53 protein-coding genes, 1 pseudogene and 1 riboswitch (2 of these 55 cut by a window edge) are annotated in these 54741 nt (G+C 69.5%); of the genes and pseudogenes, 24 read left to right on the forward strand and 30 right to left on the reverse strand.

Translation table 11 applies throughout. From position 1 onward, the window contains the following. A protein-coding gene (locus VPH43_RS02870) for a GFA family protein (RefSeq protein WP_328576132.1) crosses the window boundary here: on the reverse strand, window positions 1–283 show its 5' portion. Its footprint begins 167 nt before the window's first position; the window shows 283 of its 450 coding nt (coding positions 1–283); the start codon lies at window positions 281–283; its stop codon lies off the left edge, out of view. A gap of 170 nt (window positions 284–453) precedes the next feature. Here VPH43_RS02870 and VPH43_RS02875 point away from each other — a divergent pair, with 170 nt between their 5' ends. From VPH43_RS02875 to VPH43_RS02885, 3 genes are all read left to right on the forward strand, one after another. Continuing rightward, window positions 454–2004 (forward strand): hypothetical protein, encoded by a 1551-nt coding sequence (locus VPH43_RS02875; protein WP_328576133.1) that lies wholly within the window; start codon window positions 454–456, stop codon window positions 2002–2004. A gap of 182 nt (window positions 2005–2186) precedes the next feature. After that, window positions 2187–2759 (forward strand): PEP-CTERM sorting domain-containing protein, encoded by a 573-nt coding sequence (locus VPH43_RS02880; RefSeq protein WP_328576134.1) that lies wholly within the window; start codon window positions 2187–2189, stop codon window positions 2757–2759. Continuing rightward, window positions 2756–3301, forward strand: a complete 546-nt coding sequence (locus tag VPH43_RS02885; RefSeq protein WP_328576135.1) for a PEP-CTERM sorting domain-containing protein — start codon at window positions 2756–2758, stop codon at window positions 3299–3301. Before VPH43_RS02880 ends, VPH43_RS02885 begins: the two co-directional genes overlap by 4 nt. 9 nt (window positions 3302–3310) lie before the next feature. Here VPH43_RS02885 and VPH43_RS02890 read toward each other — a convergent pair whose 3' ends face one another. From VPH43_RS02890 to VPH43_RS02930, 9 genes are all read right to left on the reverse strand, one after another. Next, the gene (locus tag VPH43_RS02890; protein ID WP_328576136.1) at window positions 3311–4156 is read right to left on the reverse strand and encodes an alpha/beta fold hydrolase; all 846 of its coding nucleotides are present in this window, start codon (window positions 4154–4156) and stop codon (window positions 3311–3313) included. Window positions 4157–4208: 52 nt separating this feature from the next. Next, complete coding sequence (locus VPH43_RS02895; RefSeq protein ID WP_328576137.1) at window positions 4209–6323, reverse strand: D-(-)-3-hydroxybutyrate oligomer hydrolase; 2115 nt, start codon at window positions 6321–6323, stop codon at window positions 4209–4211. Window positions 6324–6389: 66 nt separating this feature from the next. Then, a complete protein-coding gene (locus tag VPH43_RS02900) occupies window positions 6390–7463 on the reverse strand; it encodes a branched-chain amino acid ABC transporter permease (protein WP_328576138.1) in 1074 nt (357 codons plus the stop codon). Between the two features lie 12 nt (window positions 7464–7475). Beyond that, window positions 7476–8528, reverse strand: coding sequence for a branched-chain amino acid ABC transporter permease (locus VPH43_RS02905; protein WP_328576139.1), 1053 nt, complete (start codon window positions 8526–8528; stop codon window positions 7476–7478). Window positions 8529–8541: 13 nt separating this feature from the next. Continuing rightward, complete coding sequence (locus VPH43_RS02910) at window positions 8542–9288, reverse strand: ABC transporter ATP-binding protein (RefSeq protein ID WP_328576140.1); 747 nt, start codon at window positions 9286–9288, stop codon at window positions 8542–8544. Between the two features lie 565 nt (window positions 9289–9853). Further along, a complete protein-coding gene (locus VPH43_RS02915; protein ID WP_328576141.1) occupies window positions 9854–10618 on the reverse strand; it encodes an ABC transporter ATP-binding protein in 765 nt (254 codons plus the stop codon). Between the two features lie 12 nt (window positions 10619–10630). Then, entirely contained in the window at window positions 10631–12112 is a 1482-nt protein-coding gene (locus VPH43_RS02920; RefSeq protein ID WP_328576142.1) for an extracellular catalytic domain type 2 short-chain-length polyhydroxyalkanoate depolymerase, read from the reverse strand. 182 nt (window positions 12113–12294) lie between these two features. Next, a complete protein-coding gene (locus tag VPH43_RS02925; RefSeq protein WP_328576143.1) occupies window positions 12295–13503 on the reverse strand; it encodes a substrate-binding domain-containing protein in 1209 nt (402 codons plus the stop codon). A 246-nt stretch (window positions 13504–13749) separates the two neighbouring features. Further along, on the reverse strand, window positions 13750–15240 hold the full coding sequence (locus tag VPH43_RS02930) for a sigma-54 interaction domain-containing protein (protein WP_328576144.1): 1491 nt from the start codon (window positions 15238–15240) through the stop codon (window positions 13750–13752). Window positions 15241–15385: 145 nt separating this feature from the next. Here VPH43_RS02930 and VPH43_RS02935 point away from each other — a divergent pair, with 145 nt between their 5' ends. Genes VPH43_RS02935 through VPH43_RS02955 form a run of 5 tightly spaced genes read left to right on the forward strand, consistent with a single transcriptional unit; the run spans window position 15386 to window position 20768 of the window. After that, window positions 15386–16072 carry a GntR family transcriptional regulator gene (locus tag VPH43_RS02935; RefSeq protein ID WP_328576145.1) on the forward strand — a complete coding sequence of 229 codons (687 nt, stop codon included), beginning with the start codon at window positions 15386–15388 and terminating at the stop codon, window positions 16070–16072. After that, the gene (locus VPH43_RS02940; protein ID WP_328576146.1) at window positions 16062–17369 is read left to right on the forward strand and encodes a malonyl-CoA decarboxylase; all 1308 of its coding nucleotides are present in this window, start codon (window positions 16062–16064) and stop codon (window positions 17367–17369) included. Before VPH43_RS02935 ends, VPH43_RS02940 begins: the two co-directional genes overlap by 11 nt. A 60-nt stretch (window positions 17370–17429) precedes the next feature. Further along, window positions 17430–18416, forward strand: coding sequence for a Bug family tripartite tricarboxylate transporter substrate binding protein (locus VPH43_RS02945; RefSeq protein WP_328576147.1), 987 nt, complete (start codon window positions 17430–17432; stop codon window positions 18414–18416). Window positions 18417–18429: 13 nt separating this feature from the next. Continuing rightward, window positions 18430–19221 carry an enoyl-CoA hydratase/isomerase family protein gene (locus VPH43_RS02950; RefSeq protein WP_328576148.1) on the forward strand — a complete coding sequence of 264 codons (792 nt, stop codon included), beginning with the start codon at window positions 18430–18432 and terminating at the stop codon, window positions 19219–19221. After that, complete coding sequence (locus VPH43_RS02955; protein ID WP_328576149.1) at window positions 19218–20768, forward strand: malonate--CoA ligase; 1551 nt, start codon at window positions 19218–19220, stop codon at window positions 20766–20768. Before VPH43_RS02950 ends, VPH43_RS02955 begins: the two co-directional genes overlap by 4 nt. A 6-nt stretch (window positions 20769–20774) precedes the next feature. Here VPH43_RS02955 and pcaG read toward each other — a convergent pair whose 3' ends face one another. From pcaG to VPH43_RS02975, 4 genes are all read right to left on the reverse strand, one after another. Next, entirely contained in the window at window positions 20775–21407 is a 633-nt protein-coding gene (gene pcaG, locus VPH43_RS02960) for a protocatechuate 3,4-dioxygenase subunit alpha (RefSeq protein ID WP_328576150.1), read from the reverse strand. Further along, window positions 21404–22123 carry a protocatechuate 3,4-dioxygenase subunit beta gene (gene pcaH / locus VPH43_RS02965; RefSeq protein WP_328576151.1) on the reverse strand — a complete coding sequence of 240 codons (720 nt, stop codon included), beginning with the start codon at window positions 22121–22123 and terminating at the stop codon, window positions 21404–21406. Before pcaH ends, pcaG begins: the two co-directional genes overlap by 4 nt. A 71-nt stretch (window positions 22124–22194) precedes the next feature. Then, complete coding sequence (locus VPH43_RS02970) at window positions 22195–23112, reverse strand: LysR substrate-binding domain-containing protein (RefSeq protein ID WP_328576152.1); 918 nt, start codon at window positions 23110–23112, stop codon at window positions 22195–22197. 2 nt (window positions 23113–23114) lie between these two features. Continuing rightward, window positions 23115–23903 (reverse strand): SDR family oxidoreductase, encoded by a 789-nt coding sequence (locus VPH43_RS02975; protein ID WP_328576153.1) that lies wholly within the window; start codon window positions 23901–23903, stop codon window positions 23115–23117. Window positions 23904–23949: 46 nt separating this feature from the next. Here VPH43_RS02975 and VPH43_RS02980 point away from each other — a divergent pair, with 46 nt between their 5' ends. The 13 genes and pseudogenes from VPH43_RS02980 to VPH43_RS03040 all read left to right on the forward strand — a co-directional run bounded on the left by VPH43_RS02980 (window position 23950) and on the right by VPH43_RS03040 (window position 36551). Continuing rightward, on the forward strand, window positions 23950–24852 hold the full coding sequence (locus VPH43_RS02980; protein ID WP_328576154.1) for an NAD(P)/FAD-dependent oxidoreductase: 903 nt from the start codon (window positions 23950–23952) through the stop codon (window positions 24850–24852). A gap of 13 nt (window positions 24853–24865) precedes the next feature. Beyond that, window positions 24866–25098, forward strand: a riboswitch (cobalamin riboswitch). Window positions 25099–25233: 135 nt separating this feature from the next. Then, a complete protein-coding gene (locus tag VPH43_RS02985) occupies window positions 25234–27096 on the forward strand; it encodes a TonB-dependent receptor domain-containing protein (protein ID WP_328576155.1) in 1863 nt (620 codons plus the stop codon). A gap of 11 nt (window positions 27097–27107) precedes the next feature. Further along, the gene (gene cobU / locus VPH43_RS02990) at window positions 27108–27668 is read left to right on the forward strand and encodes a bifunctional adenosylcobinamide kinase/adenosylcobinamide-phosphate guanylyltransferase (RefSeq protein WP_328576156.1); all 561 of its coding nucleotides are present in this window, start codon (window positions 27108–27110) and stop codon (window positions 27666–27668) included. 6 nt (window positions 27669–27674) lie between these two features. Further along, complete coding sequence (locus tag VPH43_RS02995; protein ID WP_328576157.1) at window positions 27675–28544, forward strand: ABC transporter substrate-binding protein; 870 nt, start codon at window positions 27675–27677, stop codon at window positions 28542–28544. Beyond that, window positions 28541–29566, forward strand: a complete 1026-nt coding sequence (locus tag VPH43_RS03000; protein WP_328576158.1) for a FecCD family ABC transporter permease — start codon at window positions 28541–28543, stop codon at window positions 29564–29566. The genes VPH43_RS02995 and VPH43_RS03000 overlap by 4 nt, the downstream gene beginning before the upstream one ends. Before the next feature lie 80 nt (window positions 29567–29646). Continuing rightward, window positions 29647–30366: pseudogene (locus tag VPH43_RS03005) on the forward strand (ABC transporter ATP-binding protein); the annotation flags it as partial. Between the two features lie 12 nt (window positions 30367–30378). Then, window positions 30379–30660, forward strand: a complete 282-nt coding sequence (locus VPH43_RS03010; RefSeq protein WP_328576160.1) for a cob(I)yrinic acid a,c-diamide adenosyltransferase — start codon at window positions 30379–30381, stop codon at window positions 30658–30660. A 16-nt stretch (window positions 30661–30676) separates the two neighbouring features. Beyond that, entirely contained in the window at window positions 30677–31591 is a 915-nt protein-coding gene (gene cbiB / locus VPH43_RS03015) for an adenosylcobinamide-phosphate synthase CbiB (protein ID WP_328576161.1), read from the forward strand. Beyond that, window positions 31588–32658 carry an aminotransferase class I/II-fold pyridoxal phosphate-dependent enzyme gene (locus tag VPH43_RS03020; protein WP_328576162.1) on the forward strand — a complete coding sequence of 357 codons (1071 nt, stop codon included), beginning with the start codon at window positions 31588–31590 and terminating at the stop codon, window positions 32656–32658. Before cbiB ends, VPH43_RS03020 begins: the two co-directional genes overlap by 4 nt. After that, window positions 32655–34100, forward strand: coding sequence for a cobyric acid synthase (locus VPH43_RS03025; protein ID WP_328576163.1), 1446 nt, complete (start codon window positions 32655–32657; stop codon window positions 34098–34100). The genes VPH43_RS03020 and VPH43_RS03025 overlap by 4 nt, the downstream gene beginning before the upstream one ends. Further along, on the forward strand, window positions 34100–35164 hold the full coding sequence (gene cobT / locus VPH43_RS03030) for a nicotinate-nucleotide--dimethylbenzimidazole phosphoribosyltransferase (RefSeq protein ID WP_328576164.1): 1065 nt from the start codon (window positions 34100–34102) through the stop codon (window positions 35162–35164). Before VPH43_RS03025 ends, cobT begins: the two co-directional genes overlap by 1 nt. Window positions 35165–35169: 5 nt before the next feature. Further along, complete coding sequence (cobS, locus tag VPH43_RS03035; protein ID WP_328576206.1) at window positions 35170–35967, forward strand: adenosylcobinamide-GDP ribazoletransferase; 798 nt, start codon at window positions 35170–35172, stop codon at window positions 35965–35967. After that, a complete protein-coding gene (locus VPH43_RS03040; RefSeq protein WP_328576165.1) occupies window positions 35967–36551 on the forward strand; it encodes a histidine phosphatase family protein in 585 nt (194 codons plus the stop codon). Before cobS ends, VPH43_RS03040 begins: the two co-directional genes overlap by 1 nt. Before the next feature lie 77 nt (window positions 36552–36628). Here the strand turns inward: VPH43_RS03040 and VPH43_RS03045 are convergent, their stop codons facing one another. From VPH43_RS03045 to VPH43_RS03055, 3 genes are all read right to left on the reverse strand, one after another. Continuing rightward, window positions 36629–36775 carry a hypothetical protein gene (locus VPH43_RS03045; RefSeq protein WP_328576166.1) on the reverse strand — a complete coding sequence of 49 codons (147 nt, stop codon included), beginning with the start codon at window positions 36773–36775 and terminating at the stop codon, window positions 36629–36631. Window positions 36776–36788: 13 nt separating this feature from the next. After that, window positions 36789–38447 carry an MFS transporter gene (locus tag VPH43_RS03050; RefSeq protein WP_328576167.1) on the reverse strand — a complete coding sequence of 553 codons (1659 nt, stop codon included), beginning with the start codon at window positions 38445–38447 and terminating at the stop codon, window positions 36789–36791. 199 nt (window positions 38448–38646) lie between these two features. Continuing rightward, a complete protein-coding gene (locus VPH43_RS03055; protein ID WP_328576168.1) occupies window positions 38647–39654 on the reverse strand; it encodes a zinc-dependent alcohol dehydrogenase family protein in 1008 nt (335 codons plus the stop codon). 100 nt (window positions 39655–39754) lie between these two features. Here VPH43_RS03055 and VPH43_RS03060 point away from each other — a divergent pair, with 100 nt between their 5' ends. Beyond that, the gene (locus VPH43_RS03060; RefSeq protein WP_328576169.1) at window positions 39755–40633 is read left to right on the forward strand and encodes a LysR family transcriptional regulator; all 879 of its coding nucleotides are present in this window, start codon (window positions 39755–39757) and stop codon (window positions 40631–40633) included. Between the two features lie 9 nt (window positions 40634–40642). Here VPH43_RS03060 and VPH43_RS03065 read toward each other — a convergent pair whose 3' ends face one another. The 4 genes from VPH43_RS03065 to VPH43_RS03080 all read right to left on the reverse strand — a co-directional run bounded on the left by VPH43_RS03065 (window position 40643) and on the right by VPH43_RS03080 (window position 42961). Continuing rightward, the gene (locus VPH43_RS03065) at window positions 40643–41284 is read right to left on the reverse strand and encodes a 2-hydroxychromene-2-carboxylate isomerase (protein ID WP_328576170.1); all 642 of its coding nucleotides are present in this window, start codon (window positions 41282–41284) and stop codon (window positions 40643–40645) included. Next, on the reverse strand, window positions 41281–41460 hold the full coding sequence (locus tag VPH43_RS03070; RefSeq protein WP_328576171.1) for a DUF1289 domain-containing protein: 180 nt from the start codon (window positions 41458–41460) through the stop codon (window positions 41281–41283). Before VPH43_RS03070 ends, VPH43_RS03065 begins: the two co-directional genes overlap by 4 nt. An 80-nt stretch (window positions 41461–41540) precedes the next feature. After that, window positions 41541–42056: a YbaK/EbsC family protein gene (locus tag VPH43_RS03075; protein ID WP_328576172.1), complete on the reverse strand. Its 516-nt coding sequence runs from the start codon at window positions 42054–42056 to the stop codon at window positions 41541–41543. After that, the gene (locus VPH43_RS03080) at window positions 42056–42961 is read right to left on the reverse strand and encodes a hydroxymethylglutaryl-CoA lyase (protein ID WP_328576173.1); all 906 of its coding nucleotides are present in this window, start codon (window positions 42959–42961) and stop codon (window positions 42056–42058) included. Before VPH43_RS03080 ends, VPH43_RS03075 begins: the two co-directional genes overlap by 1 nt. Before the next feature lie 137 nt (window positions 42962–43098). On the opposite strand from VPH43_RS03080, the gene VPH43_RS03085 reads away from it, so the two are divergent. After that, window positions 43099–43431 (forward strand): hypothetical protein, encoded by a 333-nt coding sequence (locus VPH43_RS03085; protein ID WP_328576174.1) that lies wholly within the window; start codon window positions 43099–43101, stop codon window positions 43429–43431. Here the strand turns inward: VPH43_RS03085 and VPH43_RS03090 are convergent. From VPH43_RS03090 to VPH43_RS03115, 6 genes are all read right to left on the reverse strand, one after another. Then, window positions 43383–45413 (reverse strand): acetyl/propionyl/methylcrotonyl-CoA carboxylase subunit alpha, encoded by a 2031-nt coding sequence (locus VPH43_RS03090; RefSeq protein WP_328576175.1) that lies wholly within the window; start codon window positions 45411–45413, stop codon window positions 43383–43385. The two genes, VPH43_RS03085 and VPH43_RS03090, sit on opposite strands and share 49 nt — an antisense overlap. 13 nt (window positions 45414–45426) lie before the next feature. After that, complete coding sequence (locus VPH43_RS03095) at window positions 45427–46026, reverse strand: DUF4126 domain-containing protein (RefSeq protein WP_328576176.1); 600 nt, start codon at window positions 46024–46026, stop codon at window positions 45427–45429. 3 nt (window positions 46027–46029) lie between these two features. Further along, window positions 46030–46815 (reverse strand): enoyl-CoA hydratase/isomerase family protein, encoded by a 786-nt coding sequence (locus VPH43_RS03100; RefSeq protein WP_328576177.1) that lies wholly within the window; start codon window positions 46813–46815, stop codon window positions 46030–46032. A 27-nt stretch (window positions 46816–46842) separates the two neighbouring features. Beyond that, entirely contained in the window at window positions 46843–47865 is a 1023-nt protein-coding gene (bioB, locus tag VPH43_RS03105) for a biotin synthase BioB (protein WP_442909189.1), read from the reverse strand. Beyond that, complete coding sequence (locus tag VPH43_RS03110; protein WP_328576178.1) at window positions 47862–48380, reverse strand: DinB family protein; 519 nt, start codon at window positions 48378–48380, stop codon at window positions 47862–47864. Before VPH43_RS03110 ends, bioB begins: the two co-directional genes overlap by 4 nt. Window positions 48381–48694: 314 nt before the next feature. Continuing rightward, entirely contained in the window at window positions 48695–50302 is a 1608-nt protein-coding gene (locus VPH43_RS03115) for a carboxyl transferase domain-containing protein (RefSeq protein WP_328576179.1), read from the reverse strand. A 115-nt stretch (window positions 50303–50417) separates the two neighbouring features. Here VPH43_RS03115 and VPH43_RS03120 point away from each other — a divergent pair, with 115 nt between their 5' ends. After that, window positions 50418–51437, forward strand: coding sequence for an AraC family transcriptional regulator (locus VPH43_RS03120; RefSeq protein ID WP_328576180.1), 1020 nt, complete (start codon window positions 50418–50420; stop codon window positions 51435–51437). A 6-nt stretch (window positions 51438–51443) separates the two neighbouring features. Here the strand turns inward: VPH43_RS03120 and VPH43_RS03125 are convergent, their stop codons facing one another. From VPH43_RS03125 to VPH43_RS03135, 3 genes are all read right to left on the reverse strand, one after another. Next, the gene (locus VPH43_RS03125; RefSeq protein ID WP_328576181.1) at window positions 51444–52298 is read right to left on the reverse strand and encodes a hypothetical protein; all 855 of its coding nucleotides are present in this window, start codon (window positions 52296–52298) and stop codon (window positions 51444–51446) included. 71 nt (window positions 52299–52369) lie between these two features. Then, window positions 52370–54319 carry a DUF2235 domain-containing protein gene (locus tag VPH43_RS03130; protein ID WP_328576182.1) on the reverse strand — a complete coding sequence of 650 codons (1950 nt, stop codon included), beginning with the start codon at window positions 54317–54319 and terminating at the stop codon, window positions 52370–52372. Then, window positions 54303–54741, reverse strand: partial view of a DUF3304 domain-containing protein gene (locus VPH43_RS03135; RefSeq protein WP_328576183.1) — the 3' portion only. Its footprint extends 131 nt past the window's final position; only the last 439 of its 570 coding nucleotides appear in the window; the start codon falls outside the window, past its right edge — the gene reads right to left on this strand; its stop codon occupies window positions 54303–54305. Before VPH43_RS03135 ends, VPH43_RS03130 begins: the two co-directional genes overlap by 17 nt.

Consider the following 54741-nt stretch of genomic DNA (forward strand, 5'->3'; position numbering starts at 1 on the left):
GGCTGCCCACCTTGGGCGGTGGCGGCAGGTCGTCGGTGCCGTACAGGTGCGTGCCGCACGCGCCGCAGAAGTAGCGGGTGAAGTGCTCCGACGAGTGCAGCGCCTGCGGATGGCCCCGGGTCACGCGGAAGTGTTCCTCCCGCACGCTGAACCAGCAGACAGCGCCCGCACCCGAGATGCGCCGGCAGATCGAGCAGTGGCAGTAGCCGGCGTCGAACACCGCCTGCACCGCGTACCGGACGGCGCCACAGAAGCAGCCTCCGCACAACACACCGGGCTCCATGCATGCTCCTTCGCAGTGGATGTCGTGGCACTGTAAGCGGCGCACGCCGCTCACACGACCACCCCCCGGAATGAGGGGGTCACCCCTCTCAGGGGCACAGCCGTTGCCGCTCTTTTTGCTTGCTTCGAGCTTCCCGATGGCCGGGAGGCAGCGCGCTGGAGGTGGTTGTCATGACACACACGATGGATTGCCAAGGGCGTGCGGCCGGTTCGGGTGGGCTGGGTCAAGTCGCGCTCGCGGTCGCCTTGGCGCTCATCGCCGTGCCCGCTGCCGCAAAACATGCCGAACGCGATGGCATCGGCCTGTTGTCGTTGGATGACATCGCCACCCTGGGCGGCAAGCTGCTGGACACGTCGGGCAAGCTGCTCGGCGCCGCCGCACCGGATGCCTCCACGGCGACGTCACCGTCCGCCGGCAACAGCACGCCCAGCCTGGCCGGCATCAAGCTGCGCAAGCCACCGCCGGTGACCATCGACCCGCGGCGCTCGCTGATCGTGACCGAGGCGGCGGTCCTCTCGTCCTTCCCCATCCTCGACGTGCTGAACCGCCTGGCGGCGGGCAGCCCGAACTCCATCAGCGCACGCCAGCTGTTCGACCAGTGGATGGACCTGCAGAACGCTGCGCCCGGCATCGGCCAGGGCGGCCACTGCAACGACGAGCTCACCAACGGCGCCCCGACGCTCAACGGCTTCCAGTTCGACTGCCCGCGGGCCGAAGGCAGCCTGGTGGGCGCCAACCCCACCGACGGCGGCCCGAATGCCTTCCAGCCGGTGGCGGTGGTGAACCGCTTCGACCTGGCCACCGACCCGCGCAAAGGCGGCACCGACTGCGGCGAGTACCGCATCACCTATGCCAAGGTGAGCGGCGTGACGGTGAGCACCAACCGCATGCAGATCATCTTCGAAGGCGTACTGCCCAACCCCGCGCCCAACGGCCGGGACCTGAGCGGCTGCCGTCCGGTGGCGCAGTTCTGGGCCGACCTGAGCACCGTATCCGACCCGGCGGTGCGGGCCTCACGCCTGAAGAGCTTTTTCTTCACCGGCCTGCCGGGCTTCCAGCCGGTGGTGCAGGCTTCACACTACGGCTTTGCCACGCCCAACGCCCAAGGCCAGATCCGCACCAACCTGTTCATGCAGTTCAACTGGGCGCTGCGCGAGTACCGCCTGGGCCTGGTGAACAACCGGCTGAAGGTGCTGGCGCTGCCCAACGGCCAGTCACCTGCGGGCCAGCTGTTCAACGAGACCGATGCGCATCCCAAGGGCGCCGATTTCCGCAACAGCTTCCTCTCGGTGGTGTCCAGCCTGGCGGTCAACGACATCAACACCTTCAATGCCAACGCGCTGCCCAGCCGCTTCGATGCGGGTGACGGCGACCAGCAGCACGCCACCAAAGGCAACTACCCGGCGCAGTTCACCAAGTCACCCAACTTCTCCGCGGCGATCCAGCGCCAGCTCACCTTGTCGCTGTCGTCGCTGACGCCGGCGCAGGTGGTGGAACGCTCGATGGCCATGTCCTGCGCCGGCTGCCACCAGCTGAGCAACGGCAAGAGCCTGGGGGGCGGGCTGGTGTGGCCGGCCTCGCTGCAGTTCGTGCACGTCAGCGAGGCGCTGCGCGAGACCAGCCCGGAGGGGCTGTCGCGCTTTCGCATCTCGCCGGCGCTGAACGATGTGTTCCTGCCGCGGCGCAAGGCGGTGCTGGAGTCCTTCCTCAACGGGCGCTGAGGCTTCCGCGGGCGCCGTTTGCAGCAAACGGCGCCCAGGCCCAAGGATGCCCGGCGGCGTGCAGCTCCACGGGCAATGAATGCACCCGATCGCCCCCCGAAGTGAGTACTTTCATTCGGCATTGCGTCACCTAGAGTGGCATCAAAGGGGGCGACGGGCGGAACGCATCGACTGGAGTTGCCATGAAGCGCTTGTTGTCCACCTTGTACCTGTCCGGAGCATGCTGCGCCGCGGTGGCCGGGCCTTCCACCTGGGAGTACACGATCACTGGAATGGTCCCGTGGAGCACCATTTCGTGGATCCACCCCCGGCCATCGGACGCCACTCTGTCCGGTCGCTTCAGTGGGGATGATCTCGACCAGGATGGAGTATTGCGGCTCGACGAGGTGGTGAGTTTCACGCTCGGCGGCGTGGGGGTGCTGCCCTGGGTCTACTGGGACGATCCGCAATGCAGCTGCGAAGGCGGCCGGCATTCCAGCCTGGACCGTTTCAGCTACTCGGCCAGCGCTGGGCTTGATTTCGCAGCGCTCACCGGCTTCGGCTGGCACGAGACGTTCAGCGGCGAGATCGGAGTGGGAGTGACCCAGACATTCTTTCCAGGAAACCTCGGGGCTAGGTGGGGTCCCGAGACGCTGGTCACCGTCACGCAGGTTCCCGAACCCTCCACCGCCTGGTTGTGGGCGGCAGGGGTCGGGTTGCTGGGCGCCCGCGGGTGGCGCGGCCGCCGAGGAAGCACAAAGGAGGGACGGCCATGAAACGCTTGCTGTTGACGTTCTGCCTGTCCGGGGTCTTTTGCGGCGCACCGGCCAGCGCGTCGACCTGGGAATACACGATCACGGACATGGTGCCTTACAGCACCATCCCTTGGATCGAGCCCCGGGCGGAGGATGCCAACGCTGACGGCCGCTTCAGCGGCGAAGACCTCGACCATGACGGCGTGCTGCGCCTCGACGAGGTCGTGGGCTTCACGCTCAACGGTGCGCAAGTGCTGCCATGGGTCTTCTGGCCGGACCCGAGCTGTGGGTGCGAAGAGGGCAGCCATTCGGAGCTCAGCCGCTTCAGCTACTCCCCAGCAATGGGATTGGATTTCGGCGCTGCCACCGGTTTCGGCTGGCATGACTCACTGGGTGGCTCGATCGGCCACGGGGTGAGCTGGGGCTACTTCGCGGGCAGCCTCGGCGGCAGGTGGGGCCCGGACACTCAGGTGTCCGTCACCCTTGTTCCCGAGCCATCTGTCGCGTGGTTGTGGTTGGCAGGGCTGGGGCTGCTGGGCGCGTTCGTGTGGCGCCGCCGCTGAGAGAAGGGCTCAGCGCTCGTCCGACGCGAAGAACCGCTCCACCAGCGCAAACTGCTCCGGCGTGTTGAGCGCTGGCGCGTGGCCGCAGCCGGGCACGGTGACGACCACCGCGCGCGGCCCGCGCTGGCGCATCTGGTCGGCGGTGTCGGCGAGCAGCAGGTCGGAATCCTCGCCGCGCAGGCACAGCACCGGCAGGTCCAGCGTGTCCCAGGCCTCCCACAGGTCGTAGTCGTTCGGATGGGCGATGAACTGGCGCACCATCTGCGGGTCGTAGTGCGGCGTCACCCGGCCGTCGGGCAGGCGGCGGGTGGAGGTTTCGGTCAGGCGGCGCCACTGCGCATCGCTCAGCCAGCCGTAGGGCTTGTAGACGGTGCGGAAGTACTGCTCCAGCTCGCTCACGGTGGCAAAAGCGGCCGGGTCACCGGCGTAGCTGCGGATGCGGCCGATCGCCTGGGGCGCGAGCTGCGGGCCGTTGTCGTTGAGCACCAGGCGGCGGATGCGGCCGCGCAGCGGGCCGGCCGCGGCCAGCGTCCCGATGGCGCCGCCCATCGAGGTGCCCAGCCAGTGGAAACGATCGAGCTTCAACTGGTTGACCAGCGACACCGCCAGCTTCACGTAGAAGCTCAGCTGGTACTCGGCGTCGGGGTCGCGCGCCCATTGCGACAGCCCGCGCCCCACCGTGTCGGGGCAGATCACGCGGTAGCGCTGGCTCAGGTGCTGAGCGATGTCGTCCATGTCGCGGCAGGTGCGTGCCAGCCCGTGCCAGGCGATCACCGTCTCGGCCTGGCCGGCGCCCCACTCGGTGTAGTGGATCTCGCGGTCTTCGCAACGCAGGTAGTGCGAGCTGTACGTCATTCACAAACTCCAGGGCAGGCCGGCCGGCGCCCCACGCGCCGGCCAGGCTGCATCAGTCGGGAACCACCAGGGTGTTTCCTTGCACGGTGATCGCGTCCGCCGGGGCCGGCGTGATGGCGATCGGGGGCACATTCACTGCCTCAAGTGCCGGCGCCAGGCCAGGTGTGCCGCCGCGCGGCAGTGTGCGCACCACCTGGCTGGCCGGCAGCGCCGCGCCGGTCTTCAGGTGGGCGTACACCGCGTCGAGCGCGCGGTTGAGGTACAGGTGCAGCGGCACGTAGCGGGTGTCGTAACCCGGCAGCGCGGTGGGCAGGCCGATGAAGGTGTCGAAGTGCTGCGCGTTGGCCACCTCGATGTAGGCCAGCCTGGAGTGCTTGCCCTCCACCACCTTGTTGAGCGCGGTGTACGGCCGCGAGGTGTGGTTCACCGGCAGCAGCGCATCCGCGCGGCCATGCACGATCACTGTCGGCTTGCCATGGAGATCCCCGTTGCGGCGGGTTTCGTCGATGCCGCGCTGCAGGTTGACTGCCGCGGCGCTGGTGCCGGTGAGCAGGTTGCGCAGGCACATCGCGCCGTCGAGGTTGAAGTCCTGCAGCCCGGTGCTGGGCGAGAAGGACAGCAGGTCGCGGAAGGGCGCACCCGGGTTCAGGTTGTTGATGAGCTGCACGCCGGTCGAGGGCGGCACGCCGTTGCCCACCGCGAACATGCCGGCCAGCAAGGTGGGCGCCAGCGGTGCGGGCGCGCCGATCGCGTCGGTGCCGGCGAAGCTGTAGCCGCACAGGTTGTCCACCACGCTGGCACGCGCGAGCGCGTTGGCGAAGGTGATGCTCACCGCCGGTGCCACCTCGAAGGCGGCCAGCGATGTGTGCAACACCGACGACTCCGGCTCCCAGCCATAGCCGCGCAGCTTCTGCAGCGCTTCTTCGGCCTGCTCGGCCGGCGTGGCCGCCGCGAGCAGGCCCTTGGCCTTGAGCGAGGCGCAGCGGTTCACCGCAAAGGGCGCGATCACGAAGGGAGCGCCGGGCGCGCCGGCCACTGACGGTGCTTGCGAGGCGCAGCTCTGGTACAGGTTGGCCAGGCTGGTGAAGTCGAACAGCGTCCTGGCCACCGTGGGCACGGCCACGCCGCCGCGCTGCACCGCGACGGCAGGATTGGCCGGCATCTCGATCGCCGGCTCGCCCACCGCCACGCCGTCGATCAGGCCCTCGGTATCCAGCTCGGCCGCTGCGATGGCGGAGCCGCCGCCGTTGGACACGCTGGAGGCGATGACGATGGTGTTGCGCGGCGTGATGGTGCGCAGCTTCAGGCCCACGCCGGGCACGATGCGGCCATAGCGTTCGTTGAGCACATAGAACGCGAACTCCACCGCCTGCAAGGTGTTGCGGCCCCAGTCCTTCTCGGGGTTGCGCTGGGAGTGCGCATGCTTGAAGGCGAAGCGGTTCGGCGTGGCCGCGTTGAAGGCCATGCGCTGGGTGTCGTCGATGGGCGCGCGGAACTGCGCGGTGCTGGCGGCCACCGTGGCGGCGGCGCGGGTGCCGTCGATCAGCGGCACGGTGTCGGCCATCAGGTCGTGCGGTGCAGCGCCGGTGCCCTTGTCGGTGTAGGCCACCGCGCAGCCGCGCTTCAAGCCCCACTCGCCGGTGGAGATGCCGCCATAGATGCCGCGCGAGCCGGAGGAGGTGGCGGTCAGGATGCAGGGGTTGGCAGGGTCGAAGCTCGCGGGCAGCTGCACCATCAGCGTGACGTTGCGCCGTCCGGTGCCGTCGTCGGTGTAGGCGATGTACTCGGTGCCGGCGATCTTGCCTTCGCTGGTGGTCACGTTGCCCGCGGCGTCCACGTTGGGGCCGTAGAAGCGGCCGAAGCCGCCGGCGGGCGTGGGATCGATGAGCGCGCGGTAGTTGTTGTAGATGGCCGCACGCCGCAGCTCGGTGGCGGTGGGGTGCAGCGGGTCGGCATAGGCCGGCGGCACCGCGGAGGTGAGCCCCGTCTTGCCCAGGCCGGCGGTGAGCAGGTCATCGGTGACGCCGTCGTAGGCGGCAGTGCGCAGCTGGGTGAGCCACAGAGGCTTCACATTGAAGGGAGCGTGGGCCGAGGGCGCGGCGTGGCCGGCCGAGGCGGCGGCCGCGAGCGCCACGGCGCCGGCAATGACGGTGATACGGGCTTGCATGGAACTGTCTCCTGTGATCGTTCTTGGACATTGCCCCGCGATGCCCCGGGGCGAGGCACATCAGTCTCAGCGTTTGGGAAGCCGCAGGCGGCCGACGATGCCGCTGGGGAAGTGGTAGACGGACAGCACGAACAGCACGCCCAGCCAGAGCAGCCAGCGTTCGGGCGAGATGAGCTCCGCGAGCACCGGCACGCTGTGGGTAGCACCGGCCACCGCCTCGGAGGCCAGCTTCATCAGGTCCTGCAGGTAGTTCTGCGCCAGCACGAAAAGCACGCTGCCGACGATGGCGCCGTACATGGTCCCCATGCCGCCGATCACCACGATCAGCAGGATGTCCAGCATGATCTCGAAGCTCAGCGTGGTGGCTGGCCCGGTGTAGCGCAGCCACAGCGCCAGCAACGCACCCGCCACGCAGGCGAACAGCGCCGACAGCACGTTGCTCCAGGTGCGGTACACCACGGTGCGAAAGCCGATCGCCTCGGCGCGGAAGTCGTTCTCGCGGATCGCCTGCAGCACGCGGCCGAACGGCGAGTTCACGATGCGCAGCAGCAGCAGGAACAGCAGCGCCACCGCCACGAACAGCAGGTAGTAGGTGATCAGCTTGCCGTCGACCGTGACACCCAGCAGCGGGTTCTCGAAGGGCTCGAACGAGGGCGACAGCCACTCGGGGTTGCGGAAGGTGAGACCATCCTCGCCGCCGGTGAAGTCCGACAGCTGCGAAGCCAGGGTCTGGAACGCCGCGGCCACCGCCAGGGTGATCATGGCGTAGAAGATCGCCTTCACCCGCAGCGAGAACAGCCCGATCAGCAGCGACAGCAGCAGCGCCACCACCAGCGCACCACCCAGCCCCACCAGCACGCTGCCCCAGCCCTCGCCCATGCGCGTGCTCGCAATGGCCACGCCATAGGCGCCGATGCCGAAGAACATGGTGTGCGCGAAGCTCACGATGCCGGTGTAGCCCAGCAGCAGGTCGTAGCTGGCCACCAGCAGGATGAACACCAGGATCTTGGCCGCCACGCCGAGTGCCTTGCTGCCGGGGAAGAGGAATGGCGCGACGGCCAGGCCGAGCACGATGAGCACCAGCGCCGCGGCGAGCCAGCGGCTCTTGGGGAGGTCATGGGACAGAAGACGGTTCAGCATGAGGTGCACCGTTCAGCGGTTCGTGACGGGGTAGAGGCCGCGCGGGCGCCACAGCAGCACGGCGACCATCAAGCCGATGTTGGAGAAAAGCGCCACCTTGGGCGCAAGGAAGCCGGTGTAGTTGGCGAGCAAGCCCACTGCGAGCGCACCCACGAAGCAGCCGAGCGTGGAGCCCAGGCCGCCGATGATGATGACGATGAAGATCAGCACGTTCACCTGGGCGCCGATCTGCGGCACCACGGTCTGCTGGTACAGCCCCCACATCACCCCGCCCAGGCCGGCCAGCGCCGAGCCGGCGACGAACACGCCGATGAACAGGCGCCGGATGCGGTAGCCCAGGCTTTCCACCATCTCGCGGTCCTGCACGCCGGCGCGGATGAGCAGGCCGACCTTGGTGCGGTTCAGCGCATACAGCAGGCCGGCAAACACCAGCAGGCCGATCACCACCGCGAGCAGCCGGTATTTCTCCACCGCCGCATCGCCGATCAACACCGCGCCGCGCAGCGCCTCGGGCAGCGGCAGCGGAATCTGCTGCGGGCCCCAGATCACCTTGATCAGCTCCTCGCCCACGATCATGCCGCCCATGGTGATGAGGATCTGCTTCAGATGCTGCCCATACACCGGCCGCACGATCAGACGCTCGAAGGCCAGGCCCAGCGCACCGGTCACGCTCATGGCCACCACCATCGCGGCGAACACCGCCACCAGGTTGGCCCACAGCGAAGGCGACGTGGTCCAGCCGGTCATGCCGCCCAGCACGCTGGTGGCCACGAAGGCACCGAAGGCGATGAACACGCCGTGGCCGAAGTTCAGCACGTCCATCAGGCCGAACACCAGCGTGAGGCCCGAGGCGATGATGAAGACGATCAGGCCCATCGCCAGGCCGGCAATCGTGAGCGTGATCCAGGTGGACGGGCTGCCGACCAGCGGCAGCGCCGCCAGCGCCAGGGCAGCCAGCAGGCCGAGCGGCTTCCAGTCGAATTGGGACTTCGGGATGGCCTGCGCCCCCGCTACCGGGCTGTTGGCGGCCGGTGCCGCCGGTGTGGTGCTCACGGTGGTGTTCATGCCGCCCTCTTCCTCATTGATGCGTGGCCAGCGACAGGCCCAGCAGGCGCTGCTGCAGGGCCTCGTCCCCCGCCAGCTCGGCCATGCTGCCGGTGTGCACCACGCGGCCGTCGTCCATCACGGCCACGCGGTCACCCAGCGCCTTGGCCATGGCAAAGTTCTGCTCGACCAGCAGGATGGTGGTCTGCTGGCGCTTGAGTTCGTTGAAGGCCGAGATCAGGTTCTGGATGATCGAAGGCGCCAGGCCCTTGCTCGGCTCGTCGATCAGGATCAGGGAGCGCGGCTCCACGATCGCACGGGCCACCGCCAGCATCTGCTTCTGCCCCCCCGACAGCTTGCCGGCCGGGTAGAGCCAGAACTTCTTCAGCGCGGGGAACAGGCCGAAGATCCACTCCAGCCGCTGGGTGTCCAGGTCGTCGGCGGTGCGTGCCTTGCGGGCAGCCAGGACCATGTTCTCCTTGACCGACAGGTCACCGAAGATGCCCATGTTCTCCGGCACGTAGGCGATGCCGCCCTCGGCGATCAGCGGCGTGGCGAGCTGGCCGCCCGGGCCGCCGATCTGCCGGCCCTTGAAGTGCACCGTGCCCTGGCTGGCCTGCCACAGGCCCATGATGGTTCTCAGGGTGGTCGTCTTGCCCGCGCCATTGCGGCCTAGCAGCATGGTGAGCTGGCCTTCGGGAATGGCGAGGTCCACACCGTGGAGGATGTGGTAGGCGCCGATGTGGGTGTGGACGCCTTTGAGTTCTAGAAGGTTCGCCATGGGCTTACTCATGTGTTGGTGCGAGCGGGTCGCGGCAGGCGGTACCCGTCAGGCGCTCTCTCTGGTGCGGTCGGCGCTGCGCGCCGACTCCACTGCGATGCTCGGTCGAAGAGCGCGCGGCTCAACTCGCTTCGTTCGCTTCGCTCACTGCGCTCAAACAGTCGCCACGAGTCAGTGCTTGAAGCGCGCTGCGCGCGCCGCCCTTCGCCCTGCGCTTCTCGTCGCCCCAAGGTCGCGCCCGCCGGGCACCGCCTGCCGCTCGATCCATCACTGGCTGTTCGCGTTTCAGCGAAAACAACGAGCGCAACGGGCGAAGGTGTGGGCGGGCAGACGGCGGCGCGCCTTGCGAAGCCGAGAAGCGCAGGCATTGCGGCTGCGCGTGCAGCGCGCTTCAACCACTGACTCGTGGCGACTGTTTGAGCGCAGTGAACGAAGTGAACGCAGCGAGTTGAGCCACGAAGCCGCAATGCCGAGCATCGCAGGGAACCCTCGCGCAGCGAGGGCAAGCAGATGAAGCGCCGACGGCTGCCCGCCCACGCCTTTGCCTCGCTCACTCTCGGCAAATTCACGCAGCCTCCGGCATGGTTCCCAGATACGCCTGCTGCACCACCGGCGAAGCAATCACCGCGGCAGGCTCCCCATCCGCCACCAACTGCCCGTTGTGCAGCACGATGATCCGATCCGCCAACTCGCGAACCACATCCATCTTGTGTTCGACCAGCAGGATGGTGCGGTCCTTGCGGCCCTTGAGCGCGCGGATGAGGTCCAGGATCACCGGTACCTCATCCACGCTCATGCCGGCGGTGGGTTCGTCGAACATGAACACTTGCGGGTCCAGCGCCATCAGCAGCGCCACCTCCAGCTTGCGTTGGTCACCGTGTGGCAGGCTGGCGGCATGCGCCTCCGCCTTGTCGAGCAGCCGCACGGTGTTGAGGATCGCGCGTGCCTCCTCGATCCAGGTGGTGCGGTCCAGCCACACCCGGAACAGATCCAGCCCTGTCCGCTCGCGGCCCTGCACCCGCGCTTGCACCGCCAGGCGCACGTTCTCCTGCACCGTGAGGTTGGGGAACAGCTGGGTGAGCTGGAACGCGCGGCCCAGCCCCTTGCGCGTGCGCAGCGGCGCCGGCAGCGACGACAGGTTTTCGCCGTTCAACAGCACCTGCCCCTCGCTGGCCGGCAGCTGGCCGGAGATGAGGTTGAAGTAGGTCGTCTTGCCGGCGCCGTTGGGGCCGACGATGGCGGTGAGCGTACCCAGCGCGAACGCGCAGGACACGTGGTCCACCGCCACGTGGCCGCCGAAGCGGATGGTGAGGTCGCGTGTCTCAAGCATGGGTGCAGGCGTTCAAGGACAAGTGCCGATCACGTAGTAGTTCGGGCCAGTCTGCTTCAGCGTGGTGATGGTGTAGATGTTCCACAGCCCCATGTTCTGGTTGGACCCGTTGGCCAGCGCGTAGCCGCCCGACTGGTGGGCGCGGCCGGCGGTGGTGTGGGCGTAGTTGCTCGCGGTGAAGCAGGTGGCCGCCGCGCCCGTGGTGGTGCCACTCACCGGCGCCGAGCGCGCGCCCTCCGCACCGGCGCTGTCGATCGCCGCCACGCTCCAGCTGTAGGTGGTGCCCGGGCTCAAGCCGGTGTCAGTGAAGCTGGTGGCGGTGACCTTGGCGCCGTTGGCCTGGCTGCCGTTGCGGTAGACGTTGTACCCACTGGCATTGGCCACCGCGCTCCAGCCGATCACCATGCTGGTGTCGGTGGCGCCCGAGGTGTTCACGTTCGCCGGCGCCGGCAGGCCGCCGCCCTGCCCTGAGCCGGAGGCCACGCGGTCCACCATGGCCTTGATCGCCTTGGTCTGCGTGCCGGCCTTCTGCGCGAAGTTGCTGCCGTACCAGCCGATCCAGTCCCAGCAGGCGTTGGGGTTGGCCACCATGCCGCTGGCCGGTGTGCTGTGGGGGGTGTTGTCCACCTTGGCCTGCGGGAACAGCACGATGATGTTGTTGGTGTCGGCCCAGCGGCTGTAGCCGCTGTTCTTCACGAACTGCGTGCCGATCTTGTCGGTGCTCTGCTGGCATCCGTGCAGCGCCACGTGCAGCCTGCACTGCGTGCCCGCCGCGCAGCTGGCCGGCACATAGGCCCAGCCGGTGGCTGCCATGCCGGGGTTGCCGTTGGTGAACGGCGTCTGGTCGAACTCGATGTAGTTGGCCGCCGCCGGCGCGTTGTTGCGCGGGTTCAGCGCGCCATAGATCTTGGTGAGCACCGCCTTGGCGCCGTCGTAGCCGCAGTTGCTGATGTAGGGCGAGGCCGTGCTTCCACAGGCGTTGTTGCCGGTGGAATCGAAGTCGGTGGGGAAGGTGTGCGCGGTGCCGGCGCGCTGCACGTAGTCCATGTTGGCGGCGGGCACGCCGTTGTTGGTGTACTGGGTCTGCACCGCGTTCATCGGGTTGGGGCCGACGGTGGAGTCGCTGGTGCCGACGAAGAGGTAGATCTTCTGGTTGGCGACGTTGGCCTTCGAGTCGTTGGCGGTGCCGCTCCAGTTGTTGATGTCGGCCTGCATCGTGCTCAGCATGCTGGGGCTGATGCTGGCGTTGTACATGCACGCGGTGTAGTTGCTGTGGCCCGCGCACATGTAGGGGCCGCCGGCAAACACACCCACGCCCATGAAGGTGGACGAGTAGGCATAACCCAGCTGGTTGGCCATGAAGCCGCCCGAGGACAGGCCCGACACGCTGATCTTGGTCTTGTCCACATTGAGCTGCGGCAGGGCCACGGCCGCAGGCGCGCTGCTGCACGCAACGGCCAGGCCCACAAGGGCACCGAGGATCTTCCACTTCATCGACTTGTCTCCTTTGACGTTGAGAGGAAAAACATCCCTCCGCCCCCGGTGCGTTCCGGGGGTCACTCTGTCATTCGGGTCGAAAAGGGCGCAGCCCTACCAGTTCAAGCTGGAACCCCCTCCTGGAGGGGGCCCGGGGGAGCGAAACGTGCGGGCGCGAAGTGCCGACCGAAACAAGCGCCTCAGCGCTTGTTCCGGATCGGCACAGCCATCTGTTCTGGCTTGATCTCGCTCACCAGCTCGGGCACGCCCCAGGGGAACGCCGGGTCCACCTTCACCTTGAAGTGGTACATCGACTGCATGGCCTGGTGGTCTTCCTTGCGGAAGGTCATCTTGCCCTTGGGTGTGTCGAAGCTCATGCCTTCCATGGTCTTGATGAGCTTGTTGGTGTCCACGTCGCCGTTCGTCTTCTTCAGGGCTTCGACGATCGCGATGGCCGCGCTCATGCCGCCGGCGGTGAAGAAGTCGGGCGGGTTCTGGAACTTCTTGTAGTGGTTGGCCACCAGCCACTCATTGGCCGGGTTCTTCGGGATGCCGAAGTAGTAGTAGGTGGCGCCTTCCATGCCAGGGAAGTTCTTGTACGAGGCCATGGCCGGCAGGATGTTGCCGCCGGTGGCCACCTCGATGCCGTAGCGCTTCTGCAGCTCCTGCGCGGCCAGCGCGTTGTAGGGCGGCGTGCCGCCGGCCCACACCACCTCGATCACCTTGCGGCCGGGTTTGTCCTTGAGCGCGTCCACCAGGCGCTGGATGCCGGCGGTGAAGTCGGTGGTGTTCGGCGGCAGGTACTCCTCGTGCACGATCTTGGCGGTTTTCAGGGCTTCCTTGAACGCCTTCACGCCGTCGCGGCCGAACGCATAGTCCTGCGCCAGCATCGCGATGTTCACGCCGGGCTTGTCCATGGCCACCGCGTTGGAGATCGCGTCCTGCGAGCTGTTGCGGCCGGTGCGGAAGATGTACTTGTTCCACTTGTCGCCGGTGATCGCATCGGCGACCGCCGGCTCCACCAGCAGGATCTTCTTGTATTCCTCGGCCACCGGCAGCAGCGCCAGCGCCACGCCGGAGGACGACGGCCCGACGGCGATGTCGGCCTTGTCGTCGCCATAGGCCGCAGCGAGCAGGCCCTTGCCCACGTCGGGCTTGCCCTGGTCGTCCTTCTCGATCACCACCAGCTTCTTGCCGGCCACGGTCATGGTGCCGCCGGTGGCGTACTCCAGGCCCATCATGAAGCCGGTCTGCGTCTGCTTGCCGTAAGCCTCGAGCGGGCCGGTCTTGCTGTAGACGTGGGCGATGCGGATCTCGTTTCCGGCGGCCCAGGTGGCGGGGCTGGCAAGGGTGGCCAGGACGGCGGCCGACAGGGTGGCGGCGAGGCTGAAGCGTCGCGAAGTGGGCATGGGGCGTGTCTCCGTTGTGCGCCGGTCGGCAATCCGCCGGCATGGAGCCCGTTCAGCGCAAGTCGCGTGCCACGCGCACCAGCTCAGTGCAAACCCTCAAAATCGCGGTGCGGGAGGCGGTTTCGAGGGGTCGGGGCACGGCCAATGCCTGGAGTTCGGACAGTTGGCCCGTCCGCCCGTTGGACGAGCGTCCACTTTTCAGACACTCCAGACACTCGGTAGATCGAGGCCGGGCCGCGCCGCGGCTCAACGCAGCCCTGGATAACGGGCCAATTTTTCGTACAGCGCCGCCCGGGAGATCTTCAGCAGGCGCGCGGTCGCCACCCGGTTGCCGCCGGTGGCCCGCAAGGCCGCTGCGATCGCGGACTGCTCCAGCTCCGCCACCTGCTCCGGCAAGGGGCGCAAGGCCGCCTCGCTGGTGGCGGCGGCGGACGGGCTCGCCGGCGCCACTGCGGCCCCGCTGGCGGTGGCGTCGGGCTCCACCAGAGCCCCGGGCAACACGGTGGCAAAGTGCGCCGGCGTGAGGTGCAGGTCGTCGGTCATCAAGCTGGCCTGCTCCAGCACATTGCGCAGCTCGCGGATGTTGCCCGGCCACGGCTGTTGGGCCAGCAGTTCCAGCGCCTCCGCGCTCACCGAGCGGTGCGGCATGCCGCTGCGGCGCGCAATGTCGTCGCCCAGCGCATCGACCAGCGCCTCCAGGTCGGACAGGCGCTCGCGCAGCGCCGGCAGGCGAATCGGCAGCACGTTGAGGCGGTAGTACAGGTCGGCGCGGAAGCGGCCGTCGGCCACCATGGCGGCCAGGTCGCGGCTGGTGGCGGCGATCACCCGCACATCGACCTTCAACACCTGGTTCGAGCCCAGCGGCTCCACCTCCTGCTCCTGCAGCACCCGCAACAGCTTGGACTGCAGCGCCAGCGGCATGTCGCCGATCTCGTCGAGGAACAGGGTGCCGCCGTCCGCCAGCTTGAACTTGCCGTCGCGCGCCTTGCGGTCGGCGCCGGTGTAGGCCCCCGGCGCGACACCGAAGAACTCGGCCTCCAGCAGCGTCTCGGGCACGGCGGCGATGTTCACGCCGATGAAGGGCCGGCTGGCGCGCGGCGAGGCCGCATGGATGGCGTGGGCCAGCAGCTCCTTGCCGGTGCCAGTTTCGCCCAGCAGCAGCACGGTGCTGTCGGTGCCGGCCACGCGGCGGGCCTGGCGCTTGACCTCCAGCGCGGCGGTGCTGGTGCCGATGAAGCTGGCCATCGTGTACTTGGGCCGGCGCTGGGCCGCGAGCTGCTTGCGTGCGTCCTCCAGCTCGCGCTGCAGCCGGCTGAACTTGGTCATCAGCGGCTGCATGGTGGTTTCCGGGTGGTCCATCAGCACCAGGCCCAGCGCGCCGATCACCTGCCCCTGCGCATCGCGCAGCGGCAGCCGGCTGACGAGGAAGGTGCCGGCCTGGTTGGTGAGCAGGTCCACGAGGATGGGCTGCCCGGTCTCGATCACCTGGGCCATCATGGTGTTGGGCACCACCTCCTCCACCCGGCGGCCGACGAAGTCGGACTCCGAGTGGCCCAGCGCCGGCAGGAAGCGCTTGTAGCCCTCGCTGATCCACACGATGCGGTGCGCCCGGTCGACGACCATCATGCCCTGCGCGGTGCGCGCGAACACGTCGAACATCGACTGCGCGGCCAGCTGCAGCAGGCCGTCGGCGTCGGACGGCAAGGTGGGCGGGAGAAGTTCGGGAGTGGCGGCCATGGAGTGCAGCCTGCGGACTCTACCCGGCCGGTGGCTGACGCCTATCCGCATCGACCACAGGAACTCGGGCGGTCGGTGGCGGTCGGCACCGCGTCGCGGGTTTTCGAGTGGCTGTAATTATTGATTATCGGCTTAGAGTTGGCCCATGGTCGACCCCACCCCCCTGCGCCCCGCCTCGCTGCACGAGGAGGTGGCCGCACGTTTGCGCACCATGGTGTTCGAGCGCCAGCTGGCGCCCGGGGAATGGATCGACGAGCTGGCCCTGGCCACGCAATGGCGCATCAGCCGCACGCCCCTGCGCGAGGCGCTCAAGGTGCTGGCAGCCGAAGGGCTGGTGGAGCTGGTGCCGCGGCGCGGCTGCAGGGTCACCGAGCTGTCCGAGGCCGACGCGGAAGAGCTCTTTCCGGTGATGGCCCTGCTGGAGGCGCGCTGCGCGCTGGAGGCGGTGCAGAAGGCCACCGACGAACAGGTGGCCGCCCTTCAAGTGCTGCACGAGCAGCTGGAGCGGCATGCAGCGGCCAAGGACATCGAAGCGTATTACCGGGTCAACCACCTGTTCCACACCGGCGTGCAGGCCGCCGCGGGCAACCGCTGGCTCGACCGGGTGACCAACGACCTGCGCGGCTTCATGCGGCTGCTGCGCGGCCGGCAGCTGCAGTGGCCCGGCCGGCTGGAAGCGTCCATCGCCGAGCACCGGGATTTCATGGCCGCCCTGCTGGCACGCGATGCGGCACACGCCGAACAGGTCATGCACGACCACCTGATGGCGCAGTTGCAGGCGCTGCGCCAGCTTCACCAGGACCAGCCGGAGGGCGAGCGCCATGCTGGATGAGCTGAAATCCGCCGCCCGCCGCTTCACCGACGACCGCGCCCTGCGCAGCCTGCTGCTGGACTGCCGGCGCCTGCTGTCCGAACGCGGCGAGGCCAACAGCGTGGCCATCGCCAAGGGGCTGGTCGAACGCCTGGGCAGCCTGCCCGCCGAACAGCAGCAGCCCTTCTTCGAGCACCTGTCGCGCGAGTTCAGCCCTGATCCCGCGGCGGTGCTGCAGGTGGCGCAGGCCTATGCCGAACAGCCCAACGCCGACAACCTGATCCGCCTGACGCGGCTGGCGGAGCCGCCACGCCAGGAGCTGATGCGGCGCATCAACCGAGCCCCCGGCGGCACCGCGTCGCTGGTGCGCATGCGCCATGCGCTGCTGCAACGGCTGCCGCGCCAGCCGGAGCTGCGTTCGGTGGAAGCCGACCTGCTGCACCTGCTGTCGTCGTGGTTCAACCCCGGCTTCCTGCAGCTGCGCCGGGTGGACTGGGATTCGCCTGCCCAGCTGCTGGAACAGATCATCCGGCATGAAGCGGTGCATGAGATCGATGGCTGGGACGACCTGCGCCGGCGGCTGCAGCCGGACCGCCGCTGTTTTGCCTTCTTCCATCCGCAGCTGCCGTCCGAACCGCTGATCTTCGTGGAGGTGGCGCTGCTGCCGCAGATGCCCGCCGCCATCGCGCCCTTGATCGACAAGCGCTCGCAGCCGCTGGGGCCCAGCACCTACAAGGTGGCCGCGTTCTATTCCATCAGCAACTGCCAGCCCGGGCTGCGCGGCGTGTCTTTGGGCAACTTCCTGATCAAGCGCGTGGCCGAGGAGCTGCAGCGCGAATGGCCGCAGTTGCGTTGCTTCTGCACCTTGTCGCCAATTCCCAGCCTGGCCGCATGGCTGGCGCGGGAGGCCGAGATGACCGTGCCGGACACGGTGAAACCGGCGGTGCGTGGGCGGCTCATTGGCGCGCACGCCTTGCTGCAGCAGCAGTGCGGTGGCGACTGGAGCGTGCTGTCCCAGCCGGCCCGACTGGCAGCGCTGCCGGAAGACGCACAACAGGCGCTGCTGCGCCTGGCTGCGTTTCATCTCGTGCACAACACCTGCGGGCCGCAGGGCGACCCAGTGGCCCGCTTCCACCTTGACAACGGCGCCCGGCTCGAGCGGCTGAACCTGCATGCCGACCTGTCGCGCAAGGGGCTGAAGCAGTCCTTCGGCCTGATGGTGAACTACCTCTACGACCTGGACGAGGTGGAAGCGCACCACGAGGCGTTTGTCGCCGGCGAGGTGGCCCATTCCCGCGCCGTCGCCAAGCTGATCTGAAGAAGCCGAACGACTCTGACACGCCCGCGACCGACGGGCCCAACCCGACAGGAGACAGCCATGACCCAGACACCTTCGATTTCCCGGCGCCGCGCGCTGGCCGCCGGCGCGGCCGCACTCGCGTCGCCCTGGGCGGGCGCGCAGGGCGCCTGGCCCAGCCGGCCGGTGACCGTGGTCGTGCCCTTTCCTGCAGGCGGTGGCACCGACGCCTTCGCGCGGCCGCTCACCGCCATGCTCACGCGCCACCTCGGGCGCCAGTTCATCATCGACAACAAGGGCGGCGCGGGTGGCACGGTGGGCGCCACGGTGGCTGCCAAGGCTGCACCCGACGGCTACACCTTCTTCATGGGCGCGGTGCACCATGCGATCGCGCCGGCCATGTACCGCAAGCTGGACTACAACCTGGAGACCGACTTCATCCCGGTCGGGCTGATCTCCAGCGTGCCGCAGGTGGTGGTGATCAACCCGCAGCGTGTGCCGGTGAACGACCTGAAGGGCCTGCTGGAGCTGGTGCGCCGCAGCCCCGGCAAGCTCAACTACGGCTCGGCCGGCAACGGCACCTCGCACCACCTGGCGGGCGAGCTGTTCAAGCTGCAGACCAAGACCTTCATCACCCACATTCCCTACCGCGGCGCCGGCCCGGCCTTGCAGGACCTGATCTCCGGCCAGGTCGACATGATGTTCGACGGCCTGGGCTCGTCGGCCAACCACATCAAGGGCGGGCGCATCAAGGCGCTGGCGGTGGCGTCCGACAAGCGCGCGCCCGGTTTCCCCGACGTGCCCACGGCCAAGGAGATGGGCTTGCCGCAGTACCAGGTCGCCACCTGGTACGGACTGTGGGCGCCCAAGGGCACCCCCAAGGAGATCGTCGAGCGCATGCAGGCAGAGCTCAACAAGGCACTCAACACACCGGAGCTGAAGGAGGCCTGGACCGCCCTGGGCACCGACACACCCAACCTCTACGGCGACGCCTTCGGCAAGTTCGTGGGCAGTGAAACCCGCCGCTGGGCCGAGGTGGTGAAAGCCTCCGGCGCCACCCTCGATTGATGCGGGCGCGTCCATGAGCGGCGAGGTGCTGCACGAGCCGGTCGATGCGCATGGCGTGCTGCATGTGCGCCTGGCCAACCCCGGCAAGCACAACGCGATCAGCATCGCGATGTGGAAGGCGCTGCGAAGCCTGTTCGAGCAGTTGCAGGCGCAGGCACCCGAAGAAGCGCCGCGTGCTGTGCTGTTGAGCGGCGACGGCGGGCACTTTGCGGCCGGTGCCGACATCGAGGAGTTCCCGCGTTTTCGTTTCGATGAAGCGGCCCTGCGCGACTACCACGAAGAGGTGGTCGCGCCGGCACTGGGCGCGCTGCTCGGCTGCGACATTCCCCTGGTGGCGCGGATCGACGGCTCCTGCGTGGGCGGCGGGCTGGAGGTCGCCGCCTGCTGCGACATCCGCATCGCGGCGCACTCCGCGCGTTTCGGCATCCCGATCGCCAAGCTCGGCTTTCCGATGGCGCCCGGCGAGTTGCTGGCGCTGGGCCGGGTGGTGCCGGCCGCCACCTTGCGCGAGCTGCTGCTCGAAGCCCGCCTGCTGGACTCGGCAACGGCCTTGACGCGCGGCCTGGTCAACCGTGTGGTGGAGGCCACCGAGCTGGCCCATGAAGCGCAGGCCACCGCGCAGCGCATCGCGGCACTGTCACCCAACGCCGCGCGCATCAACAAACGCACCTTGCGCCAGATCGCCGAGGCCGCGCTCACGCCGGCGCAGCGCCGCATGCACTTCAGCTACGCCGACCATCCGGAACACCGGGAGGGCATCAGCGCCTTCCTCGACAAGCGCCCGCCGCGCTTCGCCAAGCCATGAACCACAACCTGTTTGCCGCCCTGCGCGCCGGCTTTCCCGCCGACCTGGACACCATTGCCATCGAAACCGCGGACGGCCCCGACGCACCGCACCGCTACACCTGGCGCGACCTGGAGCGCGGCACCGCGATGATCGCCAACCTGCTGGCATCGCTGGATCTGCCACCCGGCGCGCGCGTTGCGGTACAGACCGAGAAATCGGTGGAGGCGCTGATGCTGTACCTGGCCGTGCTGCGCGCCGGCTTCGTCTACCTGCCGCTGAACACCGCCTACCAGTCGGCCGAGATCGAGTACTTCATCGGTGACGCCGAACCGGCGGTGGTGGTGTGTTCCGGCAAGGCCTTCGGCTGGGTGAGCAAGATCGCCTTCAAGGCCGGCACGCAGTACGTCTTCAGCCTGAACGACGACCGCAGCGGCAGCCTGCTCGAACGCGCGGCACACCACAGCGACCAGCACCAGCCCGCCGAACGCGGCCCCGAGGAGCTGGCCGCCATCCTCTACACCAGCGGCACCACCGGGCGCAGCAAGGGCGCGATGCTCAGCCACGGCAACATGCTGAGCAACGCGCGCACGCTGAAGGACTTCTGGGGCTGGCGAACCCCCGAGCAAGGCGGCGACGTGCTGGTCCATGCGTTGCCGATCTTCCATGTGCACGGCCTGTTCGTCGCGTGCCACGGCGCCTTGCTCAACGGCAGCAAGATGATCTGGTTCTCGAAGTTCGAGCCGCGCGCGGTGATCGCGAGCTTCAAGCAAGCCACCGTGTTCATGGGTGTGCCCACCCTGTACGTGCGCATGCTGGCCGAGGACAGCCTCACGCGACAGGCCTGCAGCAGCATGCGGCTGTTCCTGTCCGGCTCGGCGCCCATGCTGGTGGACACCTTCGATGCCTGGCGCCAGCGCACCGGCCACACGATCGTGGAACGCTACGGCATGAGCGAGACCATCATGCTCACCTCCAACCCCTACCTCGCCGGCCCGCAGGCGCGCAAGGGCGGCACGGTGGGGCCCGCCCTGCCGGGCGTGCAGGTGCGGGTGCAGGACGACGAGGGCCAGCCCTGCCCCGCGGGCGAGATCGGCCATATCCAGGTGAAAGGCCCCAACGTGTTCGCCGGCTACTGGCGCATGCCGGAGAAGACACGCGAGGAGTTCACCGCCGACGGCTGGTTCAAGACCGGCGACGTGGGCCGCTTTGACAGCGACGGCTACCTCACCATCGTCGGCCGCAGCAAGGACCTGATCATCAGCGGCGGCTACAACGTCTACCCCGCGGAGATCGAGTCGGTGATCAACGAACTGCCGGGCGTGGCGGAATCCGCCGTGGTCGGCGTGCCGCACCCCGACTTCGGCGAGGCGGTGGTGGCGGTGGTGGTGCCCCAGGCCGGCGCCACCGTGCAGGCCGACGAAGTGGTGGCCGCGCTCAAGGGCCGCATCGCCAACTTCAAGGTGCCCAAGCGCGTGTTCATCGCGCCGGAGCTGCCGCGCAACACCATGGGCAAGGTGCAGAAGAAGCTGCTGCGGGAGCAGCACCAGGGGCTGTTCGACGCCTGAGGCGCATCACACCTCGAAAAACACCGTCTCCTTCGCCATGTCGTGGTGCTGCACCACGATGTCGAAGCGGTAGACGGTTTCTGCGCCGCGCTGCTGCCGCTGCGCGATCAGTGTCTTGCGGCGCACCTCCCACTCGATGCTGCCCAGCACCGGGTCCTCGGCATTCGCCTGCGCTTCGTCGCTGAAATACAGCCGCGTGTTCAGGCCCAGGTTGATGCCGCGCGCCACGATCCACAGGTTGATGTGCGGGGCCTGCAGGCTGCCGCTGCGGCCGGCCACGCGGCCGGGCTTGATGGTGTCGAAGCGGTACAGCCCGGTATCGAAATCGGCGCCGCTGCGGCCCCAGCCGCGGAACGTGTCATCCAGCGCCTTGCCCGTCTGCGGGTCAGCCGGATGGGCGTAGCGGCCGGCGGCGTTGGCCTGCCAGATCTCGATCAGCACGTCGCGCATCGGCGTGCCGCTGCCGTCGAACACCTGCCCTTCGATCGTGATGCGCTCGCCCACCGTGCCGGGCCGGGCCAGCACGTGGCCGAAGTTGTTGTCGAAGATCTCGAAGCCCGCCTGTTGCGGCGCCAGGCCGATGTGCACATAGGGCCCGCCGGTCTGCGACGCCGTTTCAGGGAGTGAAGCGATGTTCATGCGGTGAGCTCGTTCTCGAACCAGGTCTTGCGGCGGCCGCGCAGCACGATGTCGAAGCGGTAGCAGCGGCTGTCCAGGGCGATGAAGTTCCCCACGTCCTGCAGCGCGATCAGGCCACGCACCTGCTGCTCGCTCGGCACGGTCTTCAGGATGGGACAGGTGGCGATCAGCGGGTCGCCCTCGAAATACATCTGGGTGATCAGGCGCTGGGCCCAGCCATCGCCGCTGATGGAAAAGTGGATGTGCGAGGGCCGCCAGTCGTTGATGCGGTTGCGCCAGGGATAGGGGCCGGGCTTGATGGTGCGGAACACATAGTGGCCGTCGGCATCGGTCAGCATGCGGCCGCAGCCGCCGAAGTGCGGATCGATGGGCGCGATGTAGCGGTCGTTCTTGTGGCGGTAACGCCCCCCCGCATTCGCCTGCCACACCTCCACCAGCGCATTGCGCACCGGCGCGCCGAACTGGTCGCGCACGGTGCCGTGCACCACCAGCCGCTCGCCGATCGGCAGGCCGCCGTCCTGGGCGAAGTTGAGGATGAGGTCGTTGTCCAGTGGGCCCAGCTCGGCCGCGCTGAACACCGGCGCGGTCACTTCCGACAGCGTGTGGCGGATCGAAATCAAGGCGTTGCGCGGCGAGCGCAGCACGCTGGTCTTGTAGCCGGGGGTGTACGCGGGCGGATGCAGCGCGGTGTCGCGCTGCGCAAATTCATCGATCATGCGGTCTCCTAGGCGGCCCACTGTAGGCAGCCGCACGGTGCACCGCAATTGAATTCTGGGCCCGCGTTCAATCAGCTGTGGTTATGCGCCCGCAAGGGTGCCAGCAGCGCCTGCAGGGCGGGCGCCGGTGGGCTGTCGACGCGCAGCAGCAGGCCGATCGGCTCTTCGCTGCCGCTGGTGTCCAAGGCCAGCGCCTGCAGTCGGCCGGCGTCGATGCCCGACAGCACGGCGCAGCGGGGCGCGATCCAGATCGCCGCCTGCTCTTCCACCAGCGTAAGCGCGAGCGACACCGACAAGGTTTCCACCACCCCCGTCGCGGGCACGGCCGCATGCCGCGCGAGCACCCGGTCGGCTGCCACCCGGATCAGGGTGTCGGGCAGCGGCAGCACCCAGGGCCAGCGTCCCCACTGCGCTGCCCCACCGGCGCGCCGGCGCAGCAGCGGATGCCCGGCGCGCACCACCGCCCGCAGCGGCTCGGCGCGCAGCAGCTCGAAGCTCAACCCCACCAGCGCCGGCGGGTCGGCCAGGCGGCCGAGCACCGCGTCCAGCGCGCCGGCACGCAGCTGCGCCAGCAGCTCCACGTTGCGGCCGGTGTGCACCTGCAGGCGCAGGCCCGGCTGCCCGGCCCAGGCGGTTTGCAGCAGCGCCGGCAGCAGCGGCGCCACCGTGGGCAGCACACCCAGGCGCAGCGGCGGCGCGGGGCCTTGCAGCACGCTGTCCACCGCAGTCTGCAGGGACTGCACGCTGGCGCTCGCATGGCGCAGGAACGCCTGGGCGTGCAGCGTGGGTTTGGCACCCGCGCGGCCACGCTCGAACAGGCTGCACCCCAGCATCTGCTCCAGCTCGGCCAGGGTCTTGGTGACGGCCGGCTGGGAGATGGCCAACTGATCCGCCGCTGCACGCAGGCTGCCGCCCTGGGCCACCGCCAGAAAACACTGCAGGTGCCGCAGCCGGATGCGGTTGAGTGCGCTGTCGCGCCGGCTGGCCACGGTCAGCCGCGGCCCACGTAAGGCATCTTCGTCGCCATCACGGTCATGAACTGCACGTTGGCTTCCAGCGGCAGGTTGGCCATGGTGAGCAGCGCGTCGGCCACGTGGCGCACGTCCATCACCGGCTCGGGCCGCACCGAGCCGTCGGCCTGCGGCACGCCCTGGCGCATGCGCACCGTCATGTCGGTCTGGGCGTTGCCGATGTCGAGCTGGCCCACCGCGATGTCGAAGTGACGGCCATCCAGCGCCGCGGTCTTGGTGAGGCCGGTCACGCCATGCTTGCTCGCCGTGTACGCCACCGAATGGGGGCGCGGCGCGTAGGCGGAGATGGAGCCGTTGTTGACGATGCGCCCGCCGCGCGGCGACTGCTGCTTCATCAGCCGGAAGGCCTGCTGGGTGCAGAGGAAGGCGCCGGTGAGGTTGGTGTCCAGCACCTGGCGCCAGGTGTCGTAGGGCAGCTCTTCCAGCGGCACGGCGGGCGCGCCGCTGCCCGCGTTGTTGAACAGCAGGTCGAGCCGGCCGAAACGCTGCTGCAGCGTGGCGAACAGCGCGGCCACCGAAGCGGGGTCGGTCACGTCGGTGGGCACCGCCAGCGCGCGCTCGGCGATGTCGCCGAAGGGGTCGCCGGCGCTCGCGATGGCGGCCTGCAGCGTGTCCAGCCGGCGCCCGCTGTAGACCACGCGCCAGCCATTGATCAGCAGGGCGTTGGCGCAGGCGCGGCCGATGCCGCTGCCGGCGCCGGTGACGAGGGCGACGCGATTGTGGGGAGGGTGGGCAGGCGATGCATTCATGGTGCTGGAGTCTAGGCCGGGCGCGAGGCTTGCAAGGCCGTCCTCCATGGACACCCGCGACGCACTCGACTGCCTGGTGGTGGGCGCCGGCCCGGCCGGCCTGACCGCCGGCATGTACCTGCGCCGCTTCCACCGCCTGGTCCTGGTGGTGGACGGCGGCGACGCGCGGGCGCTGCGCATCCCCCGCTCGCACAACGTACCGGGCTTTCCGCAAGGCATTCCGGGCCCCGAGCTGATCGACCGGCTGCAACAGCAGTACGCCGAGGTCGGCGGCCACATCACCCGAGCACGCGTGAACCAGGTGCTGCGCCGGCCCGAGGACGGGCTGTTCCAGGTGCTGGTGGGTGGCGAGACCGTGCTGGCGAAAACGGTGCTGCTGGCCACCGGCGCGCTCGACCACGAACCGCAGATGCCGGGCCTGGCCGACCTGCGCGAGCGCGGCCTGCTGCGCCAGTGCCCGATCTGCGACGGCTTCGAGTTCACCGGCCGCTGCATCGGCGTGATCGGCGCGGGCGCGCATGGGGCTCGCGAGAGCCTGTTCATCCGCCACTTCAGCGAGCGCCTCTGGTTCATCGGCACCCACGGACTGGAAGAGGTCGACGGCGTGCTCGCCGCCCGCCTGCATGAGGCCGGTGTGCGCTGCGTGCAGGGCCGCCCGGTGAGCGCGGACACCACCGACAACGGCCGCGTGCGCCTGTGCATGGACGATGGCAGCGAGCATCACTTCGACGTGCTCTATGCGGCCCTGGGCTGCCACCCACGGGCCGAGCTGGGCACCGCGCTGGGCGCGCGGCGCGACCACGGCGGCAACCTGGTGATCGACCACCATTGCCGCACCGGCATCGAGGGGTTGTATGCCGCCGGCGACGTGACCGGCGGGCTGGACCAGATCGTGGTGGCCACCGGCCAGGCAGCGATCGCGGCGACCGCCATCCACAACAGCCTCTGACCCCGCGTTACACTTCGACCGCTTTGCGACAGGTGCCGCGGCGTCCCTTTGAGGGCGTGCGGTTCAACGGGAAGCCGGTGCAAGTCCGGCGCTGCCCCCGCAACGGTGAAGCGAGTTCCAGGGCGTTCGCACGATGCCACTGGGTGCCCACTCGGGCACCTGGGAAGGCGCGGACACCCGATGGCTGAAGCCTCAGGCTGGCCATCGCTCGCGAGCCCGGATACCGGCCTGACGCAACCCAAGGAACTGGCATTGCGGTGGGCAATGCCTGGCGCCCCAGGCTCGTTTGCGCCTGCGTGCGCCAGCGCGCACCCACCCTGACGCCGGTTGTGTTTTTGACCCAACCATGGGCCGCACGGGGCGTGCGGCTGGAGTGAACGCGTGACCTTTCCTCGTTCGGCGCTGAGCGCCGCGGCCTGCAGCCTGCTGGGCCTGGTTTCCTTTGCCACCACCGCCTTTGCACAGGCCGGCGCCAGCGGCACCACCAGCGACACGGTGATCGTCACCGCCACCCGCCAGCCCACGCGCATCGATGCGCAGTTGAGCGACGTGAGCGTCATCACGCGTGAGGACATCGAGCGCAGCGCGGGCCGCACCCTGGCCGAGCTGCTGGGCCAGCAGCCGGGGCTGCAGTTCATCGCCAACGGCGGCCTCGGCAAGAGCAGCTCGGTGTCGATCCGCGGCGCGGAGGTGCGCCACACCCTGCTGCTGATCGACGGCGTGCGCTACGGCTCAGCCACCCTGGGGCAGGCCACCTTCGAGAACATCCCGCTGGAATCGATCGATCGCATCGAGATCGTGCGCGGCCCGATGAGCAGCCTGTATGGCGCGGACGCCGTGGGCGGCGTGATCCAGGTCTTCACCCGCGAAGGCAGCGCCGGCCTGCAGCCGAACGCCAGCGTGGGCGTGGGGTCGCACCGCTACAGCTCGGCGGGCGCCGGCATCGCGTTCGGAAGCGGCCCCTGGACCGGCAACCTGCAGCTGCAGCACCAGCGGACCCGGGGCTTCTCGGCAACCAACGAGCATGTGCCGTTCGGCACCTTCGATCCCGATGACGACGGCTTCCGCCAGACCGCGGTGAACCTGTCGGGTGGCTACCGCTTCAATGCGGACTGGCAGCTGAAGGTGCATGCCCTGCGCTCGCAAGGTCGCACGCAGTACGACGACGGCCCCGGCGCCGATACCCGCGCCGACCTCACCAGCGAAAGCTACGGTGCCGACCTGCAGGGCACGGTGCTCCCCGGCTGGCGCAGCACCGTGCGGCTGGCGCAGAGCATGGACGCCAGCGACACGCTCGCCAGCGCCAGCCCCTTCACCGAGCTGGGCACCTTCCGCACCACCCAGCAGCAGCTGGCGTGGGAAAACAGCGTGGCCACACCGCTGGGCTCGCTGCTGGTGCTGGCGGAGCATCTGCGGCAGAAGGTGTCCAAGCCGGGCCAGGACTACGCGGTGACCTCCCGCACCATCGACGCGTTGGCGCTGGGCGTGAACGGCCGCAGCGGCGCGCACACCTGGCAGGCCAGCGTGCGCCACGACCGCAACAGCCAGTTCGGCAGCGAGAACACCGGCAACCTGGCCTACGGCTTCGACATCACGCCGGCCTGGCGCGTGGGCGGCGCGGTCGGCAGCAGCTTTTCCGCACCCAGCTTCAACCAGCTCTATTACCCCGACTTCGGCGACCCCACCGTGCTGCCCGAGCGCGGCCGCCATCGCGAGCTCAGCCTGCGCTGGCGCGCCGACGAGCACCAGCAGCTCACGCTCACCGCCTACAGCAACCGGGTGCGCGACTACATCGACGAAGGCTCGCACGTGAACGGCAACATCCCGACCGCTCGCATGGACGGCGCGACCCTGGCCTACGAAGGCCGCATTGCCGAGTGGACGCTGGCCGGCTCGCTGGACGAGCTGCGGGCGCGCGACGATGCCGGCGAGCCGCTGCGGCGCAAGGCCCGCCATGGCGTGTCGGCCTCGGCCGATCGCCAGTTCGGCCGCTGGAGCGCCGGCGCGGTGCTCACCGCGCGCAGCAGCCGCCGCGACACCAGCTACGACGACAACTTCAATGCGGTGCCGGTGACGCTGCCGAAATACGCGCTGCTGGACCTGCGCGCCGAATGGCAGGCCGCGCCCGACTGGACCGTGCAGGCGCGCCTGAACAACGTGGCCAACCGGCAGTACGAAACCGCCTACGGCTACAACCAGCCCGGCCGCGAGCTCTACCTCACCCTGCGCTGGGCGCCGCGCTGACCGGCCGCACCATGCACGAGCTGATACTCGGCGGGCAACGCAGCGGCAAGTCGCGGCGCGCCGAAGCGCTGGCGGCGCAGTGGCTCGCGCGCTCGCCGGCGCACGAAGCGGTGCTGATCGCCACCGCGCTGCCCGCGGACGCGGAGATGCACGAGCGCATCGCACGCCATCGGGCCGACCGGCAGGCCCGTGTGCCGCGCCTGCAGACGGTGGAAGCGCCGCTGGCCCTGGCCGGCGCGCTGCGTGCCCACACCGCCGCACACCGGCTGCTGGTGGTGGACTGCCTGACGCTGTGGCTGACCAACCTGCTGATGCCGGCAGACGGGCCGGCTGCGTCCGAAGCACAGGCGCACGCAACGGCCGACGCACTGCTGGCCGCGCTGCAGGCCGCCACCGGCCCGGTGGTGCTGGTGTCCAACGAGATCGGGCTGGGCATCTCGCCGCTGGGCCGCGAGGTGCGCCACTTCGTCGACGAGCTCGGCCGCCTGCACCAGGCGGTGGCCGCGGCCTGCGAGCGCGTCACACTGATGGTGGCCGGCCAGGCGCTGGCCATCAAACCGGCACGGGAGTGACCCACGATGTTTCCACGACGCCTTGTGCTTGCCGCGCTGCTGTGCAGTGCGCTGGCATCCGGTGCCAGGGCCGCCGCCCTCGAGGTGCAGGACGACCGCGGCATCACCGTGCGCCTGGCCGCCCCGCCCCAGCGCGTGGTCACGCTGCTGCCCTCGCTCACCGAAACCGTGTGCGCGCTGGGCGCCTGCAACCGCCTGGTGGGCACGGACCGCTATTCCAACTGGCCGGCCTCGGTGCAGGCGCTGCCCAAGGCGGGCGGGCTGGATGACGCGAACGTGGAGCGCATCGTCTCGCTCAAGCCCGACCTGGTGCTCGCCGCGGGCTCCGCGCGCATCATCGGCCGGCTGGAGTCGCTGGGCATCACCGTGGCCGCGCTCGAAGCCAAGAGCCATGCCGACACCCAGCGCGTCATCCGCGCAGTGGCCACGCTCGTGGGGCAGCCGGGGGCGGATGCCTTGTGGGCGCGCATCCAGCAGGACACCCAAGCCGCTGCGGCCCGCGTGCCACCGGCGCTGAAGGGCCAGCGTGTGTACATGGAGGTGGACGCCTCGCCCTACGCGGCCGGGCCCAGCTCCTTCATCGGCGAGACGCTGCAACGCCTGGGCCTGGGCAACATCGTGGCGCCCGAGCTCGGGCCGTTTCCCAAGCTGAACCCGGAGTTCGTGGTGCGGGCGCAGCCCGACATCGTGATCGCGTCCACGCGCAACCTCGATGAGATGGCCACGCGCCCCGGGTGGGCCCAGCTCGCCGCCTTGAAACGCGGCCGGGTCTGCCGCTTCGCGAGCGAGCAGTTCGAGGTGCTCATCCGCCCGGGCCCGCGCCTGGGCGAAGCAGCCCGGCTGCTGGCCGACTGCCTGGTGCGCTTGCCGCAATGACCGCGCTCGCCATGGCGCCCCAACCCGGCCTCGCCGCACGACGGCGCTTCAGCGGGGTGCTGCTGGGCGTGACCGTGCTGCTGGGGCTGGCGGGCCTGCTGATCGGCAGCGACGGCGGCTCGCTGGCAGCGCTGTGGGATCCCGCCATGGTGCAGGTGCTGTGGGACATTCGCGCCCCGCGCACCCTGGGCGCCTGGCTCACCGGCGCGCTGCTGGGCTTGTCCGGCGCCATCGCGCAGGGGCTGTTCCGCAATCCGCTCGCCGACCCCTACCTGCTGGGCTCCTCGGCCGGTGCGGGCCTGGGCGTGGTGCTGGTGCTGGCGGCCGGCTCGCTCACCGGGCACACGGTGCAGCTGCTGGCCGCCGACGCGGTGAGCAAGCTCGGCCTGGTGGGTGCGGCCTTCGGCGGCGCGCTGCTGGGTGTGAGCCTGACCCTCATGCTGGCGCGTGGCGCGCAGCGCACCACCGGCCTGCTGCTGGCCGGCGTGGTGGTGGGCGTGGTGCTGGGTGCGCTGGCCGACCTGGTGACCCTAGCCGCGCCCGACGCGCTGCGCGGCAAGCAGGTCTTCATGCTGGGCACCACCGGCTTCCTCGGCTGGAGCAGCGACCTGGTGCTGGGGCTCACCCTGATCGCCACCTTGCCGCTGGCGCAGCGCTTCAGCCGCGCGCTCGATGCGTTGACCCTGGGCGAGGACAGCGCACGCAGCCTGGGCATCGCGCTGCCTCGCATCCGCATGCTGCTGGTGCTGTTGCTGGCGCTGGCCACCGGCTCGGCGGTCGCGCAGGCCGGGCTGGTGGCCTTCATCGGCCTGGTCGCACCGCACCTGGTGCGGCGCCAGGTGCAGGGTACCCACGGCTTCACGCTCACCGCGAGCGCGGCGGTCGGCGGCACCTTGCTGCTGGCCAGCGACGTGCTCGCACGCGCGGTCGTCGCGCCGCAGGAGCTGCCGGTGGGTGTGCTCACCGCGGGCCTGGGCGGCAGCTACCTGCTCTGGCTGATGCGCCGCAGGGGGCTGGTGTGAGCGCCGCTGCCCACCGCCTGGCGCTGCAGGCGCAGGGCGTCAGCGCCGCGCTGCAGGGCACGCCGGTGTTGCACGGTGTGTCGCTGGGTCTGGCGCCCGGCCGCTGGACCGCCATCGTGGGCCCCAACGGCGCGGGCAAGTCCACCCTGCTGCGGGTGCTGGCCGGTCTGCTGCAGCCTGGCGCCGGCAGCGTGCAGCTGCTGGGCCGGCCGCTGATGCAGTGGTCGGCCGGCGAGCGGGCGCAGCGCCTGGCCTGGTTGTCGCAGCACGGTGAAGCTTCGTCCGAACTCCCCGTGCGCGAGGTGGTGCGGCTGGGCCGCCTGCCGCATCTGGGCCTGTTCGGCAGCCCGGGCCCGGCCGACGAGCGGATCGTGGACCACGCCATGCAGCAGACGGAATGCAGCGCCTGGCAGGCGCGCCGGATGAGCGCGCTGTCGGGCGGGGAACGCCAGCGTGTGCTGCTGGCGCGTGCGCTGGCGGTGCAGGCGCCGGTGCTGCTGCTGGACGAACCCACCACCCACCTGGACCCGCCGCACCAGGTGGCACTGGTGCGGCTGCTGCAACGCCTGGCGGCGCACGACGGCATGGCCGTGGCCAGCGTGCTGCACGACCTGTCGTTGGCCCTGCAGGCCGATGAGCTGGTGGTCATGGCCGCCGGCCGGGTGCAGGCCCAGGGGCCGTGCGGGGACGCCGGCGTGCGTGCCGCGCTGGCCGAGGTGTTCCACGGTGCCGTGCGCATCGAGCGCCTGGGCCACGGCGAACAGGCCCAGTGGGTGGCCGTGCCCCACATGCACCCTTGAGGCCCAACGACCATGCAGATCGAAACCCCGCCCACCGAAGCCCGCTACGAGCGCCCCGGCGGCGAACGCCGCGGCCTGGTGCTGGTGCACACCGGCGACGGCAAGGGCGGCTGGATCGCGCTGGACGCGGTGCTGGCCGCCCTGCGCGAACGCCCACCCCACGTGCATGTGGTGCTCACCGGCCGCGGCGCGCCGGAAGAGCTGATCGCGCTGGCCGACACCGTGACCGAGATGCGGCTGGTCAAGCACCACTTCCAGAGCGGCGTGCCGGCGCAGCGCGGCATCGAGGACTGAGTCTCACCGCATGGTCATGGCCCTCGCACTGACCGTGGCCCTGGCGCTGGACCGTGTGTTCGGCGAGCCGCCGCCGCGCTGGCATCCGGTGGTGTGGATGGGCCATTACCTGGGTGCGGTAGGGCCGAGGTTGTGCCGCTGGCAGCCGGCCGCAGCGTTCCTGGGCGGGCTGGTCGCCTGGTGCCTGGGCGCGCTGCTGGTCACCGGCATGGCGGCCGCGCTGCAGGCCGGCCTGCACCAGCTGCTGGGCACCGGGTTGTCCGCTGGCGTGGCATCCGGCCTGGCCGTCGGCATCGCGCTCAAGCCGATGCTGGCCTGGCGCATGTTGTTCGACGAGGTGCGGGCGGTGGAGCAGGCCTTCGAGCGCGGCTTGCCCGCGGCACGCGCTCGCCTGGCGCGCATCGTCAGCCGCGACACCACCAGCTTGTCGCCGCAGCAGGTGCGCGAAGCTGCGCTCGAAACCCTGGCCGAGAACCTCAACGACTCGGTGGTGGCACCGCTGATGTGGTTTGTGCTGGCCGGCCTGCCGGGTGCGGCGCTGTACCGCTATGCCAACACCGCCGATGCGATGTGGGGCTACCGCGGCCGCTGGGAATGGGCCGGCAAGGCCGCCGCCCGCATCGACGATGTGATGTCATGGTTGCCCGCGCGCGTGACCGCGCTGCTGCTGCTCGGGCCGCACCAGCGGCTGTGGCGCCGGCTGGGCGCGGTGGCGCGGCGCACACCATCGCCCAACGGCGGCTGGCCGATGGGCGCGCTGGCGCTGCGGCTGGGTGTGTGCCTCCGCAAGCCGCAGGTGTATGTGCTGAACGAACATGGCCGCCAGGTCGAGCCGACCGACACCGCGCGTGCACTGGCCTGGGCGGCACAGGCAGGCTTGGCCGCGGCGGCGCTGGCGCTAGCGCTGTGCCTGGTGAGGTGGCGCACATGACGACCGCACTGCAATGGCCGCTGCCACCGGAGCAAGTGCATGGCGGCCCGGACGCCGGCGCCCCGGTTCGCTGGGACTTTTCCACCAACGCCAATCCGCTCGGCCCGCTGGCGCCGGTGGCGCACGCGGTGCAGGCAGCCGACCGCACCCGCTACCCCGATCCGGCCTATGCAGCGCTGTGCGAGCAGGTCGCGCGCTGGCACGGCGTGGCGCCCTGGCAGGTGGTGCCCGCCGCCAGCGCGGGCGAGTGGATCTGGCGTTTCACGCAGGTGCTGCGCCTGGCTGGCGGCGCACGCCGCGTGTGGGTGCCGCAGCCGGCCTATGCCGAGTACGCCGCGGCCGCCGCTGCGCTCGGTGCGGCGTGCATGCGCTATCCGCTCGCCGGCCCGCCGCCGGCGCTGCAGCCGGGTGACCTGCTGTGGCTGTGCGAACCGCACAACCCCTGCGGCACGACGCTGGGCCCGGCCTTGCCCGACTGGATCGCCCATGCGCGTGCCTGCCAGGCCCACACGGTGCTGGACCTGGCCTACGCGCCGCTGCGCGACGACGGCTTCGTGCTGCCCGCTGCCGCTTCGCAGTGCTGGCAGCTGTGGTCACCCAACAAGGCGAGCGGCCTCACCGGCGTGCGCGGCGCTTATGCGGTCGCGCCCTGCGATGCCGAGCTGGCGGCGCAATCGCTGCGCCGCCATGCACCGGCCTGGGTGCTGGGCGCGGAAGGCGTGGCGATGATCGGCGCGTTCTGCAGCGCGCCGGCCGAGCAGCTGCTGGGCGAGCAGCGCAGGCAGCTGCACGCCGGGTGGGGCGCGCTGCGCTCGGCCTTGCTGCAGCGGGGCTGGCGCATGGGGCCGGGCGCGCACGGCGTCGCGCCCTTCCTGCTGGCCCACCCGCCGGGCAGTGGCGCGCTCGCGCCGTTGTGGCATGCGGCATGGCGTCAGCACGGCCTCAAGCTGCGCGACGCCGCTTCCTTCGGCCTGCCCGGCTGGGTGCGGCTCGCGGCCCTGCCTGCGGCCGCGCAAGACACCCTGCTTCTGGTGTGCGACGCGCTGCACGGGTTGCCTACCCCATGAGCGCCCGCTGCATCATGGTGCTGGGCACCACCAGCGGCGCGGGCAAGAGCTACCTCGCCACAGGCCTGTGCCGCTGGTATGCCAAGGCCGGCTTCCGCGTGGCGCCCTTCAAGGCGCAGAACATGAGCAACAACGCGCGCGTGGTGGCCCTGCCCGACGGCGACGCCGGCGAGATCGGCTCGGCGCAGTACTTCCAGGCCCTGGCCGCCCGTGCCGTGCCCGACGTGCGCATGAACCCGGTGCTGCTCAAGCCCGAGGCGGACACCCGCAGCCAGGTGGTGGTCTGCGGCCGCGTGCGCGCCGACCTGGGCGCCATGCCGTGGCACCAGCGCAGCGCCCTGCTGTGGCCGCATGCCGAGCAGGCCCTGGCCGAGCTGCGGGCCTCGCACGAGGTGGTGGTGATCGAAGGCGCCGGTTCGCCGGCAGAGATCAACCTCGCGGCCAGCGACTTCGTCAACACCCGCACCGCCATCGCGGCGCAGGCCGCCTGCCTGCTGGTGACCGACATCGACCGCGGTGGCGCCTTCGCCCACCTGTACGGCACCCATGCGTTGATGGACGCGCGGGTGCGAAAGCAGCTGCGCGGTTTTGTGCTCAACAAGTTCCGCGGCGACGAAAGGCTGCTCGCACCGGCGCCCGAGCAGCTGCAGGCCCTCACCGGCGTGCCCACGCTGGCCGTGCTGCCGATGGACCGCGCGCATGGCCTGCCCGAAGAAGACGGTGTGTTCGACGAGACCATGCGGCCGGCCGCGCCTGGCGAGCTCCGCATCGGTGTCATCGCGCCGCCGCACATCAGCAACCTCGACGAATTTCAGCCCCTGCGCCAGCTGCCCGGCGTGCACCTGCGCTGGGTCCGCGATGCGGCTGCCGCTCAGTCCGCCGACTGGCTGATCCTGCCCGGCAGCAAACACACTCGCGCCGACCTCGCCTGGCTGCGCGCTCACGCGCTGGATGCCGCCATCGCCGCCCATGTGCAGGCCGGCCGACCGCTGCTGGCCATTTGCGGCGGCCTGCAGATGCTCGGCCACGAGGTGCTGGACGCACACGGCTATGAAGGCGCCAGCCCCGGCCGCAGCGCTGGCCTCGGCCTGCTGCCGCTGCGCACCGAGTTCGCGGCCAGCAAGCGGTTGCGCCACACCCATGCCCGGTTCGGTGCGCTGACGGGGCCGTGGGCCGCGCTGTCCGGCGTGGACGTGCAAGGCTATGAGATCCGTGCCGGCCACACCACCGCCTGCGCGCCCTGCGATGCCGCCCTGCCCCATGGCCTGGGCTGGCAGCGCGGCCCGGTGCTGGCGCTGTACCTGCACGGCCTGTTCGAAAACCCTTCGGTGCAACAAGCACTGTTCGGCACGCACACTGCGGCCTGGGACGATGGTTTCGATCGCCTGGCGCAGCAGCTCGAGCAGCGCTTCACGCACCAAGGCCTGATGCAACTCCTGTGATGACGCTCAACCCCTCTCACCTGCGTGAACTGATTCCTTCGGTGTCGGCCACCGCCGACGGCCGCCTGCAGCACCGGCTGCAGCAGCGCCTGGACCGCAAGACCAAGCCGCCCGGCTCGCTCGGCCGCCTCGAAAGCCTGGCCGTGCAGATCGGCCTGGTGCTGCGCGACGAATCGCCACAGCTGCTGCAGCCGCAGATGCTGGTGTTCGCGGGCGACCATGGCCTGGCGGCCCAGGGCGTGTCGGCCTATCCGCAGGACGTGACCTGGCAGATGGTGGAAAACATGCTGGCCGGCGGTGCGGCGGTGAGTGTGCTCACGCGCCAGCACGGCATCACGCTCACCCTGGTGGACGCGGGCATCGCACGCGAGCTGGCACCGCGCCCCGGCCTGCTGCAACGCAAGATCGGCTTCGGCACGCAGGACGCGCTGCAAGGCCCCGCGATGACCATGGCGCAATGTGTGGCCGCCGTGGCCGCGGGGCGGGCGGTGTTGCGCGAGCGGCCGGGCAATGTGGTGCTGTTCGGCGAGATGGGCATCGGCAACACCTCCAGCGCCGCCTTGCTGATGGCCCGGCTGGGCCACCTGCCGATCGCGCAGTGCACCGGCCGCGGCACCGGGCTGGACGACGCCGGCGTGGCGCGCAAGACCGCCGTGCTGGAGCAGGTGCTGCAGCGCCATGCGCAGGCCAGCGCGCCGATGGAGGCCCTGGCCGCCCTGGGCGGCTTCGAGATCGCGATGCTGGTGGGCGCGCTGCTGCAGGCCGCGCATGAGCGCCGCCTGATGGTGATCGACGGCTTCATCGTGGGCGCGGCGCTGCTGGTGGCGCAGCAGCTGGCGCCGGCCATCGGCGACTACTGCGTCTTTGCGCACCGCGGCGCCGAAGCCGGCCATGCCCACCTCCTGCGGCTGCTGGACGGGCAGCCGCTGCTGGAGCTGGGGCTGCGCCTGGGCGAGGGCAGCGGTGCGGCGCTGGCCTGGCCCTTGGTGGACGCTGCCGCGCGGGTGCTGCGCGAGATGGCCAGCTTCGAATCGGCCGGCGTGTCCGACCGCAAGGGCGGCTGAGCGTGGTGGGCCTGCTGGTGCACGAGCTGCGGCTGGCGCTGGTGGCGCTGCAGTTCCTCACCCGCGTGCCGGTGCCGCGAGCGATCGGCTTCCATCCGGCCTGGCTGCAGTCCAGCGCACGCCACTTTCCGCTGGTCGGTGCGGGCGTGGGCGCGGCGGGCGCCGCGGTGCTGGCATTGGCCACACAGGTCTGGCCCGCGCCGGTGGCGGTGCTGCTGTCGATGGTGGCCACCGTGTGGCTGACCGGCGGCTTTCATGAAGACGGCCTGGCCGACACCTGCGACGGCCTGGGCGGCAGCGTGAGCCGCGAGCGTGCGCTGCAGATCATGAAGGACTCGCGTGTGGGCAGCTACGGCGTGCTCGGCCTGGTGGGAGTGCTGGCGCTCAAGGCGGCGGCCCTGCATGCGCTGGTGTCGCACGGGCTGGCCCACACCGCGCTGCCGGCGCTGCTGTTCGCGCACGTCGCCTCGCGCAGCGCGGCGGTGTTGTTGCTGCGGGCCTTGCCCTATGCAGGCGACCCCGAGCACGCCAAGGCCAAGCCGCTGGCCCAGCGGGCGTCTGCCGCCACCGCCGCGGTGGCGCTGGCATGGACCCTCGCATCGGCCGCGGGGTTGTGGGCCGGGCTGGGCCGGGCTGCAGCCCTGCCGCTGACCGCCGCGCTGGCCGCCTGCACCCTGAGCACGCTGGTGTGCGCGCGCTGGTTCCAGCGCCGCCTGGGCGGCACCACTGGCGACACGCTGGGCGCGGCGCAACAGCTGGGCGAACTCGCCGCGCTGCTGGGCTGGCTGGCCGCCTTGCGGTGATGGCACTGGCGGGGTCCGATGGCACGGCCGGCCTGTGGCTGTGGCGCCATCCGCGCGCCCAGGGCGCGAACGGCCGCTGCATCGGCCGCACCGACCTGCCGGTGGACCGGCGCCGCGCCAAGCGGCTGGCGCATCGGGTGCGCGCCACCGCGCGGCGGTACGGGCTGCCGCGCGTGGTGTGGACCTCGCCCTTGCAGCGCTGCGCCCAGGTCGGGCGCTGGCTGCGGCGCTGGGGCTGGCAGCACCAGGCCGATGCGCGCCTGAGCGAGCTGGACTTCGGCCGCTGGGACGGCCGCGCCTGGCAGGACGTGCCCCCCGCGGAGGTGGCGCAATGGGAAGCGCGCTTCGCCGAGCATGCACCCGGCGGCGGCGAAGCCTTGTCTGCCCTGCTGGCACGCGCACTCGCGTTCCTGCAGGAACAGGCGGGCCCGCAACCCCTGTTGGTCGTGGGCCATGCCGGCTGGATGCAGGCGCTGGCCTGGCATGGCGCGCATGCGCAACCGCCGCGGGCCGAGCAATGGCCGGCGCCCCCGCGCCACGGCACCCTGCTGCGGCTGCCGCATCCCGCGCAAGCGGGCGCCTGACAAAGAAAAAGCCCGCCTCGAAAGGCGGGCTGGTGTGCAGGCCGACGCCGCGAGGCGGGCCGCTCAGGCCGGGATGATCAATGCGCCGGGCCGGAAGCGGCCGAAGCCGCGGCCGGTGCATCGATGCCGTGCTTCTCGCCACTCATGTCGATCGCCCCGCCTTTGCTGAGCATGTACATCGCGAGCGCGGCGAAGATCACGAAGCCGAGAAGCAGTTTCCACATGTCGTTTGCGCCTTCAGTCGTTGGCGTAGATGTCCACGTCCTTGGTCTCGCGCACGAACAGCATGCCGATGACGAAGGTGGCCGCGGCAATGATGATCGGGTACCACAGGCCGTTGTACATGTTGCCCGTCTGCGCCACGATCGCCAGCCCGGTGGCCGGCAGCAGGCCGCCGAACCAGCCGTTGCCGATGTGGTACGGCAGGCTCATCGAGGTGTAGCGGATGCGGGTGGGGAACATCTCCACCAGCATCGCCGCGATCGGGCCGTACACCATGGTGACGTAGATCACCAGCAGCGTCAGGATCGCGACCACCTTCACCTTGTCGATCTTGTTCGGATCGGCCTTCTCCGGATAACCCGCTTCCTTCAGCGCGGCGCCCACGTCCTTCTTGAAGGCGGCGTCCTTGGCCTTGGCTTCGTCGGGCGGCAGGCCCTTGGAGGCATAGGCCTCGATCGTCTTGTCGCCGATCTGGATCTTCGCCGGGCCGGTGCCGGCCTGGTTGTCATAGCTCACCGAGCGGCCCGCCAGCACCTGCTTGGCGATGTCGCAGGAGCTGGTGAACTTGGCCACGCCGGTCGGGTTGAACTGGAACGAGCACTCGTTCGGGTCGGCGATCACCGTGACCTTGTTCTTCGCCTGTGCGGCGGCCAGGTCGGGGTTGGCGGCCTCGGTCAGCGCACGGAACAGCGGGAAGTAGGTCAGCGCGGCGATCAGGCAGCCGGCCATGATGATCGGCTTGCGGCCGATCTTGTCCGACAGCGTGCCGAAGACCACGAAGAACGGCGTGCCGATGATCAGCGAGGCCGCGATCATCAGGTTGGCAGTGGCGGCGTCCACCTTCAGCGCGCCGGTCAGGAAGAACAGCGCATAGAACTGGCCGGTGTACCAGACCACGGCCTGGCCGGCGGTGAGGCCGACGAGCGCCAGGATCACGATCTTCAGGTTCTTCCACTGGCCGAAGGATTCGGTCAGCGGTGCCTTCGAGGTCTTGCCCTCTTCCTTCATCTTCTTGAAGGCGGGCGACTCGTTCATGGACAGGCGGATCCACACCGAGATGCCCAGCAGCACGATGGACACCAGGAAGGGGATGCGCCAGCCCCAGTCGGCGAACACCGGCTCGGTGAGCCAGGTGCGCACGCCCAGGATCACCAGCAGCGACAGGAACAGGCCCAGGGTCGCCGTGGTCTGTATCCACGAGGTGAACGCCCCTCGCTTGCCGCGTGGCGCATGTTCAGCCACATAGGTGGCGGCACCGCCGTACTCACCGCCCAGCGCCAGGCCCTGCAGCAGGCGCAGGCCGATCAGGATGATGGGCGCGGCCACGCCGATGGACGCATACCCCGGCAGCAGGCCCACCACGAAGGTGGAAAGGCCCATGATCAGGATGGTGACCAGGAAGGTGTACTTGCGGCCGATCATGTCGCCCAGGCGGCCGAACACCAGCGCGCCGAAGGGGCGCACGATGAAGCCCGCGGCAAACGCCAGCAGCGAGAAGATCACCTGCGACGTGGGGTCCAGGTTGGAGAAGAACTGCTTGCCGATGATCGGCGCCAGCGTTCCGTAGAGATAGAAGTCGTACCACTCGAACACCGTGCCCAGCGAGGAGGCGAAGATGACCTTCTTCTCCTCGGCTGTCATTGGTGCGTTGGCTTTTGCGGCTGCAGTGGCCATTGCTTGTCTCCTGATGGATGCGGTGCCACCGACCGGTGACACTTGCACGCATGTTCAGGGCGGGCTCTGACCACTTTCTGACAGCTTGCCAACAGAGGCTGACAAACTCGGGTCAAACCCGCAGGTTGCGTTTCTCGATGTGCAATGGCGGCGTGCGAAGCAGCACGGCTGCGGGTTTATCGGGAGGGCCGCCGCCGCATCACGCATGGGCAATGGCGACCTTGCCGACATGCTGCCCTCCCGCGCCCAGGTGGTCATACGCCGAGCCCGCCTCGGCCATGCCGAACACCCGGTCGATCACCGGAACGATCCGGTGGGCGGCCACCGCTCGCACCGCTTCGCCGAAGTCGGCGACCGAGCCGGTGTTGTTGCCCACCACGTGGAGGGCCTTCACGATGATGGGCATCAGGTCGATCGAGGCGGCCATCCCGCTGACAAAGCCCACCGTGAAGACCGTGCCGCCCATCGCCGCCGCATTCAGCGAGCGCGCGAAGGTGGCGCCGCCCACCGTCTCCACCACGAGGTCGGCACCCCGACCCTGGGTGAGCGACAGCACTTCCCGGTCCCATTCGGGCGTATCCAGGTAGTTGATCAGGTGATCGGCGCCGAGCTGCTGCGCCCGCTCGAGTTTCCGGGCGCTGGACGAGGCGAGGATGACGGTGGCACCGCTGGCCTTGGCGAACTGCAGGGCGAACAGGCTGACACCGCCCGTGCCGAGCAGCACCGCCACCGAGCCGGGGCGCAGCGACGCCGAGCGCACGGCGTTCCATGCGGTCGTGGCGGCGATCGGCAGCGTGGCACCCTGCACGAAGTCCAGGTGCTCGGGCATCGCAACGAGGCTGGCTGCAGGCACGGCCACGTAGTCGGCCAGCGACCCTGGCAGCGTGAGGCCGCGCAGTGCCGCGACGTGCTGCGGCGCGATCGGGCCGCCCATCCAGTGCGGCATGAAGTGGGGAACCACCTTGTCGCCCACGGCCCAGCCCTCCACGCCGTCGCCCAGCGCAGCGACCTCGCCCGCGCCGTCGGCCACCGGGATCAGCGGATAGCGGGCGCCGGGGAAGCGGCCGGTGGCCACCGCCACGTCGAAATAGTTCAAGGCGGCGGCGCGCAGGCGCACCAGCACCTCGCCGCGCCGGGCTTCGGGCTCGGGCAGGTCCACGGGGCGGAGGGAATCGACACCGGCAGCGGTGAGTTGAATGGCTTTCATGAGGCTCTTGAGGAGTAGTCCAACGAGTCGCCAGTCTGATTGCGCAGAAGCGACCGATAAACTGCGCTGATCTTCATGCACTCAACACTGTGGCTTGGTAATGGATCTGCTCGACAGCATGAAGGTCTACGTGCTGACCGTGGAAAAGGGCAGCCTCAACGCAGCCGCCGGCGCCTGCGGCATCTCTGCCACGATGGCAGGGAACCACTTGCGCTCGCTGGAGAACCGCCTGGGCACCCGGCTGCTCAACCGCACCACCCGGCGCCAGCACCTCACCGCCTTCGGCGAGGACTACTACCTGCGCTGCAAGGACATCCTGAGGCTGGTGGCGGAGACGGACGCCCAGGCCCAGAGCCTGCAGCTCACACCCGCGGGCAAGTTGCGCGTCAGCGCGCCGGTCACGTTCGGGTCGGATGCCTTGATGCCCGCCTTGGCGGACTACCTGGACCGCCATCCTCAGGTGAGCGTCGACCTGAGCTTGAACGACCGGGTGGTCGACCTGGTCGAGGAAGGCTTCGAAGCCGCCATCCGGATCGGCCACCTGCCCGATTCGGCGCTGGTCGCCAGGCCACTCGCCCCGTATCGGTTGATGGCCTGTGCCTCGCCCGCCTACCTGGCCCGCAAGGGCACGCCGGCCAGGCCGGAGGAGCTCAGCGAGCACGAGTGCCTGTCATTCACCCCGGCTGCGTCGGGGCGGTGGACCTTCACCGGTGAGGACGGCCTGTGCCAGGTGCCGGTGGCGGGGCGGCTGCAGGTCAACCAAGGGCAGGCGCTGCGTGTGGCGGCCCTTCACGGCATGGGCATCGTGCTGCAACCCGCCATCCTGCTGCAGGCCGATGTGCGCGAGGGGCGCCTGGTGCAGCTCTTCCCGGACTACGAGCTGCCGAGCCGTCCCATGAGCGTGGTCTACCTGCCGGACCGCTATCGCTCTCCGAAGCTGCGCAGCTTCGTGGAGTTCCTGGTGGAGCGGTTCGGCTAAGGGGCGGCCTCAGCCGCGCACGACGCCCGGCGTGGGTGTGGCCACCTCGGCCCAGTGCGCCGGCTCGAACCACGGGTCGCCCTTCAGGCAGGCGGCCACCATCTCCAGCGCGTCCACGCCCCAGAACAGGCGCTGGTCCACCGCGATGGTGGGCACGCCGAACACGCCGCGCGCGATCGCTTCGTCGGTGGTGCTGCGCAGGGCCTGCTTCACCGCGTCGGCGGCCGGGTCCTGCTGCAGCTGCAGCGCGGCTTGCAGCGCCTGCAGGCGCGCCGGCTCGTTGGCATCGGCCCCGCCGATCCAGACATGGCGGAACACCAGCTCCACCGCCCGCCGGTTGGGCCACGCACCGGCGGGCGCGCTGGCGATCACCAGCCGCAGCAGCGCCAGCGGGTTGAAGGGATGCTGCGCCGGCAGCTGCAGGGGCGTGCCCTGGCGGTGCGCCAGCCAGGTCACCTGGCGCATGGTCCAGTCGCGCTTGGGCGCGATCTCGGCCGGCCCTTTCTGACCCCAATGTTTGAGCATGCCGGCGAACAGCACCGGCTTGTAGTTCACGACGTAGGAGCAGCCCTCCAGCGCCTGCGGCAGGCGCTCGAAAGCGAGGTAGGCGTAGGGCGAGATCGGGTCGAAGTAGAAGTCGATCGGCGTCATGGGTGGAACAGCTCCTCGCGTCGTTGTTCGATCACCTGCCACACGGCCTGCTTGGCGGTGTCATCCATGCGCGACCAGCCGGCGATCTCGTCGATGGTGCGCAGGCAGCCTTCGCACAGCCCCGTGGCGGGGCTCATGCGGCACACGTTGATGCAGGGCGAGGCCACCGGGGACATGTCGGCCCCCCGGCCGCCGGGGGCGGCGTCCGGCCCTCCGACCGGCCGTTCGCTGGCGGGGGGGCGGCCCGGCGCGGCGCTCACGCGGCCGGCTCCGCGACCACGTCCACCACCGGTGCGCCTGTCATGCGCTGCAGCTCGGCGGGCGCGAGCGGGAACACGCCATTCGGATGCCCGGCCGCGGCCCACACTTCCTGGAAGCGGAACAGCTCGCGGTCGATCAGGGTGACCAGCGTGCGGCCCGGCGGCGTGGCGTGGGCCAGCGGCGCCACCCCGCCGATCGAAAAGCCGGTGGCCTCCTTCACGAAGGCGGCATCCGCGCGTTTGAGCGGCCCGGTGAGCGCGCTGACCTTCTTTTCGTCCACCCGCTTGTCGCCGGAGGTGATGACCAGGACCACCGCGTCGTCCTCGGCGCGGCGGAAGATGATGCTCTTGGCCACCTGGCCCACCAGGATGCCTAGCGCGTCGGCGGCCTCCTGTGACGTGCGGGCGGCCACCTCCAGCCAACGGGGCGCATGCGCGTGGCCCAGGGCCTGCAGCGCCGATGCCACGCGCTGGAAACCTTCAGGCCGTTGTTCGTCGAGCGTGCTGTCCATCAGCCCACCCGCTTGGCCAACAGCGCCTTGCCCGCGCGCGACACCGGCGGGCGGCCGAGCGCGTCGGAGATGAAGGCGCCGGCGTCCACCAGCGCGTCGAGGTCGATGCCGGTGGCGATGCCCAGGCCGTGCAGCAGGAACACGACGTCCTCGGTGGCCACGTTGCCGGTGGCACCCTTGGCATACGGGCAGCCCCCCAGGCCGGCGATGCTGGCGTCGAAGGTGTGGATGCCCAGCTCCAGGCTGGCGTAGATGTTGGCCAGCGCCTGGCCGTAGGTGTCGTGGAAATGGCCGCTCACCTCGACCAGCGGATAGTGCTTGAGCGCGCGCTCCATCACCGCCTGCACCCTGCGCGGCGTGCCCACGCCGATGGTGTCGGCCATGCCCACATGGTCCACCCCGATGTCCTTCATCAGCCGCACCACGCGCTCCACGTCGTCCAGGCTCACCTCGCCCTGGTAGGGGCAGCCCAGGGCACAGGAGATCGCGCCACGCACCTTGAGCCCCGCTTCGCGCGCCGCCGCGGCCACCGGGCGGAAGCGCTCGATGCTCTCCTCGATGCTGCAGTTGATGTTGCGCTGGCTGAAGGCCTCGCTGGCCGCGCCGAACACCACCACCTCGTCCGGCCGGGTGGGCAGCGCCCCCTCCAGGCCCTTCATGTTGGGCACCAGCACGCTGTAGCGCACGCCCGGGCGGCGGGTGATGCCGGCCATCACTTCGGTGTTGTCCGCCATCTGCGGCACCCACTTCGGGCTGACGAAGCTGGTGACCTCGATCTCCTTCAGGCCAGCCGATTGCAGACGGTGAACCAGCTCGACTTTCACGCCGGCCGCGACCTGTAGCTTTTCGTTCTGCAGGCCGTCACGAGGGCCGACATCCACCAAAGTGACTTGGGAAGGCAGCATGGCTTACGACTTCTTTCAGAAAAGTGGGGGGTTCACCCCCCGGATGGTGGGCCGGAAACCCGCCCTTTAGGGATGGCAGGCGACCGAACCCAGAGCAAAATCTTCTGTAATTAATACAAAGCTACGACGGACACCGCATGAACGCCCAGCTGAGCCGCCTGCAGATTGCTGCGCGCATCCATTTTTTCCTCAAGCGCGAAGTCGGCACCGGCATCGACGTGGAAACCATGCTCAAGCGTGCGAGTTATGCCGGCGAGGTGCTGGCGATGTGCGACACCGCCAAAGGCACCGAGCTCGAACGCCTGGCGCACCAGTTCCGCCTGGCCACCGCCGCAGCGGAGCGCCCCGCCAGCAGCCGCGTCGCCCAGCCCTGGTCGGACACCTCCGGCTTCGGCCTGTCGCGCCCGCTCGAACTGCATGATCAGCCGCCCTCCCCCAGGCGCAGGAGCTCGCCGCCTTCGGCGACCTGATCACCCACCCCGTAGAGCAGCTCGGCCACCGTGCCGTCGCGCGGCGCGGTGATCGTGTGCTCCATCTTCATCGCTTCCATCACCGCCAGCGGCTGGCCCTTCTTCACCACGTCGCCCGGCTTGGCCAGAAAGGCGACCAGCTTGCCCGGCATGGGCGCGGTGAGCCGGCCGGCTTCTGTGCTCTCGCCGGCATGGGCGATCGGATCGATCTCGCGCACCAGCGCCGAGCCCTGGGGCGCAAACACCGCCAGCTGCTCACCCTGCGCATAAATCGCCAGGCGCACACGCTGGTCGCCCAGCGTGACGTCGAACCGCTCGGGGCCGAGCGCGGCGGTCTGCAGCGGCCAGCGGCGATCGCCCAGCGCCATGCGCAGCGCGCCGTCATGCAGGCGCTGCAGCGTCACCGCATGGTGGCTGCCGTTCAGCTCCAGGTCGAAACGCCGGCTGGCACCGCCGTGCAGGCGCCAGCCGTCGCGGCGTGACCAGGGATCCGCGCCTTCCAGCTGCGCCTCCGCCGCCAGCGCATGGGCGACCACGCCGGCCGCCGCCAGCTCCAGCGGCAGCCCGGGCGCATCGAACAAGGCCGGGTGCTCGCGTTCGATCAGCGCCGTGTCGAGGTCCGCTTCGGCGAACGAGCGGCTGTTGACGACGCGGCGCAGGAAGGCCACGTTGGTGTGCAAGCCCATGATGTGGGTGTCGCGCAATGCGGCGTCCAGGCGGGCCAGCGCCTGGGCGCGATCGTCGCCCCAGACGATGAGCTTGGCGATCATGGAGTCGTAGTACGGCGAGATCTCATCCCCTTCGCCGAAGCCGGTGTCCAGGCGCACCGCGGCCGGGTCATGGAAGGGCTCTGCGTCAGCATTGCGGCGGAAGGCCACATGCTCAGGCCAGCGTGCCACCTGGAGGCGGCCGGTGGCAGGAAGGAAGTTGGCCTCGGGGTTTTCCGCGCAGATGCGCGCTTCGATCGCATGGCCGCGCCGCGTGAGCTCGTGTTGCTGCTTTGGCAGGCGCTGGCCGGAGGCCACACGCAGCTGCCACTCCACCAAGTCCAGCCCGGTGATGGCTTCGCTGACCGGGTGCTCCACCTGCAGCCGAGTGTTCATCTCCATGAAATAAAAGCGCAGGTCCGAACCATCGGGCGTGGGCTCGGCAATGAACTCCACCGTGCCGGCACCGACGTAGCCCACCGCCAGCGCGGCCTGCACCGCCGCCGCGCCCATCTCGGCGCGCCGCGCTTCGCTCATGCCGGGCGCGGGCGCTTCCTCCAGCACCTTCTGGTGGCGGCGCTGCACCGAACAGTCGCGCTCGAAGAGGTACACGCACTGGCCGTGGCCATCGGCGAACACCTGGATCTCGATGTGGCGCGGCCGCGTGACGTAGCGCTCCACCAGCACATGCTGGTCGCCGAAGCTGGCCTGGGCCTCGCGTTGGCAGGAGGCCAGCGCGGCGATGAAGTCCTCCGGCTTGTCCACCCGGCGCATGCCCTTGCCACCACCGCCCGCGCTGGCCTTGATGAGCACTGGGTAGCCGATGCGGTCGGCCTCGCCCATCAGGAAGTCGGCGTCCTGCCGGTTGCCGTGATACCCGGGCACCAGCGGCACGCCGGCCTGGTCCATCAGTGCCTTGGCGGCGGACTTGCTGCCCATGGCCGCGATGGCGGAGGCCGGCGGGCCGATGAACACCACGCCCGCTTCGGCGCAGGCCTGGGCGAAGTCCTCGTTTTCGCTCAGGAAGCCGTAACCCGGATGCACCGCCTGCGCGCCGGTGGCCTTGGCCGCCTCGAGGATGCGCTCCCAGCGCAGGTAGCTGTCCTTGGGGGCGGGGCCGCCGATGGCCACGGCTTCGTCGCAGGCTCGCACATGCTTGGCATGCGCGTCGGCTTCCGAATACACGGCGACGGTGCGCACACCCAGGCGGCGTGCGGTGGCGGCGACGCGGCAGGCGATCTCCCCACGATTGGCGATCAGGATCTTCTTGAACACAGCGGTTTCTCCATCAGGCGGCGGTCGGCCGCCCGTTTCTTCTGCGTTGCCACAGCGCCCGGATGAAGCGCGCCAGCGAACGGATGAGCAGCACCATCACCACCAGGGCCAGCAGCAGCCCCGCGAGGAACAGCCACGGATGACTCCACGACAGCCATAGCGCCATGGGCACCATCGCATCGCCCGCAAGTGACAAGGCGATGTTGGAAAACGGCTCGGGCGATGTGTTCACCGCGGCGCGGGTGCTGGCCTTGGCCACATGCGCCGTGGCGGCCAGCGTGCCACCCAGCAGGCCCGCGACCGTGGCCGCGGTGGCATGGTCCCAGCCGAACACCGAGGCCGCCAGTGCCGCGCCGGCCGGAATGCGCACCAGCGTGTGCACCGCGTCCCACAGCGAATCGAGCATCGGGATCTTGTCGGCGAAGAACTCGACGAAGAGCATGCAGCCGCTGGCGATCAGCACCGGCGGGCTTTGCAGCAGGTGCAGGCCCTGCGGCAGCGACACCCAGCCGAAATGGCCCGCCAGCCCGGTGAGGAACAGCACCGCATACAGCCGCAGCCCGCTGGCCCAGCCCAGGCCGGCGGCGATGGCAATCAGCTGCGGCGTGTCCATGCGTCAAGGCGCCAGCCAGTTGGGCGACCGCTTGTTCAGGAAGGACTGCACGCCCTCTTTGCCTTCGTCGCTGGCGCGGATGTCGGCGATGCGCCTGGCGGTGTCGGCGCGCAGCGCCTCGGTGATCGGCTGGCCGGCCAGGTCTTGCACCAGGCGCTTGCAGGCCTTCACCGCGGCGGGACCGTTGGCCACCAGCGCGGCGACGATCTCGTTGACCTTGGCATCCAGCGCATCGGCGGCCACCACCTCGTGCACGAAGCCCAGCCGCTGGGCGGTGGCCGCATCGAAGCGCTCGGCGGTGATGAAGTAGCGCCGCGCCGCCTGTTCGCCCAGCGCCTTCACCACATAGGGGCCGATGGTGGCGGGCAGCAGGCCGAGCCGGGCTTCGCTGAGGCAGAAGTTCACACCCTCGGCCGCCACCAGCACGTCGCACACCGCCGCCAGGCCCACGCCGCCGGCAAAACAGTCGCCGTGGATGCGGCCCACCACCGGCAGCGGGCAGCTGTAGATCGCCCACAGCATGTCGGCCAGCGCCTGGGCATCGGCGCGGTTCTGGTCCCAGCTGTAGTCGGCCATCGCACGCATCCACGACAGGTCCGCCCCGGCGCAGAAGGCCTTGCCGTGGCCGCTCAGCACCACCGCGCGCAGCGTCGGCTCCTTGCCCAGCGCATGGAAGGTGCCGGTGAGCTCAACGATCACCTGCTCGTTGAACGCGTTGCGCACGTCGGGCCGGTTGAGCCACACATGCACCACCGGGCCACGGCGTTCGATGCTGAGGGTCTGGGTCATGCGGTGCTCCTTGGGTGAGCCTGCGTGTCAGGCGGCCGCCGGCGCCATGCCCAGGCGCTGCAGCAGCAGCCGATCGGCTTCGGCCTGCGGGTTGCTGGTGGTGAGCAGGCGGTCACCGTAGAACATGCTGTTGGCGCCGGCCAGGAAACACAGCGCCTGCAGCGCCTCGTCCATCTGCTCGCGACCGGCCGACAGCCGCACCACGGAGCGCGGCATCGTGATACGGGCCACCGCGATGGTGCGCACGAATTCGAACGGGTCCACCGGCTCGGCGTTTTCCAGCGGCGTGCCGGGCACCGGGATCAGCTGGTTGATGGGCACCGACTCGGGCGCCGGGTCCAGCGCCGCCAGCTGTGCGATCAGGCTGGCGCGATCGGCGCGGGTTTCGCCCATGCCGAGGATGCCGCCGCAGCACAGGTGCAGCCCGGCCTCGCGCGCCGTGGCCAGCGTGTCCAGCCGGTCCTCGTAGGTGCGAGTGCCGATCACCTTGTTGTAGTGCTCCGGCGAGGTGTCGAGGTTGTGGTTGTAATAGTCCAGCCCGGCCTCCTTCAGCTGCTGCGCCTGGCGGGGCTTCAGCATGCCGAGGGTGATGCAGGTTTCCATGCCCAGCGCCTTGACCCCGCTGACCATGCGGCCCAGCGCCTCCATGTCGCGGTCCTTCGGTTCGCGCCAGGCCGCGCCCATGCAGAAGCGGCTGGCGCCCTGCGCCTTGGCAGCTTTGGCCGCCTCCAGCACCTCGTCCAGGTCCATCAGCTTGGTGGCCTTGAGGCCTGTGTCGTGATGCGCCGACTGCGCGCAGTAGCCGCAGTCCTCCGCGCAGCCGCCGGTCTTGATGGACAGCAAGGTGGACAGCTGCACCGCGTTGGCGTCATGGTGCTCGCGGTGCACCTGCTGCGCACGGAACAGCAGGTCGTTGAACGGCAGCTCGTACAGCGCGAGCACCCGCTCGGTGGTCCACTGGGCGTTGGCAGGCAGGGCGCGCGGCTTGCGCGGGAAGGCGATGGTGGCCTCGGCAGTGGCGACGGGCGTGGCGTTGGAACAGGAGCTCATGTCGAAGGCGATTCGGCCACCAGCATCAGCACCAGATCGAGCTCGGGGCAGGGCTGCCCCATGGCGGTCAAGGCCGCGCTGATCTGGCCCCGATGGTGGGTGCCATGGTTGAACACGTGGGCGAGTGTCGCCCCAAACGGCAGCGCGGTCGGCACGCCGCGGGTGGAGGTGTAGCGCAAGGTGCTGGTGAACAGCGCTTCGTCCATGGCCTCGATCAACGGCAGCCAGCGCGCCGATCCATCGATCAGGCGTTGCGCCAGGCGTTCGCGGTCCGGCTCCGCCTCGGTGTCCAGCGCGATGCGGGGCGAGACACCTTCCGCAAAGCGCGAGAACCACACCAGTTGCTCGCCGACCAGCAGGTGGTTCAGCGTGCCGTGGATGCTCTTGAAGAACAGCCCCGCATCGCGGCGGTAGAGCTCGTCGGGCAGTGCTGCAATGTGATCGACCAGCAGGCGGCGGGTGGCCCAGGCGTTGTAGCGGGCGAGTTGGAGAAAGTGATCGCGCAAGGCGGACATGTCAGTGGCCTCTTTCGGTACCAGTCCCAGCGCGCGGCAAGGCCGGCGGGTGGCCCACTGCGCTCATGTCCCCCGGGCCCTGCGGGCCCTCCTCCTTTACTTCGCTACGTGGGCCACCCGCCAGCCTTGCTTCGATACACCGAGCGTTGCGGCCGTCGAACAGCCACGGTGTTGCCGGATCGGGACGGTGGGGCGTTCTGCGGAGCGAAGTAAAGGAGGAGGCGCCGGCCGAAGGCTGGCGCCGGGGGACATGAGCGCAGCAGAGCGCCCCAGCGGCCCGATCGTGCTCCCGACTCAGCATGTAAAGGGTGACCTCAGATGCGGAACACACCGAACTTCGTGTCCGGGATCGGCGCGTTCAGGCTGGCCGACAGGCCCAGCGCCAACACCCGCCGCGTATCGGTCGGGTCGATCACGCCGTCGTCCCACAGGCGAGCCGATGCGTAGTACGGATGCCCCTGCTCTTCGTACTGGGTGCGGATCGGGGCCTTGAAGGCCTCTTCCTCCTCGGGACTCCAGCACCCGCCCTTGGCTTCGATGCCGTCGCGCTTGACCGTGGCCAGCACGCTGGCGGCCTGCTCCCCACCCATCACGCTGATGCGGGCGTTGGGCCACATCCAGAGGAAGCGGGGCGAGTAGGCGCGGCCGCACATGCCGTAGTTGCCGGCGCCGAAGCTGCCGCCGATGATGACGGTGAACTTCGGCACCTGGGCGCAGGCCACCGCGGTGACCATCTTGGCGCCGGCGCGGGCGATGCCTTCGTTTTCGTACTTGCGGCCCACCATGAAGCCGGTGATGTTCTGCAGGAACACCAGAGGGATCTTGCGCTGGCAGCACAGCTCGATGAAGTGGGCGCCCTTGTTGGCACTCTCGGCGAAGAGGATGCCGTTGTTGGCCACGATGCCCACCGGCATGCCTTCGATGTGGGCAAAGCCGCACACCAGCGTCTGGCCGTAACGCGACTTGAACTCGTCGAACTCGCTCGCGTCCACGATGCGGGCGATGATCTCGCGCACGTCGAAGGGCTTGCGTGTGTCGGTGGGGATCACGCCCAGCAGCTCCTCGGTGGGCAGCGCCGGCGGGCGCGGCGGTATGCAGGCCAGCGGCTGCGGCTTCGTCCAGTTGAGGTGCGACACGATCTGGCGCGCGATGGCCAGCGCATGGGTGTCGTTGTCGGCCAGGTGGTCGGCCACGCCAGAGAGGCGCGTGTGCACGTCGCCACCACCCAGGTCTTCGGCCGTCACCACCTCGCCGGTGGCCGCCTTCACCAGCGGCGGGCCGCCGAGGAAGATGGTGCCCTGGTTCTTGACGATGACGGTCTCGTCGCTCATCGCGGGCACATAGGCGCCGCCGGCCGTGCAGGAGCCCATCACCACCGCCACCTGCGGGATGCCTTGGGCACTGAGGTTGGCCTGGTTGTAGAAGATGCGGCCGAAGTGGTCGCGGTCGGGGAACACCTCGTCCTGATTGGGCAGGTTGGCGCCGCCAGAATCCACCAGGTAGATGCAGGGCAGCCGGTTCTGCTGCGCCACTTCCTGCGCCCGCAGGTGCTTCTTCACCGTCAGCGGGTAGTAGGTGCCGCCCTTGACCGTGGCGTCGTTGCAGACGATCAGGCATTCCACCCCGCAGACGCGGCCGATGCCGGCGATGAGGCCCGCGCCCGGCGCGTCGTTGCCGTACATGTTCAGCGCGGCCAGCGGCGCCAGCTCGAGGAACGGGGTATCCGGGTCCAGCAGCATCTCCACCCGGTCGCGCGGCAGCAGCTTGCCGCGGCCCACATGCTTGGCACGCGCCGCCTCGCCGCCGCCCTGCACGATGCGCTCGAGTTGCACGTTGAGATCCGCCACCAGCGCCCGCATGGCGTCGGCATTGCGCCTGAAATCCTCGCTGCGCGGGTTCAGCTTGGTGGCGAGCGTGGGCATGCGGGCGTCTCCTGGCGAGGGCGGTGGGCCGATTCTAGGTGGCGGCCTGGCCCATGAGGCCCACGCAGCGCGCCAACTAGGTTGCAAATCGTGCCAGCGGTTGCCACACTTCGGCATGCCACATCCGCCTGCGCAGGCCGTCACGCCGATCGCCTTCATCCACGCCATGCTCCTGGGCTACCGCAAACACGGCAAGGACCCGGCGGCGGCCCTGCGCGAGGCACAAATCACGCCATCCCAGCTGCGCCGGCCGCGCAGCCGCATCACGGCCGCGCAACTCGAAGGTTTTGCCCGCCAGGCGATGCAGGAGCTGGACGACGAAGCGCTCGGCTGGTTCTCGCGCCGCCTGCCCTGGGGCAGCTACGGCATGCTGGCGCGCGCCTCGCTCACCGCACCCACGCTGGGCGTGGCGCTGGCGCGCTGGTGCCGGCACCATGGGCTGCTGACCGAGGACATCCGGTTCTCGCTCACCACCCAAGGTGCGACCGCCCAACTCACCATCGACGAGCGCACCGGGCTGGGTGCGATGCGCGAGTTCTGCCTGCTCACCAGCCTGCGCAACGTGCATGGCGTGGCCAGCTGGTTGGTGGATTCGCGGCTGCCGCTGATCGAGGCCAGCTTTCCGTTTGCGGCGCCGCCCCACCGGGCGGTGTATCCGCTGCTGTTCCCCGGTCCCGTGCGCTTCGGCGCCGCGCAGGCCGGCTTCAGCTTCGATGCGCAGTACCTGAGGCTGCCGCTGCGGCGCGACGAGCGTGCCTTGCAGGCCATGCTGCAGCGCGCGCTGCAGCTCATCGTGCTGCCCTACCGGCGCGACCGCCTGCTGGTGCAGCGCGTGCGCGAGCTGCTGCGCGAACGGGCGGCCGAGTTGCGTTCGGCGCTGGCGCTGGCCGAGGCGCTGCACCTCTCCGTGCGCACGCTGCACCGGCAACTGCGCGAGGAAGGCGCATCGCTGCAGGGGTTGAAGGACGAGGTGCGGCGCGACCAGGCGATGGAGCTGCTGCGCCGCACCCGGCGTCCGGTGAAGCAGATCGCACTGGCGGTGGGCTTCGACAACGAAAAAAGCTTTTCGCGCGCCTTTCGCCAATGGACCGGCCAGCCGCCCAGCCAGTTCAGACGAGGTTCGCCGACCCTATAGAGGTGCTCAATAGAGCTCAGAAGAGTGCGTGCTGTAGCGCCACCTCGATGTCGATGCACGGCGGGAGACCCGGTTCAGGCTGGCGCAAGCCGGGCACCAGTGCCCTTGCCGGATGTTGTTGTACGCAGACTCCCACGTATGCCCCTTGTGGCACTCCCACCTAATTTTGGTGCTCACGTTGACGTACCGGTCGGACAAACACCGGCCGCCACGTTCATGGGCGGCTTGGCGCATGTGCTCGATCGTGAGCCTGCGTGCGTCGTGTGCGCAGGAGAGGCACCACTTCCCGCTGTGCACAATCGACGCTGTCGACAGCCAGCCATGGCCCTTGGCGCAGCGGAACTCATAACGGCCGTGCGACCCGACATACTCGGTCGACAGGCATTCGCCACCGCGCTCACGGGCAAGAGCACGCAGCCGTTCCAGACCCACTGGATCCCGTTTCGACTGTGCGATGCGGTCCACGGCACAGACTGCGCACCAGGTGCCTCTCAGCACAAGGGTCGCGCGTGCAGACCACACGTGCCCTGCATGACACTGGAAATCGTGGTGTGCCCTGCCACCCAGGTAGCCGGGCGATAGGCAACGGCCGCCGCGTTCGCTCGCAACCCGCTGCAGTCGCTGCAACCCATCCGCACGCAAGTAAGCCGTCGCCTTGGCCTCATTGGCGCAGGTGCGACACCAATAGCCCTTGAAGATGCGCTGCGCCGGCGCGTCCCATTCATGCCCGGCGGCGCACCGGAAACGGTGTGGCGCCTTCGCGCCCTCATACGCATCACTGAGGCACCGGCCGCGGCGCACCGAAGCCGCAGCGTGCAGGCGTTCGAGCTGGCGAGCCTTGAATGTGTCGGAGGTCTTCATCCTGGTGCAACGAATGCCAAGCTCAGCTCCACTGCTCGCTGGTGCTTATGTAAGACCTGGCTGATTGGGAACTATCCGATGGTCAAACCGATGGCAGGCCGCAGATCGGCGAATTTGAGCTCGTTGTCGCCTCCGATGTAGCAGCAGCGCGGATCAGACGGCAAGGTGGCGTCCTTGGCAAACCCGGCCAAAGAGTCGTGCACGAAGTTGTCAAAGAAGTCGATGACAAGCGGATCGGTCAGGCCCTGCCCCCGTTCGAATTCGTCGAGATAGGCGTCGAGCAGGCGTTGATAGTGCGGACGCAGCGGCACCGTCGACTCCGCTTGGAGTGCGCGCACGGCCTCCACGTCGGCCAGCAACTGCCGGTCATAAATGTCCAGGTTGCCCACCAGTTCGCCATCGTGGCTCGGAAGCGTGCGCAGGCGCCCGCGCTCGCGCAGGTACTCATCGCTGGCGTCTTCGTAGCGGGCCTTTGCCGCAAGGTACGCTCGCTCTTCCACCTCGTGGTCCATGCCGGGATCGGCTTGCACCGCGCGCATCCATTCCGACTGCTTTCGCTGCATGTCGCGTTCGGCGGCCAACCGTTGCGGGTCTTTCTCCAGCCGCGCCACCTTCGCGACCAAGCCTTCCCGGCCAGCGGTGGCATCACCGTTGGCGTCGCGCCTGAAAGCAGCCTCCTGGCCCTCGATGATGGGCTTGTCCCGAGCCCGGAGCTTCAAGTGGATCTTCCGGAAGCGCCAGCGGAATTCCATCTCGCGATAGGCGAGCAACGCATCGCCAAGCTGCCCTCGGCGCCAGCCGCTGGAGGACAAGACCTTGTTGAAGCGCTCAGCGAGCGCGGGCATGTAAGAGAAGTCGCGCTCGATTCGAGGGTCAGTGAGTGGAAGCAGTGGGACGCCCGCCGCAGTGGCCTCGTCATACATGTGTCTTAACGGCAGCTTGCTCAGGAGCAGGTCGGCGATGAGGCTCTTGCCACCCTCCCCAGGACGGTATCCGCCTCCGACGTTGGAATGCACGCCAGGATAGGCGTACTCCGTAGCCCCCGGCGGCAAGGACGTGCCGTCCCAGGCCGTGTCCAAGGGGAACGAATTGCGCGCTTCGTTCATCGCCATCAGGTGCACCGTCTGCTGCACGATGCCTGGAATGCGCAGATTCTTGGCCCAGCCCATGTGGCCGTCGTAGACAGCCTGTGTGGGATCCGCGCCCGGCGCCTTGCCGAGGGCGATCTGCGCCAGGCCGGTGCCGGTCTCTCCTTGCCGACGCCTGGCAAGGCCTCTTTCGAGCGAAGTCCACCGCTTGGCGATCGCCAGCGAGAGCCCGCTGGTGCTGGCGGGCAGGCCTACCGACGCCACCGTATCGAACAGGCCCAGGAAGTACACACTGCAAGGCTTGTCCACGGAGGGCCAGACAAAACGCCCGGCAGTGCCCTTGCACTGGGCCTCCACACGGCGCACAAAGGCGCGCGCCAGCGCTGCGCCACGAGAAAAACCGAACACCGACAGCTTGATGTCCACGATCTTGTCGGCCGGGTGCTTTGCAATGGTTTCTTTCAGCCACTGCATCGCCTTGTCCAGACGCTGGTCGCCGTACTTGCCGAAGGCCATGCCGTCATCGTCCCCGATGTCGCCGATCAGGCGAAAGTACGTGCCGAGGCCGGGGATGTAGAACGCATAAGTGCCGGAGTCCTGCAAGTCATCGGGATGGGCCAGAAAAAGGCGCGCGACGTTGCTGTGTTCATCCGTCGGCTTGTCTGCGTCCAGGTTGTTGCCGGTTCCATCGAAGAAGAAGGCGAGCCTCAAGGCGACCTTGCAGGTGAAGGCCGGCTGCCGGCCTTGCAAAGCTTCTTGCACGCATCGCGCTTGTTCAATGGCGCTGGGCTTGGCCACCGGGGCGGCCGGGGCGGGCACCACGGGCGCATGCAGCGTTTCGCTGGCGGAGGCGCTGCTCGCCAGCGCCTGGGCCGGCTGCTGCCGGCTGGGCCCGGCCGCTGCGGGCACGCCCTTGTCACTTGAGTTGGTCATCGGTGCACCACGGGTAGTCGTGTGAGACGCCAGGGCGTCGGCCCTCAGCGTTCCTTTGAAGTCGCAGTCGCGGGGGTGAATGGCCTTCGGTGACGGCCGCCTCGACATGGCCGTCGGGGTAGAAGTGCACTTCCAGCGCGCGGGGCTGGCCGCGCGGGGGTTCGGAGACCCATGCCTCCGCTTCTCTCCACAAGCCGCGCCGGTGAACGGGCGAGAGGCCATAGGGGCTCATCTGCTGGTACTGGCAGTAGGCGCCGATCCACCTCACTTTGAGCCGGATCGGCAGCGGCGTGCCCGGGGCGTAGCTGACGCAGCAGACGCTTTTGCCACCGCCCGACGCAGGGCCACTCTCGAAGATGTTGCCCCCGCCCTGGCCGTTGACCGTGAAGCTTTCGATGTAGTCGTCGGTGTAGTTGTAGCCC

It is taken from the genome of Ideonella sp. BN130291, from assembly GCF_036231905.1.
In the GTDB taxonomy this organism is placed as follows: Bacteria; Pseudomonadota; Gammaproteobacteria; order Burkholderiales; family Burkholderiaceae_C; genus CAMLIZ01.

Coding starts and splice junctions, on each gene's coding strand:
- VPH43_RS02875 (WP_328576133.1), top strand. CDS start 454: ATGACACACACGATGGATTGCCAAGGGCGTGCGGCCGGTTCGGGTGGG.
- VPH43_RS02880 (WP_328576134.1), top strand. CDS start 2,187: ATGAAGCGCTTGTTGTCCACCTTGTACCTGTCCGGAGCATGCTGCGCC.
- VPH43_RS02885 (WP_328576135.1), top strand. CDS start 2,756: ATGAAACGCTTGCTGTTGACGTTCTGCCTGTCCGGGGTCTTTTGCGGC.
- VPH43_RS02890 (WP_328576136.1), bottom strand. CDS start 4,156: ATGACGTACAGCTCGCACTACCTGCGTTGCGAAGACCGCGAGATCCAC.
- VPH43_RS02895 (WP_328576137.1), bottom strand. CDS start 6,323: ATGCAAGCCCGTATCACCGTCATTGCCGGCGCCGTGGCGCTCGCGGCC.
- VPH43_RS02900 (WP_328576138.1), bottom strand. CDS start 7,463: ATGCTGAACCGTCTTCTGTCCCATGACCTCCCCAAGAGCCGCTGGCTC.
- VPH43_RS02905 (WP_328576139.1), bottom strand. CDS start 8,528: ATGAACACCACCGTGAGCACCACACCGGCGGCACCGGCCGCCAACAGC.
- VPH43_RS02910 (WP_328576140.1), bottom strand. CDS start 9,288: ATGGCGAACCTTCTAGAACTCAAAGGCGTCCACACCCACATCGGCGCC.
- VPH43_RS02915 (WP_328576141.1), bottom strand. CDS start 10,618: ATGCTTGAGACACGCGACCTCACCATCCGCTTCGGCGGCCACGTGGCG.
- VPH43_RS02920 (WP_328576142.1), bottom strand. CDS start 12,112: ATGAAGTGGAAGATCCTCGGTGCCCTTGTGGGCCTGGCCGTTGCGTGC.
- VPH43_RS02925 (WP_328576143.1), bottom strand. CDS start 13,503: ATGCCCACTTCGCGACGCTTCAGCCTCGCCGCCACCCTGTCGGCCGCC.
- VPH43_RS02930 (WP_328576144.1), bottom strand. CDS start 15,240: ATGGCCGCCACTCCCGAACTTCTCCCGCCCACCTTGCCGTCCGACGCC.
- VPH43_RS02935 (WP_328576145.1), top strand. CDS start 15,386: ATGGTCGACCCCACCCCCCTGCGCCCCGCCTCGCTGCACGAGGAGGTG.
- VPH43_RS02940 (WP_328576146.1), top strand. CDS start 16,062: ATGCTGGATGAGCTGAAATCCGCCGCCCGCCGCTTCACCGACGACCGC.
- VPH43_RS02945 (WP_328576147.1), top strand. CDS start 17,430: ATGACCCAGACACCTTCGATTTCCCGGCGCCGCGCGCTGGCCGCCGGC.
- VPH43_RS02950 (WP_328576148.1), top strand. CDS start 18,430: ATGAGCGGCGAGGTGCTGCACGAGCCGGTCGATGCGCATGGCGTGCTG.
- VPH43_RS02955 (WP_328576149.1), top strand. CDS start 19,218: ATGAACCACAACCTGTTTGCCGCCCTGCGCGCCGGCTTTCCCGCCGAC.
- pcaG (WP_328576150.1), bottom strand. CDS start 21,407: ATGAACATCGCTTCACTCCCTGAAACGGCGTCGCAGACCGGCGGGCCC.
- pcaH (WP_328576151.1), bottom strand. CDS start 22,123: ATGATCGATGAATTTGCGCAGCGCGACACCGCGCTGCATCCGCCCGCG.
- VPH43_RS02975 (WP_328576153.1), bottom strand. CDS start 23,903: ATGAATGCATCGCCTGCCCACCCTCCCCACAATCGCGTCGCCCTCGTC.
- VPH43_RS02980 (WP_328576154.1), top strand. CDS start 23,950: ATGGACACCCGCGACGCACTCGACTGCCTGGTGGTGGGCGCCGGCCCG.
- cobU (WP_328576156.1), top strand. CDS start 27,108: ATGCACGAGCTGATACTCGGCGGGCAACGCAGCGGCAAGTCGCGGCGC.
- VPH43_RS02995 (WP_328576157.1), top strand. CDS start 27,675: ATGTTTCCACGACGCCTTGTGCTTGCCGCGCTGCTGTGCAGTGCGCTG.
- VPH43_RS03000 (WP_328576158.1), top strand. CDS start 28,541: ATGACCGCGCTCGCCATGGCGCCCCAACCCGGCCTCGCCGCACGACGG.
- VPH43_RS03010 (WP_328576160.1), top strand. CDS start 30,379: ATGCAGATCGAAACCCCGCCCACCGAAGCCCGCTACGAGCGCCCCGGC.
- cbiB (WP_328576161.1), top strand. CDS start 30,677: ATGGCCCTCGCACTGACCGTGGCCCTGGCGCTGGACCGTGTGTTCGGC.
- VPH43_RS03020 (WP_328576162.1), top strand. CDS start 31,588: ATGACGACCGCACTGCAATGGCCGCTGCCACCGGAGCAAGTGCATGGC.
- VPH43_RS03025 (WP_328576163.1), top strand. CDS start 32,655: ATGAGCGCCCGCTGCATCATGGTGCTGGGCACCACCAGCGGCGCGGGC.
- cobT (WP_328576164.1), top strand. CDS start 34,100: ATGACGCTCAACCCCTCTCACCTGCGTGAACTGATTCCTTCGGTGTCG.
- VPH43_RS03040 (WP_328576165.1), top strand. CDS start 35,967: ATGGCACTGGCGGGGTCCGATGGCACGGCCGGCCTGTGGCTGTGGCGC.
- VPH43_RS03045 (WP_328576166.1), bottom strand. CDS start 36,775: ATGTGGAAACTGCTTCTCGGCTTCGTGATCTTCGCCGCGCTCGCGATG.
- VPH43_RS03050 (WP_328576167.1), bottom strand. CDS start 38,447: ATGGCCACTGCAGCCGCAAAAGCCAACGCACCAATGACAGCCGAGGAG.
- VPH43_RS03055 (WP_328576168.1), bottom strand. CDS start 39,654: ATGAAAGCCATTCAACTCACCGCTGCCGGTGTCGATTCCCTCCGCCCC.
- VPH43_RS03060 (WP_328576169.1), top strand. CDS start 39,755: ATGGATCTGCTCGACAGCATGAAGGTCTACGTGCTGACCGTGGAAAAG.
- VPH43_RS03065 (WP_328576170.1), bottom strand. CDS start 41,284: ATGACGCCGATCGACTTCTACTTCGACCCGATCTCGCCCTACGCCTAC.
- VPH43_RS03070 (WP_328576171.1), bottom strand. CDS start 41,460: ATGTCCCCGGTGGCCTCGCCCTGCATCAACGTGTGCCGCATGAGCCCC.
- VPH43_RS03075 (WP_328576172.1), bottom strand. CDS start 42,056: ATGGACAGCACGCTCGACGAACAACGGCCTGAAGGTTTCCAGCGCGTG.
- VPH43_RS03080 (WP_328576173.1), bottom strand. CDS start 42,961: ATGCTGCCTTCCCAAGTCACTTTGGTGGATGTCGGCCCTCGTGACGGC.
- VPH43_RS03085 (WP_328576174.1), top strand. CDS start 43,099: ATGAACGCCCAGCTGAGCCGCCTGCAGATTGCTGCGCGCATCCATTTT.
- VPH43_RS03095 (WP_328576176.1), bottom strand. CDS start 46,026: ATGGACACGCCGCAGCTGATTGCCATCGCCGCCGGCCTGGGCTGGGCC.
- VPH43_RS03100 (WP_328576177.1), bottom strand. CDS start 46,815: ATGACCCAGACCCTCAGCATCGAACGCCGTGGCCCGGTGGTGCATGTG.
- bioB (WP_442909189.1), bottom strand. CDS start 47,865: ATGAGCTCCTGTTCCAACGCCACGCCCGTCGCCACTGCCGAGGCCACC.
- VPH43_RS03110 (WP_328576178.1), bottom strand. CDS start 48,380: ATGTCCGCCTTGCGCGATCACTTTCTCCAACTCGCCCGCTACAACGCC.
- VPH43_RS03115 (WP_328576179.1), bottom strand. CDS start 50,302: ATGCCCACGCTCGCCACCAAGCTGAACCCGCGCAGCGAGGATTTCAGG.
- VPH43_RS03120 (WP_328576180.1), top strand. CDS start 50,418: ATGCCACATCCGCCTGCGCAGGCCGTCACGCCGATCGCCTTCATCCAC.
- VPH43_RS03125 (WP_328576181.1), bottom strand. CDS start 52,298: ATGAAGACCTCCGACACATTCAAGGCTCGCCAGCTCGAACGCCTGCAC.
- VPH43_RS03130 (WP_328576182.1), bottom strand. CDS start 54,319: ATGACCAACTCAAGTGACAAGGGCGTGCCCGCAGCGGCCGGGCCCAGC.